We start from the raw sequence: 54,381 nt of genomic DNA, 5'->3' as shown, positions 1-54,381 counted from the left end.
AAGAGTACCCCGCGACCGTGCAGCCAGGTAACACCTGGAGTGTGACGGTGCCTGCCGATGCGGTGAAAGATCTGCAGCCGGGCGATATCACGGCCGAGGTGACGGGTAAGGATCAGTACGGTAATGCGTACGAAGCGGATGATGTCGTAGAGTTTGATGTCCAGACCACGCCGCCCGAGGCTGAGATCACTTTGGACCCGATCGCAGGCAACAATGTGATTGATCACGATGAGGCAGGTGATGGTACAGGTACGATCAATGTGACCGGTACGGTTGGCAAGGATGTTCAACCTGGCGACACCGTTATTCTGACGATTGGCGGTAAGGAGTACCCCGGCACCGTTGGTAGCGACTTGACCTTCAAGATTCCTGTGCCTGTGAAGGATCTGCTGAATAACGATAAGGTTGATGCCAAAGTAACGATCACAGACTCCGCTGGCAACAGCGCGTCCGCAGAAGATTCAGGTGCTTACACCCTGGATTTGGATCAACTGATTGTTGACGGTAACGGCGGTGGCAACCCGAACGGTGGCGTGGGTGATGATGTCATTATTGGTGACCGCGGCGGTGTCCAGGAAAATATCGTTCATGGGCAGAGCTACAACATTGCCATTCTGGTTGACCGTTCCAACAGCATGAAGGAAGCCTCTGGTACGGATGGTCTGAACCGTATGCAGTTGCTCAAGGCTGCGCTGACGACGTTGGCTACCAGCCTGGCCAACCACGAAGGTGGTACGGTGAACCTGAGCATCATCGGCTTTGGTACCTACGCGGATCAGCCTATGATATTTAAGGATCTGACTCATGCTGATTTGTTGAGCCTGATCAATTCGATCGACACCTTGAACGGTTACAACGCGGACTGGAGTGCGAAGCAGGGTGGTACCAACTATGAAGCCGCCTTTAAAGCGGCCGAAGCATGGTTCAAGACGAGCGATGCGCCTGCTGTGGACAAGAACGGCAACGCGTATGAAAACGTCACCTACTTCCTGACTGACGGGAATCCTACTCAGTATGGTAATGCACAGGGTGCTGGCAATAGTTACGACGCCACTGCTGATGCGCGTGGTAAGAGTGCGTATGACAGCCTGGTGAGTTCTTCAGGCAGCAAGGTTTACGCTGTCGGTATTGGTAATGATGTCAGCGTGGATATTCTGCGTAAGTATGACAATACCGGTACCGAGGTCATTGATGTGTTAGGTGGTACCCGGGCCGTTACTGACTTTGAGAATGGCCGTCACGACGGTTGGGCTAAGGTTAATGGTCAAGGCACAGTCCAAGTCAAAGATTTGGGTAAATATGTAGGCTGGCCATGGAATCAGCGCTGGGAAGCCGACAAGCGTCTGGAAATTACCGATACTTACAGCAAGGGGAACGATACCTCTACGACGATTCGTGGCCCAGGCATGACTGTGGCTGCTGGACACTACGGCAAACTGAGCTTTTATTACTCGGAAGACGGTCGTAACAGCCAAGATGTGTTTAAGTGGCAGTTGCAGAAGTACAACGAGAAGACAGGTAACTGGGAAGTTGTGCAGGAAGGCGGTCGTCCAGGTAGCTCCGGCACCATCACGACCAAGCCCGTGGGCGAAGGCCAATACCGCTTCGAGTTCCTGGTGGACGATCGTTCCAGCAGCAGTAACTACAAGGTCTACATTGATGACGTAACGCTGTTGTCCTCCGGCAATCCTCAGGATTGGACAGAGGTTAACAAGGTCGACATCGTCAATACCAAGGAAGACCTGGATGCTGCCCTGAAGGGTGGTTCGGTAACGAACGATCCAGCACCAGTAGGTAATGACACCATTCTGGGCGGTGATGGTAATGACATCATCTTCGGTGACACGATTAACACCGATGGTTCCGTCTTGCCATGGGATGAAGTGGGTGGTCGTCCGGATAATCTGCCAGAAGGTTCCGGCCTGAAGGCACTGGAAGTGTTCCTGCAGATGAAAAACGGCGGTACACCCGCAACCAGCGTTGAGTTGTACGAGTACATCAAGCAGAATCACACCGCCTTTAATGTGGCAGGTGACCAGCGTGGCGGCGACGATACGCTGGATGGCGGTAAAGGCAATGACATCCTGTACGGCCAAGGTGGCACCGACACCCTGATCGGCGGTGCGGGTGACGACATCCTGTTCGGCGGCGAGGGCAATGACACCTTCGTGTGGAACAAGGGGGATGAAGGCACTGTCAGCAAGCCGGCTGTGGATTACGTGATGGACTTCGGTGACTCCGGCACCGATACGCTGGATATCACCGATCTGTTGTCGGGCCATAACCTCAATAATGGTGATTTGAGCCAGTACTTGACGGTAGGCCGTTCGGATAGCGGCAAGATGGAGATCGGTATCAGCTCTCAAGGCAACGGTCAGATTGATCAGAAGATCATTCTGGACAATATCGCCTTTGACGCAGAGAAGGCAGCCCAAATTGCCAACTCGCTGAAAGACGGTACTTTGAAGTCATCCGATTTCTAAATCGTTAGCTGACACGGCGCTATCTCATCGATAGCGCTACGCCCCACAAATCCGCATGGGTTTGTGGGGTTTTTTGTCTGTGGCTTGTCGTCAGCGCCAATAGCAGATGTCTGACTTTTCTGCCTATGATCCTGGAGTATCGAGCGAATCAGCCAGTGAAATCAGACGGGATGAAGCCCCTGGTCGCTTCAGATCCTTTTGTATGCCTGTCTGTGCGTGGTCGTCCGACCGGTTTGCCGACTTGCTTCCTGATTCGATAGTATGACGGGGCAGGTAGACTGATTTTGCGTCCGAAATACGTTGCCGATGCGGTATTCAGGTGTTATGGCAATTGCCAGGCTCTCGCTAAATAGGCAAGCTGTAAGGCCGTTATAAGGGTTTGCTTATTTGGGACTGACGTGTTCTTGTCTTTTGCCTGGCTACGCCTTTTTCTTCGATCTAGGGTTGCGCTGCTTGTGCTGGTCACACTGCTGGTTGGAGTGTGGCTGCCTTTGTCAGTGCCAGCCTTGCAGTTCGAGGCCAGCAAGATTCGACAGACGGCGGTCGCCCGCTTTGGTGCCCGGGCCGGAACAGCGATTGACCAGTGGATGGCTAATCTGGAGTCTGCGCGGGGCTTAAGCGAGCGCCGCCAGCTCGATGTCGTCAATGATTTCTGGAACATGACGGCAATGGCAGGTGAGGACATCCATATTTGGGGACAACTCGATTATTGGGCAACCCCCGTCGAGACTCTGGGAAAAGGGGCCGCTGATTGTGAAGACTTTGTGATTGGCAAATATTTTTCCTTGTTGCATCTGGGTGTGCCCAATGAAAAACTCCGATTGATTTATGTCAGGGCGCAAGTGGGTGGCCAAAGCATTGCCCATATGGTGTTGGGCTATTACCCTACGCCGCAGTCCGAGCCTTTGCTGCTGGACAACTTAAGCGGCTCGATCCGTCCCGCCAGCCAGCGTCCCGATTTAACGCCTGTGTTCAGTTTTAACTCGCAAGGCGTGTATGTCGGTAATGCCCAAAAGGGCTCGGTAGACAGCATCAGTCGTTGGCGTGGCTTGCTGGACAAAATGCGTAAGGAAGGCTTTGTGCCATGATGATGAGCCCCAGGCTGTGCGGGTCGGGGCGCCGATCAGAAACAACGACCAGGGTGGCCTTTCAAGGCGGACTAGACAAGAATTTATGGAATATACGGAAGCGCTATGTCTTTACTTAAACAGCTACTGCTAAGTGTCTCGTGCGCGATTCTTGCTATTTTGGTCGGCACGCTGTGGTTTAGCGTCGATTCGGCACGTCAATACTTGAGCAGCCAGTTGCAGGCCCAGGCAGAGTCGGCGGCGACTTCGCTGGCCTTGACCTTGTCGCAGCCCAGCAACCAGGACCCGGTCACCCAAGAGCTGTTGATTGCTGCTTTGTACGACACCGGGCAGTTTGAGCGTATCCGCTTCTCTGATACTGCCAACGCCGTATTGGTTGAGCGCAGCACGCAGCAGGAAACGCAGGTCAGCACGTCCTCACCGGCATGGTTTGCCAACTCCTTGCCCATTGAGGTGCCTGTGGCGCTAGCGCATGTCAGTAATGGCTGGAACCAGATTGGTACGGTTGAGGTCAAGCCTGCCGATGAGTATGCCCGCGCCAGTTTATGGAAAAGCTTTGTGCGCGTGACCTTGCTGGTGCTGGGCGCCGGGATTGCGTGGGGCGTGTTTGTATTGATGGTCATGGCCTGGTTGCGTCGGGCCTTGCGTGACCATGTGCAGTTCGAATTGCAGCAGATGGATCAAAGTGACTCTGCGCCCGGTCGCAAGAAAGTACGCCTCATTCCTGAGTTGGAAGAGGTCGCCCATACTTTAAGTACCGTGCAAAAGCGGATACGGGTCAGCAGTCAGGAACAAAATGCCCGGATCGAACAGTTGCAGCTGGAGCTCAATTGCGACCCCGTCACTGGTCTGGCTAACCGTAAGTACTTTGTCAATCTGTTCCGGCAAGTGCTGCAGCAAGAGCAGGGTGGTCATGTCTTGCTGTTTCGACAGCGAGATTTGTTGCCATTGAATACCTCCTTGTCGCGCGATGCAGTGGATGCCTGGTTGAAATTGGTGACCCAGCGTTGCGCTGAGCTGTTGCGGGAAAATGGTATGGACGTGGGTGATCTGGCGCGCTTGAATGGCTCTGACTTTATTGTGCTGCTCAAGGGGCAGACGGGCCCTCAGGTGATGGGTTTTGCCCAGGAGCTACGCACGGCCTTGCAGGAATTGCGCCAACCCTTGCCGGACGGCAGCCTGTGTCGCTGGTCCATGGCGATGACGAACTATGAGGCTCACGATTCGCTCAGTGCTGTGATGACACGCCTGGATAATGCGCTGATGCGCGCTGAAGGGGCGGGGCACCAGGAGGTGGAGTACCGACCTTCGGAAGGGGGGCATCACGAGGCGGGTTCTTCAATCGGCGAGCAGGAGTGGCATTCACGCATTGAACGCGGCCTGGAGCAGGGGCGTATTGAGCTGAGCGTGAAACCGGGTGTCGAAGTCTGGGGTCAGGCAGGCCAGATTTACGATGCCACCCTGAACTTGCTGCCCGAGCAGCCAGGGCAGGCCAGTTTGCCCGCTTATCTCTTCATTCCCGTGGCGGTGCGCCTGGGTCTTTCGGCGCAATGTGATTTGCGTACCATGCAATTGGCCAGCGACTGGCTGGCCACGCATGAAGGCAGTCTGAGCGTGCGAGTGTCATGGGCCTCCGTGGTCAAGCCGGACTTTGCGCAGCAGGCGGCCGATGTGCTGTCCAAGACAGGTGACAAGGCCCAGCGTCTGATCATTGAACTGGATGCCTACTGTCTCAGCGAACACGATGCGGAAACGGTCGCGTTTGTGGACAAATTGCGTCCTTTGGGCGTGCAGTTTGGCTTGCGTCGCGTTCTGGAGCAGCCTGAATCCATTTTGTGGTTGCACATGATGGCCCTCAAGTACATCGTTCTGGATGACGAACGGGCGCAGACCTTGCAGGCTGAGGTCGGAGGACGTCATTTGCTGATGGCGTTTCTGCAAAGCTTGCAGGAACTGGGTATTGGCTTGCGTCGGGTTACACGCGCCAGCAATAGCGCCCAACTGGACGAGTTGTTGCGCGAAAACGCCGTGCTGCCAAGGCCTTAGCAAATAAATCCTTGTTTTTCTGGGGCTTATTTGCTAGTATATGTGGCTTACCTCTTTATTTTGACCGGAGAGGCTTTAGTCGCCTATCCGGATTGAAGTTGGTAATACAACGTTTTGTCTCTCGCAAGATTTCAACCTAGGGTTCGGCTTGCCGGACCAGATCGAGATCGGGTTTACGGTATCGAACTGGCTGGATCCGAATCTGACGGGACCAAAACTGGTTGTGTGACCCAGTCATTTTGGCTGGATCGTTGCAATTAAGTTGGAACAGGAAAAATCATGATTCAAATGCAGACCACGCTGGACGTGGCCGACAACACAGGTGCGCGTTCCGTAATGTGCATCAAGGTGCTGGGCGGCTCGAAGCGCCGTTATGCCGCAATTGGTGACATCATCAAAGTTACCGTTAAAGAAGCGGCCCCGCGCGGACGCGTCAAAAAAGGCGAAATCTACAACGCTGTAGTGGTTCGTACCGCTAAGGGCGTGCGCCGTAAAGACGGTTCGCTGATTCGTTTCGGTGGCAATGCTGCCGTATTGCTCAATGCCAAGCTGGAACCCATCGGCACCCGTATCTTCGGACCCGTTACGCGTGAACTGCGTACCGAGAAGTTCATGAAGATCGTGTCCTTGGCTCCCGAAGTGCTGTAAGGAGCGCGAAAAAATGCAAAAAATTCGTAAAGGCGACGAAGTTATTGTGCTGACCGGCCGTGATAAAAAACGCCGTGGCACAGTACTGCAACGCGTCGATGCAGACCACGTTATCGTGGAAGGCATCAACGTAGTCAAAAAACACGTTAAAGCCAATCCTATGGCTGGCACGCAGGGTGGTATCGTCGACAAGACCATGCCTATCCACATCTCGAACGTTGCACTGTTCAACCCAGAAACCGGCAAGGGCGACCGCGTTGGTATCCAGGTGATCGACGGTCAGAAAACGCGTGTTTATCGTTCCAGCGGCAAGGCCGTTGGCGCCAAGGCTTAAGGGGCGGATAACATGGCACGTTTACAAGATTTCTACCGCGAAAAAGTGGTTGCCGACCTGCAAAAGCAGTTCGAGTACAAGAGCATCATGGAAGTACCGCGCATCACCAAGATCACTCTGAACATGGGTGTCTCGGAAGCGGTTGCTGACAAGAAGATTATCGAGAACGCGGTATCGGACATGACCAAAATTGCTGGTCAAAAACCCGTTATCACGAAAACCCGCAAAGCTATTGCCGGTTTTAAGATTCGCGAAGATTACCCGATCGGTTGTATGGTGACCCTGCGCGGTCAACGCATGTACGAATTCCTGGATCGTCTGGTCGCTGTGGCTCTGCCACGCGTACGTGACTTCCGTGGTGTGTCGGGTCGTGCGTTTGACGGCCGTGGCAACTACAACATGGGGGTTAAAGAGCAAATCATTTTCCCCGAAATCGAGTACGACAAAATCGACGCAGTGCGTGGTCTGAACATCAGCATCACTACAACTGCCAAGACGGACGAAGAGGCCAAGGCGCTGCTTAGCGCGTTCAGCTTCCCGTTCCGCAACTAAGGGGCGCAACGTGGCTAAACTTTCCCTCATCAATCGCGACATCAAGCGCGCCAAGCTGGCTGAGAAATTCGCCGCCAAGCGTGCAGCACTGAAAGCGATCATTGACGACCAGTCCAAGTCTGACGAAGAGCGCTACGAGGCTCGTTTGCAGTTGCAACAATTGCCACGCAACGCGAACCCGACCCGTCAACGCAACCGTTGCGTTATCACCGGTCGCCCCCGTGGTGTTTTCAAGAAATTCGGTTTGACTCGCCATAAAGTGCGCGAAATGGCAATGCGCGGCGAGATCCCCGGTATGACCAAGGCCAGCTGGTAGGAGAAATACACATGAGCATGAGCGATCCAATCGCCGATATGTTGACCCGCGTGCGTAACGCGCAAATGGTCAACAAGACATCGGTTAGCATGCCCTCCTCGAAGCTGAAAGCAGCTATTGCTGCTGTGCTGAAAGACGAAGGCTACATCGAAGATTTCCGTATCGTTGGCGAAAAAGCCAAGCCAGAACTGGAAGTCACCCTGAAATACTATGCCGGCCAGCCAGTCATCGAGCGCATCGACCGCGTTTCGCGTCCTGGACTGCGCATCTACAAAAGCAGCACAAGCATCCCTCAAGTCATGAACGGCTTGGGTGTTGCCATCGTGTCCACGTCTCGCGGCGTGATGACCGATCGCAAAGCACGTGCAGCTGGCGTCGGTGGCGAAGTGCTGTGCTACGTGGCATAAGGAGAACATCATATGTCACGTATCGCTAAGTATCCCGTTTCCTTGCCCAAGGGCGTAGAAACGACTATTGCCGCTGATCAGATCACGGTCAAAGGCCCTCTGGGCACTTTGGTTCAATCTCTGACTGGCGACGTCACCATCGAACTTCAAGACGGTCAGCTGTCTTTTGCCGCTGCGAACGAAACTCGTCACGCAAACGCAATGTCCGGCACCGTGCGCCAACTGGTCAACAACATGGTTGTTGGCGTGAGCGCCGGTTTCGAACGCAAGCTGAGTCTGGTTGGCGTGGGTTTCCGTGCCTCCGTCCAGGGTAATGCCTTGAAGTTGCAACTGGGTTTCTCGCACGACATCGTGCACGACCTGCCTGAAGGCATCAAAGCCGAGTGTCCTACTCCGACCGAAATCGTGATCAAGGGCTCGAACAAGCAGGTGGTTGGTCAGGTTGCCGCTGAAATTCGTGGCTATCGTCCACCAGAGCCTTACAAAGGCAAGGGTGTACGTTACGTCGGCGAACGCGTCATCCTCAAGGAAACCAAGAAGAAATAAGCCCGCAGGCAAGGACGAATCATGGACAAGAAACAATCCCGTATGCGTCGTGCAGTGGCTACTCGCCGCAAGATCGCCGAACTGCGCGTACACCGCCTGTCGGTGCATCGCACGAATACGCATATTTACGCGAGCATCATCTCGCCCGAAGGCGACCGCGTTCTGGTCAGTGCTTCCACTGTCGAGAGCGAAGTTCGCAAAGAATTGGCCGTTGGCAGCAACGTAGCGGCAGCCAGCCTGGTTGGCAAGCGCGTCGCCGAAAAGGCGAAGGCTGCGGGCATCGAGACGGTTGCTTTCGACCGCTCGGGCTTCCGTTACCATGGCCGCGTGAAAGCGCTGGCCGAGGCCGCGCGTGAAGCCGGCTTGAAATTCTAAAGGAATTATCAAATGGCTAAAGCACAAGGCAGACAGGCTCCAGAGCAAGAGCGCGATGATGGCCTGAAAGAAAAAATGATTGCGGTCAACCGCGTCAGCAAAGTGGTTAAGGGTGGTCGCACCATGAGCTTTGCTTCGCTGGCCGTGGTCGGTGACGGCGATGGTCGTATCGGCATGGGTAAGGGCAAAGCCCGCGAAGTACCCGTTGCTGTTCAGAAGGCAATGGAACAGGCCCGTCGCGGTCTGATCAAAGTGCCTCTGAAAAACGGCACCTTGCATCACACCGTAGTTGGTAAGCACGGTGCAGCCACCGTTCTGATCTCTCCCGCAGCTGAAGGTACTGGTGTTATCGCCGGTGGCCCAATGCGCGCTATCTTCGAAGTGATGGGCGTGCGCAACGTCGTAGCCAAGAGCCTGGGTTCCAGCAACCCATACAACATGGTTCGCGCTACATTGAACGGTTTGCGTGCTTGCTCGACACCTGCTGACATTGCTGCCAAGCGCGGCAAGACAGTTGAAGAAATTCTGGGGTAAGTCATGGCACAGAAACAAATCAAAGTTACGTTGGTGCGTTCGGTCATCGGCACAAAGCAAAGCCACCGCGACACCGTTCGCGGCCTGGGTCTGCGCCGAGTCAACACCAGCCGTGTATTGGTTGATACTCCTGAGGTTCGTGGGATGATCCGCAAGGTGGATTATCTGGTTACGGTCTCGGAAGCCTGAAAGGAATCGGGATGTCTGAATTGCAATTGAACAATCTCAAGCCCGCCGCTGGCGCCAAACACGCAGCACGCCGTGTTGGTCGCGGTGTCGGTTCCGGCTTGGGTAAAACCGGCGGACGTGGTCATAAAGGCCAGAAATCGCGCTCGGGTGGTTTTCATAAAGTCGGTTTCGAAGGCGGTCAAATGCCTTTGCAACGTCGTTTGCCCAAGCGTGGTTTCACCACCCTGGACGACCACCTGTACGCAGAAGTACGTCTGTCCGAACTGCAAAAAATGGATGCCGAAGTTATCGACGTCCAGGCACTGAAGCAGGCTGGCGTGGTTGGCCAAATGGTGCGTTACGCTAAAGTCATCAAGTCCGGTGAGCTTTCCCGTAAAGTTGCGCTGAAAGGCATTAATGCAACGGCCGGCGCTCGCGCCGCGATCGAAGCAGCCGGCGGCTCGCTGGAATAAAAAGGGGTCACGGTGGCAAAAGCTCAGGCACAGAGTAAGTCGGGTCCGCGCTACGGCGATTTAAAACGTCGTCTCGTTTTCCTGTTGCTCGCCCTGATTGTCTACCGCTTGGGTACGCACATTCCGGTACCAGGCATCAATCCTGATGCCTTGTCCGAACTGTTTACTCAAAACCAGAGTGGTATTCTGGGTTTGTTTAATATGTTCTCCGGTGGTGCTTTAGAGCGATTCTCAGTGTTCGCACTGGGAATCATGCCCTACATCTCTGCGTCCATCATCATGCAATTGATGACCGCTGTGGTGCCCACGCTGGAAGCAATCAAGAAAGAGGGTGAGTCGGGTCGTCGCAAGATCACGCAATACACCCGTTACGGAACGGTCTTTTTGGCTTTGTTCCAGGGAGTTGGGATTTCCATCGCTCTAGAATCGCAGCCCGGTCTGGTTATCGACCCAGGGATGCTGTTTCGCTTCACGACAGTGGTAACACTGGTCACTGGCACCATGTTCGTCATGTGGCTCGGTGAGCAGATTACTGAACGTGGATTGGGCAATGGTATTTCCATACTGATCTTCGCCGGTATCGTAGCGGGTCTGCCTAATGCTTTGGGCGGTATGCTTGATCTGGTGCGTACGGATTCCATGTCGATTCTATCGGCACTGTTTATCCTCGTTTTAGTAGCCGCCGTCACGTACTTCGTCGTCTTTGTCGAGCGTGGTCAGCGTCGTATCACGGTGAACTACGCCAAACGGCAAGTAGGCAACCGTATCTATGGTGGTCAAAGCTCGCATTTGCCGCTGAAACTGAACATGGCTGGCGTGATCCCTCCGATCTTCGCTTCGTCCATCATTCTGTTGCCAGCGACAATTGCTAATTGGTTCTCCAGCACGCCCGGTTTGGGTTGGTTGCGTGAAATCGAGGCTGCTTTGTCGCCGCGTCAGCCGCTTTACATTACTTTGTTCTCCGCGCTGATCATCTTGTTCTGCTTTTTCTACACGGCCCTGGTGTTTAACAGCCGCGAAACTGCAGACAACCTGAAAAAGAGTGGAGCTTTCGTACCAGGTATTCGTCCCGGTGACCAAACAGCGCGTTATATCGACAAGATCTTGATGCGTTTGACCTTGGCCGGTGCGATCTACATTACCTTGGTGTGTCTGGTACCAGAGTTCTTGCAAATGCGCTGGAATGTACCGTTCTATTTTGGCGGCACATCCTTGCTGATTATTGTTGTAGTAACCATGGACTTCATGGCGCAGGCCCAGGCCTATGTCATGTCACAACAATACGACTCGCTGCTCAAGAAGGCTAACTTCAAAGGCTCGAGCTTGCCGATGCGGTAATTCACGAAAATGGCAAAGGACGACGTCATTCAAATGCAGGGACAGGTTCTTGAGAACCTTCCCAACGCAACTTTTCGCGTCAAGCTGGAAAATGGTCACGTAGTGCTCGGATACATTTCAGGCAAAATGCGTATGCACTATATCCGGATTCTGCCGGGCGATAAGGTCACTGTGGAGCTCACGCCCTATGATCTATCCCGAGCACGAATTGTGTTCCGCTCCAAATAAGCGGCCGGTTACAGGAAACTAGGAGTCAAACCATGAAGGTAATGGCATCAGTAAAGCGGATCTGCCGCAACTGCAAAATCATTAAACGTCATGGCGTGGTGCGTGTCATCTGCACCGATCCACGCCATAAGCAGCGTCAAGGCTAAGTTGCCGAAACGCAACCGATTTAACAAGGAATAACCATGGCCCGTATTGCCGGCATTAACATCCCGCCGCATCAACACGCCGAAATCGGTCTTACCGCGATTTTCGGCATCGGTCGCACCCGCGCTCGCAAGATTTGCGAAGCATCGGGTATTGAATACTCCAAGAAGGTCAAAGATCTGACCGACGCGGAACTCGAGCGCATTCGCGAACAGATCGGCTTGTTCACCGTTGAAGGTGACCTGCGTCGTGAAGTTCAGCTCTCGATCAAGCGTTTGGCTGACTTGGGAACTTACCGTGGCATGCGTCATCGTCGCGGTCTGCCAGTGCGCGGCCAACGTACACGCACTAACGCTCGCACCCGTAAAGGTCCGCGTCGCGCCGCCGCGTCCCTGAAGAAATAATCGAGGAATAGAAGATGGCCAAAGCTTCTAGCAGCGCTTCACGCGCACGCAAGAAAGTCAAAAAAAGCGTGTCGGACGGGATTGCTCACGTCCACGCTTCTTTTAACAACACGATCATCACCATTACTGACCGTCAGGGCAACGCATTGTCCTGGGCTACGTCGGGTGGCGCTGGCTTTAAAGGCTCGCGTAAATCCACGCCGTTTGCCGCGCAGGTTGCCGCTGAAACAGCCGGCCGTACTGCCATGGAATACGGTATTAAAAATCTTGAAGTTCGCATCAAGGGCCCCGGTCCAGGCCGTGAATCGTCTGTGCGTGCTCTGAATGCTCTGGGTATCAAGATCACCAGCATTGCAGACATCACACCGGTTCCGCATAACGGCTGCCGTCCGCCCAAGCGTCGTCGCATCTAAGGGGAAGCGAAGTGGCTCGTTATATTGGACCAAAATGCAAGCTCTCGCGTCGCGAGGGTACCGATCTGTTTTTGAAGAGCGCTCGTCGTTCGCTGGATTCCAAGTGCAAACTGGAATCGCGTCCTGGTCAGCACGGCCGCACCTCGGGTGCCCGTACGTCTGACTTCGGTCTGCAGCTGCGCGAAAAGCAAAAGCTCAAGCGCATGTACGGCGTGCTGGAAAAGCAATTCCGCAAATACTACGTTGAAGCTGACCGCCGCCGTGGCAACACCGGTGAAACGCTGATTCAATTGCTGGAATCGCGTCTGGACAACGTGGTGTACCGCATGGGTTTCGGCTCCACACGTGCCGAAGCTCGCCAGCTGGTTAACCACCGTGCTATCGAAGTCAACGGTCACACCGCTGACATCGCTTCCATGCTGATCAAAGCCGGTGACGTGGTTGCCGTGCGTGAGAAAGCCAAATCCCAAAGCCGTATCAAGGAATCCTTGGAACTGGCGACCGGTATTGGCCTGCCTCAGTGGGTGGAAGTGGACGCTGCCAAGCTGTCCGGCGTGTTCAAGCAAGTTCCTGACCGCGCTGACGTCGCTCAAGACGTTAACGAATCGCTGGTTGTTGAGTTGTACTCGCGTTAATTTTTTACGCGAAGACCACTTATACAATGCAGTAAAGCAGGCCCACTTCCCGTTTTTCGGCAAGTGGGCTTTGCGATACTTTCTGCTGGCTTAGGCCAGTTTCCGTCAGCCTTATCGGTGTAACGAGCCGAGGGTATTGAAAAGGAAATCGAATGTCTCAAGGTTTTTTGAAACCCCGTTCCATCGAAGTTGAACCGATCAGCAAAAATCACGCCAAGGTGATCATGGAGCCTTTCGAGCGCGGCTACGGCCACACTCTGGGCAACGCACTGCGTCGTATCTTGCTGTCCTCCATGACCGGCTATGCACCGACTGAAGTGCAGATTACCGGTGTGGTGCACGAGTACTCCACGCTGCCAGGCGTGGGCGAGGACGTGGTTGATATCTTGATGAACCTGAAGGGCGTGGTCTTCAAGCTGCACAGCCGTGAAGAAGTTACGCTGATCCTGCGCAAAGAAGGCGCGGGTCAAGTTCTGGCCAGCGACATTGAATTGCCGCACGACGTTGAAATCATCAACCCCAATCATGTGATTGCCACCTTGACCGACGACGGCAAGCTGGAAATGCAAATCAAGGTTGAGCAAGGCCGTGGCTACGTTCCTGGTAACGTGCGCGCCCTGGCCGATGATCGCACCCACACGATCGGTCGTATCGTGCTGGACGCATCTTACAGCCCCGTGCGTCGTGTGAGCTACGCGGTCGAAAACGCCCGTGTGGAACAGCGTACTGACCTGGACAAGCTGGTTCTGGACATCGAAACCAACGGCGTGATCTCGCCCGAGGAAGCCGTGCGCCAGTCTGCTCGTATCCTGATGGATCAGATCTCTGTGTTTGCTGCTCTGGAAGGTGTGGGCGATGCCTACGAAGCTCCAGTGCGTGGCGCTCCACAGATCGATCCCGTGTTGCTGCGTCCTGTCGACGATCTGGAACTGACGGTTCGTTCCGCCAACTGCCTGAAAGCCGAAAATATTTACTACATCGGCGATCTGATCCAGCGTACCGAAAACGAACTGTTGAAGACACCAAACCTGGGCCGCAAGTCCTTGAACGAAATCAAGGAAGTGTTGGCCGCACGTGGTCTGACTTTGGGCATGAAGCTCGAAAACTGGCCGCCACTGGGTCTTGAGCGTCCATAAGTAGTAAGCAAGACAGTCATTTCTTAGACGCTGCCTACACTTTTTCTGGTGTGGTACACCTGCAAAAAGTGTAGGTGGCGGCTAAAAATGTGCTATTGTTTTACGTTGTCCATCTGGTCCGCAGCTTAGCTGATAGAAGAACCGGATTTACGCATGTCGCATACGCGGCGTGCCAACTAAGATTCATTATTTAGGAAAATCATCATGCGTCACCGTCACGGTCTACGTAAACTGAATCGTACCAGCAGCCACCGTTTGGCCATGTTCCGCAACATGTCCGTGTCCCTGCTGACCCACGAAGCCATCAAAACCACCCTGCCTAAAGCTAAAGAGCTGCGCCGCGTGGTTGAGCCCCTGATCACTTTGGCTAAAAACCCAACCTTGGCAAACCGTCGTCTGGCTTTCGCCCGTCTGCGCGACCGCGATGCAGTGACCAAGCTGTTTGAAGTTTTCGGCCCACGTTACCAAGAGCGTAACGGTGGCTACACCCGCATCCTGAAAATGGGTTTCCGTCAGGGTGACAACGCTCCTATGGCATTCATGGAGCTGGTGGATCGTCCAGAAGTTCAGGAAGAAGCCGCTGCTGAATAAGCATCGCTTGTTTCTCTCGTAGTATTGAAAACGGACTCTCAGGAGTCCGTTTTTTTATTCCCACGGTCTTTCTTGCACCCTGAGAAGAAGGCTCTGGATGTTCCAGACGCGGGCATGGGGTTCCGGCCTCACCCGTATTTGTTTTTAGTTTGCCCGCGCAGCAGCCCCCCTTTAGACCAGGAAGTTTGAGGCCCCGCCTGCCTTCGCATGCTTGCCGAGACTGTTTTCAAATTCCCGCACCCATTGATCCCACGTTCAGCGTAAAGGCCCGCTTACTGGTTTCGTGATCAGGAAAACGCTGCCTGTATTGACAGCAAGACGCTGTTATATAAGGGTTTTTACTGATATGGGTGCTGTGTATCGCTTTATGGTTCAAATAATTGCAGGCAATTGATAAAACCCGCAGTGATTCGATAGTAGGGCTGACGGCCGCTCCCTAAAATCTGCGCTATATCAGCTTTGCCATGGTGGCGGGCTGCAAAGAACGACGATTTTCAGGAGACTGGCGATGGCACAGAATACATTGCTGACACACGATAAGTTTCTGCTGGGTACGTTTGCCACCAATTGTGGCGGCGGCATGACGGTATCGACCTTGCCGGATCGCTGGCAGGCTACTTGGGAAAACAATCTGAAGCTGGGCAAGCTGCTGGATGAGGCTGGCATCGACTTCATGCTGCCCATTGCCCGTTGGATCGGTTACGGCGGCGAAACCGATTTTCATGGCTATGTGCTGGAAACCGTGACCTGGGCGACGGCCTTGCTGGCTAACACTCGCAATATCAGCGTGTTTGCCACTGTGCATACCGTTGCCAACCACCCCGTGGTGATTGCCAAGCAGATCGCCACCATGGCGCAGATGAGTGGCAATCGGGTTGGTCTAAATATTGTGGCGGGCTGGAACAAGCCTGAATACGACGCCTTGGGAGTCACGTTGCCGGACGATCATGAAACCCGGTATGGCTATGCTCAGGAATGGTTCGACCTGATCAAGAAGATCTGGCACCACGACGGCCGTTTCGATTGGGACGGCAAGTATTTCCAGGCCAAGGGAGTATATGGCAATCCTCGCCCTGAGTTTGATCCGCCTATCTTTAATGCTGCCGGTTCCGGTCAGGGACGTGAGTTCGCCAGTCGTAATGCCAATTTCCTGTTCACCCCGGCCATGGAGCTGGACCGTTCCGCCAAGGAAGTGGCTGAACTGAAGGCGTTGGGCGAGTCGCAAGGTCGCAAGGTCGATGTGATGACCTTTTCGCATGTGGTGTGCCGTCCCACCGAAGCTGAAGCCAAGGCTGAGTGGGAGCGCATCATGGGCAACATCGACAATGGCGCGGTCGACAATCTGATGCGCCTGCAGTTTGCCCATGCGCACTCCTTCCCGCATGAGCTGCTGGAACAGATTCGCGAACGTATGGCAGCCGGTCATGGCGGCTTCCCGCTGGTGGGTACGCCCGAGCAAGTGGCTGATGGTTTGTGTGCACTGCACGCGGCCGGTTTCCGGGGAACAACCTTGTCCTTTGTGGACTATGTTCAGGAATTCCCGTATTTCCGTGATACTGTGCTGCCTTTGTTGCAGCAGCGCGGCATTCGCTAAGAGCGATCGGCTGGCTATCGGGCAGGGGCTGACTTGCCGGGGGAATAGCCAGTACATGTGCGCCCTGCAAGCGGCGCTGTTCGGATGACAGCGCTGCCCCTACGATTAGAAAAGGTGAATCATGCCTGTGGAATTGGCTTTCTTACCGACAGAACAAGCGCTTGAGGCGCCGGGAGTTTCTGCCGATCAGTTCAAACGTGCTATGCGCCATCTGGGCGGCACAGCCAGTGTGATTACGGTTGAACATCAAGGTCAGCGCAGTGGTCTGACGGCGACCTCGGTGACCTCGGTAGCGGCGGATCCTGCAGAAGTGCTGGTTTGCGTCAATCAAAGCTCCTCGTCCTGGCCTTTGATGCGCGACAGCGGTTTGTTTGGTGTAAATATGCTGGGTGCCCAACAGGCTGACCTGGCTCTGCAGTTTGCCGGTTTCAAAGGCGAGCAAGGTGATGCACGTTATGCCGGGCACGATTGGCTGTGTACCGAGCATGGTATTTGGCTGGCTCGACAGGCCCCTGCCGCTTTGGCTTGCCAGATTGTGGAGGTCATCGAGCGTCACAGCCACGCCTTGGTGCTGGGCCGTGTGCTGCAGGTGCATCATGCCGAGCAAGAGCAGGATTCGCCCCTGCTGTATTGGCAGGGGCGGTTTGGACGGTTTCAGGGGCAGTAGCTCGTCGACGTAGCGACCTTTGGCCGGCCCTGTGAGCCCGGCCTAGGGATTGTCTCGATGTTGCAGTGCGGGAGGCTGTGTCACACTAGGGCACAGCTTTTTTATCGCTTGTTGCGACGCTCATGACCACCATACTGAATCGCTATGCCCAGCTGCATTCGCAGGATGTGGACTGCGTTCAGCACTATATCTCCCAGGTTTTCTGTCCGCACAGCCTGACCCTGGCGGATACGCGTCAGCGCCTGAACGCCCGTCTGTATTTACGCCAAGGCCAGGATGTGGCCTATGGTCGTTTGCGCTATGGGGCGCAGGTGCAGATTGAGCCTCAGCCGCTGGATGACTTCTATCTCTTGCAGATTCCCCTGTCGGGGCAAGAGCAGATCCATACGGAACATGGACGCTTTGCCTCCACATCACGTCTGGCTTCCATCATCAGCCCGACGCAAGCTTTCAGCATGGAACACAGCCTGGAAGCCGACAAGTTGTTCGTCCGTATAGGTCGCCAAGGGCTGGAGCGTCATTATCAGGACTATTTTGCGCAGCCCGTGCGTGGCCCATTGGAGTTTCAGCCCTCCATTCCTTTTGATGCGCCCGGTGGTGCCAGCCTGCGTCGCCTGCTGGACTGGCAGTTTGCCGAAGTGTCCGATGGCACCTTGTTCGACCAGCCCCGTCAGGTGCGCCAGTTTGAGCAGACCCTGATTTATGCCTTGTTCGAACTGCATCAGCACAATCAGCCTGCGCACAAGACGCCGGCCGCTTTGCCCCATGTTTTGCGGCGTGCCCTGGACTTCATGGAAAGCCAGGCCGGTCAGCCTATCACCATTGGCGATATTGCCCAGGCGGCCGGTGTGAGCGTGCGCAGTCTGTACGCAGGGTTCCGGGAGCATCTGGGCGTAGCCCCCATGGCACGTTTGAAACAAATGCGTTTGGAGGCAGCCCGGCGTTACTTGCAACAAGGCGGGATGTCGGTCACCGAGGTTGCCTTGGCTTGCGGTTTTACGCATTTGGGGCAGTTTTCCGCGGATTACCGGCATAGCTTTGGCGAGCGCCCGTCTGAAACATTGAGCGGCTTGAGTCGTCCCCGGGCTGGCAGCTAAGCATTGCCATCCGGCGCTACACTAAGGGCTCTGACTAGGAGCCCCGCATGTCCGCTGATACTCCCCCTAATTCCAAAACGCCCTTAGCCTTGACCTTGCCCGATCTGGACGCGCAGCAGCTGGTGCTGGCGCAAACCACGGTGCCGGATATGATGCTGGCCAAATATCTGGCTCATCATCTGGTTGAGGACGGAATTGCCGCTTGTGCGAACCTTGCGCCCAGCAGCTTGTCCATGTACATGTGGCAAGGGGAGTTGCAAGGCGATGAGGAAATCACGCTGACTTTCAAAACCACAGTGGCCCGGCTACCGGAATTGGCAGATCGCTTGTGTGAGCAGCATCCTTACGAGCTGCCAGAATTGATTGTGCTTCCGGTTGTTGGTGGTTTCACCGCTTATCTGGATTGGGTTCGTACCCAGACACGCCCTGCGTGAGTGCAGTTAGCCCAGCCTAATAAATCGGAATAGATTTGTGCCTTTGTCTTTAAAGCGTTCTCCATTTTCCGCCCACGGCCCTGGGGCCTGGTTTGCTGTTTTTTTTGCCCTGATGCTGGCCTGGCTGGCAACGCCCTTGGCGGCGCAGGCAGAAGAAGAGTTTCTGAACCCTGAGCAGGCGTTTGTGTTGACGGCGGCCATGAGTCAGCCCGATCAGCTGGATATCCACTTTCAGATTGCACCTGAATACTATATGTATCGCAAGCGTTTCGCCGTCTCGACCGAGAAGGCGGAGCAGGTAGGCAAGCTTCAACTGCCCGAAGGAGAGCGGGTTTACGATCCTACCTTTGACGAGGTCATGGAGGTCTACCGCCATTCGGTTACGTTGCGCGTACCGGTCCTGGCAGACAGCTCCATAGGACACGATCTGACGGTCGATGTGGTCAGTCAGGGTTGTGCCGACGCAGGTCTATGCTATTCCCCGTCGACTCAAACGCTGACCTTGATCCCCACCGGGCAGGGCTGGGAAGTGGCGGGGCCTTTTGGCGTGGTGTCGGTGCCGGCCCCAGGAGAGGGGGCAAGCCAGAATCCGGCCCAGGCGAACCCCGATTCCACGGTCGCCCCTTCCCGTAGTGCGGGGGTGGCCTCGGCATTGAGCCTGAGTGATGTGGGTCTGGCCGACTACCTCAAGCAGGCTGGGTGGGGTCAGATCGTGCTGCTGAGCTTTGTGTTTGGCTTGCTGCTGTCCTTTACGCCCTGCGTCCTGCCGATGGTGCCGATTTTGCTGTCCATCATTGCTGGACGGAATCAGCCTGCGCCATCGCGCTGGCACGGCCTGAAGATGGCGTTTGCCTTTGTGCTGGGTCTGTCCCTGGTCTACACCTTGCTGGGTGTGGCCGCCGGCTTGCTGGGAGCCGGTTTGGCGAGCTGGTTGCAGAACCCGTGGGTATTGGGTCTGTTCGCCTTGATCCTGGTGGTGCTGGCCTTGTCCATGCTGGATGTCTTCACGGTACAGGCTCCGGCGGCGCTGCAAAATCGTTTGAATAAAACCATGAACCGTTTGCCGGGCGGGCAGATGGGTGGCGTGTTCCTGATGGGCATGCTGTCTGCGCTGATTGTCGGTCCTTGCGTGGCAGCGCCTCTGGCGGGCGTGCTGCTGTTTATCTCGCAGACGGGGGATGTGGTCCTGGGTGGTTCGGCCCTGTTTGCCTTGGCCTGGGGTTCAGGCGTCTTGCTGCTGATTGTGGGTGCGGGTTCGGGCAGTGTCTTGCCCAAGGCCGGCGCCTGGATGGAAAGCGTCAAGACCGCTTTTGGTGTCTTGTTGCTGGCTACCGCCTGGTGGATGGTCTCGCCCCTGATGTCTGGCACGATGGCTGTCTTTGGCTGGGTTGTCCTGGCTTTGTGGGCGGCTGCCTTGCTGGGCGCGTTTGGGCGCGGCACGGCTGCACGTACGCCGTGGTCGGGCTTGCGACAGGGTGTGGGCATGATGCTGGCGGTCTGGGCCATCATGATGATGATCAGCATTGCCCTGGGTCGCCCCAGCGTGATTCGCCCTTTGGAAGGGCTGAAATCCTCGGGTACGGTGACGGCAGCCCAAAGCCAGGTTGAGTTCCAGCGCGTACTGACCCTGCAGGAGCTGGAAGGGCGTCTGGCCAAGACCACTCGCCCCGTAATGCTGGATTTCTACGCAGACTGGTGTGTGTCCTGCATTGAAATGGAGAATTTCACGTTTAGCGATCCCGCCGTCGCGCAACGCATGGCGCAGTTTGAGTTGCTGCAGGTGGATGTGACGGCCAACACCCCTGAGGATCGGGCATTGCTGAAACATTTCCGCTTGTTTGGACCTCCCGGCATCCTGTTTTTTGATTCCAAAGGGAAACAGCTGGAGCAATTGCGCGTGATTGGTTTTCAGGATGCCAGCCGCTTTTCCAAAGTGTTGGATGAGGCTCTGGCCGGTGCTTGAAGACGTTGATTTTTTCGAAACCGGGCTTATCGGTGCCTAACAGTCGGTAGATCGTCGCGTACAAGCAACAAAAAACGCAGCTCATGGGCTGCGTTTTTTGCGTTCTGATTGATGTGAATCAGCAGTTCTGTTCGCGCATCAGCTTGGCCGCTTCGATGGCGAAATAGGTCAGAATGCCATCCCCACCGGCACGCTTGAATGCCAGCAGCGATTCCATCATGACCTTGTCGTGATCCAGCCAGCCGTTCTGGGCAGCGGCCTTGATCATCGCGTATTCGCCACTGACTTGGTAGGCGTAGGTCGGCATGCCAAACGCGTCTTTGACGTCGCGCAGAATGTCCAGATAAGGCAGGCCGGGCTTGACCATGACCATATCGGCACCTTCGCGGATGTCGGCCGCCACTTCGCGCAGCGCTTCATTACGGTTGGCCGGGTCCATCTGGTAGGTGTTCTTGTTGGAGCGGCCCAGATTGGCCGCTGAACCCACCGCCTCGCGGAACGGGCCGTAGAAGGCACTGGCGTACTTGGCCGAGTAGGCCATGATGCGGGTGTGGATGAACTGGTCCTTGTCCAAGGCGGCGCGGATGGAGCCGATACGGCCATCCATCATGTCGCTGGGAGCCACAATGTCTACGCCTGCCTGAGCCTGCGTGTGAGCCTGACGGATCAGCATGGCCACCGTCTCGTCATTCAGGATGTGGCCAGCATCGTCCAAAATGCCGTCCTGGCCGTGGCTGGTATAGGGGTCCAGAGCGACATCAGTCAGCACGCCCAGCTCGGGAAACTGCTGCTTGAGCATGCCCACCACCCGGGGGATCAGGCCATTCGGGTTGGCGGCCTCGCTGCCATCGGGCGTTTTCAGCGACGGGTCGATGGAAGGGAACAGGGACAGCACGGGGATGCCCAGTTCCAGACACTGTTCGGCCACGCGCATCAGTTCGTCAGGCGAGTAGCGCATGACGCCCGGCATGGAGCCGACCTGCTCCTGCACTTTCTCGCCTTCACGCACAAAGACCGGATAGATCAGGTCGTCAGTGGACAGGCGGTTTTCGCGCACCAGACGGCGGGAAAACTCGTCGCGGCGGTTACGGCGCAGGCGAGTATTAGGAAAGTCGGCAGGAGGAATAAAACGAGTCATGGAACAACCTTCGGAGAAATCCAGTTTTCGATGCATTCGGTCGCTTCGGGCAAGCCGATACGATCAGTGGAGGAGAAGGGCAGCGCGTGAAGGGCGCCAATTTCCCGGAGCTGGCGACGTACTTCGGCTACCGCCTTGATACGTTGACCATAAGGCAGTTTGTCGGCCTTGGTCAAAAGCACCAGTACGGGCTTGCCAGTCGGTGCAATCCAATCGACCAGGCGCAAGTCCAGGTCGGTCACGCCGCGCCGGATGTCGATCAGCAACACAATGCCGGCAATCGAGGGACGGGTGGCCAGGTAGTCGCCCAGAATCTCGGCCCAGTCCTGCTTTTCGTGGCGGGCCACGGCGGCGTAGCCATAGCCGGGCAAGTCCACCAGGTGGCCCAGATAGTCGCCCGGCGAGAGCGGATCGGGGATGCCGAACATGTTGATCAGACGTGTTCGCCCTGGCGTTTTACTGGAAAAAGCCAGTTTTCGTTGGTTGGCCAACACATTGATGGCGGAGGATTTGCCCGCATTGGAGCGCCCCACAAAACAGACCTCTGGCGGTCCGGGAGGAGGCAGCTGATCGATCTGAGCAGCTGAAATCGTGAAGTGAGCGCGGTGCAGTATCGACATGGTTGCAGCGTAATTCCATATTGGTTCAGCGCCTATTGTATAATCTCTCGATTTGAAACAGTAATGTCGTAGTCCACTGGGTACTGACCAGCGGCTTACGGTGGCTTTTGCGGGGCGCATGCGGCACCCCGATTGATTCGCGATTATCGAGGTCCAAATGAAGCGTGCGCTTTCCCGAGTCGTTATCGCAAGCAGCCTGACGATGGCTTGCTCTGTGGTTTTTACCGCTAACGTGGCCAATGCAGCTGGTCTGCCCGAGCCTGATGCCGCCAAAGGCGAGCAGCTCTACCTGCAAGGTGAGATGTCGCGTGGCGTGCTGGCCTGTGTGACCTGTCACGGGGATGGCGGCAACAGTATTATTCCGGTCAACCCGTCGCTGGCTCACCAGCCGTACGAGTACCTGGTCAAGCAGCTGCACGACTTCCGTGCCAAGGACGAGAAGTCCGTTCCTGCCCGCCGTGGTCCTGATGGCGCGAACAGCCTGATGACTGCCATTGCTGCCGGTATGACTGAAGACGATATCAAGAACGTGGCGTTTTACCTGTCTCAGCAAGCGGTGAACTGGGACCAGGCCGCTAACGCGACCAAGGAAGACACCATGGTACGTGGCCAGAAGATCTGGCGGGGTGGTTTGCCCGAGCGCGGTGTTCCTGCCTGTGCGGCTTGCCATTCGCCCGATGGCGCCGGCATGCCCGGCCAGTACCCCCGTCTGGCCGGTCAGCACCCCGCCTATATTGCGGATCAGCTCAAGTTGTTCCGTAGTGGCGACCGTGCCAACAGCCCGATGATGTATGACATCGCAGACCGTTTGTCGGATGCCGACATTGCGGCCGTATCCGATTTCGCAGCTGGCCTGCGTTAATCCGTCAAAGGGGGCCAATGGCCCCCTGACTGTCTGAAACCTGTATTCGCTGCGGCTTCGAGTCCTGACGGCCGCAGTTTTCGGGTGCCGTAACAACGGGCAGTGCCGCTTCAGGCCAGGTCTCGTGTTGGTGTTTTGTCCAGTAATCGAACTTTGGGCGTGTTCTGCGTTCCAAGTCTGGATGTTTCCGGTGAACCCCCCACACCTCCTAAGCTAGCCCTTGTGAAAAAAGTATCTCCCGTGCGTCGCTTTGCGGCCGATTTCCTGGAATTGCTCGGTTCGATGCGCTTTGCCATCAGCTTGCTGATGTTCATTTGCGTAGCCAGTCTGATCGGCACCGTTCTGGCACAAAATCAGCCTGCCAATACCTATATTGATCAATTTGGACCTTACTGGTTTGAGTTGTTCGATCATTTCTCGATCTGGTCTGTCTACAACAGTGGATGGTTCATGGTTATTATGGCGTTTCTGGTGATATCGACCACGCTGTGCGTCATCCGCAATGCGCCCAAGATGATCCGTGAAATGCGCACGTTCAAGGAGCACGTGCGCGGTGGCAGCCTGAAAGCCTTCCCTCACCGCGTCGAGCTGGAGAGCGCAGGTAGCCCTGAGCATAATCGTGAACAGGTTCAGGGCTGGCTGCAGTCGCAAGGCTATGCGGTGCGTGTGCGTCATGATAATGACGGCAGCATGATGATGGCGGCCAAAAAAGGGAGCGCCAACAAGCTGGGATACATTTTTGCGCACCTGGCCATCGTGGTGATTTGTGTCGGCGGTTTGCTTGACAGCGAATTGCCCGTGCGTTTGCAGGTGTGGTTGGGTGGCAAACAACCGATTACCGAAAATATGCTGATTTCCCAGGTGCCCGAGTCGGGACGACTGGGTCTGGGCAATCCCAGTTTCCGTGCCAACATGCTGGTGCCAGAAGGGGCGCGCACGGCGACAGCAGTAGTCAATTCCGGTGAAGGGGTGCTGATTCAGCCGTTGCCGTTCGCCTTGGAGTTGAAGCGTTTTCTGGTGGAGTACTACTCCACGGGGATGCCCAGCAGTTTCAAGAGCGAAGTGGAAGTAACCGATCCCGTGACGGGCGATACCTTCGAGCGCACGATCGAGGTCAACGAACCGTTACGCTACAAGGGTGTGACGGTTTACCAGTCCGGTTTTGACGATGGCGGCAGTATGTTGAGTCTGAAGGGCTATCCGCTGGTGGGTCCGAGTGCCGCACCCTTTGAGTTGAATGGGAAAGTGGGTGAGAGCATGGGCATTACTGCCCAGCAAAGTCCCAGCGAGCATGCTCTGACTGTTCAGTTGACTGAACTGCGTCCCATTAATGTGGAAAACCTGTCCGAGGGCGACCCCCAGCCCAAGGCCATGATTGAGCACGTGGCGGCGGTCACCGGTAGCGCTGCCAACAAGAAAGACCAGAATTTGAAGAACGTCGGCCCCAGCGTGAACTATCGTTTGATTGACGACCAGGGGCAGTCTCGCGAGTTTGTGAATTACATGCTGCCGGTGGAACTGGATGACACCCTGGTGTTTCTGGCCGGGATGCGTTTTTCGCCCGCCGAGCCGTTTCGTTATGTGCGTCTGCCGGCTGACGACAAGGGTTCTTTAAAAGAATTCATGGATTTGCGGGCGGCTACGCAGAATGAAGCCTTGGTCAGCCAGGCGGCTGAACGCTTTGCCGAGCGCAACTCCTCGTCACCCGAGCAAAAAGAGTTGATGTTGTCGGCGTCCAAAACGGCATTGCAAACCTTTGTACGTGCTGGTTTTGATGGTTTGATCAGCCGTGTCCCCGAAGCTGAACGGGAACGTATCCTGGGTTTTGCTATCCCCATGATTCAGTTCACCTTGTCGGAATTGCGTGATTTGGTCAGGCAGCAACAAGGCTTGCCAGAACTGGATTACAGCCAGGAAAATAATGAGGCCAACCGTTGGATTCAATCTGCCGTGCTGGCGTTTGCCAATCTGCCGGATTACCCGGCACCGGTGATGTTGACCCTGGACAGTTTTGAACAGGTTCAGGCCAGTGTATTCCAGGTGGCACGCAGCCCAGGCATGTACATTGTGTACTTGGGTTGTCTGTTTTTGATTATTGGTGTGTTCTCGATGTTCTATATCCGGGATCGCCGCGTGTGGGTTTGGATTCGCCCTCACAACCAAGGCAGTCGCGTAATGGCTGCCATGACTTCTCAACGTCGCAACTTGGACTTTAACCTCGAGTTTGAACGCCTGAAAGCGGCGTTCAATCGGCTATCTGTCTGACAAGGTGTAGCTATGGCGCAGACCCTTTCTTCGGCCACTCCAACGATGTGGCAAGACAATATCGCTTCCAGCGGTGACCGGCGAGGCATTCGTGGTCGTCCTGACTGGACGGATGTGTTGTATCTGGTGGTACTGGCCTTGGGCGCGGCTTATGCGCTTAACGTCTACAGCACCAGCATGGATTACTACGAGAAGATCATTCTGGTCGCTTTCGTGCCTTTTGTGGCCTGGTTGGGGTGGCTGTGGCGTCCGCTGCGTACCTTGACGCTGGCATGTGGCGTGACAGCCTTGCTGGCGATCTGGCTCTACAGCACCGGTAATGGCCTTGGCACCGGCGACATTGAAAAAGCCGATTCGGTTTTCCTGCTGAAATATCTGTTTTCGTCCCAGTCTGCCATCTTGTGGATGTGTGCGCTGTTTATTCTGGCCACCGTCATGTATTGGGCGGGCTTTTTCAGTAATACAGCAGCCTGGATGGCTTCTGGGCTGACGTGGGCGGCCGTGTATGCAGGTACGACGGGGTTGCTGGTGCGCTGGCGTGAAGGCCATTTGCTGGGCCCGGATATCGGCCATATTCCAGTCAGTAATTTGTACGAAGTGTTCGTGTTGCTGGCGCTGGTTACTGCCTTGTTCTATCTGTACTACGAACGTCGTTACAACACCCGTGCCTTGGGTGGCTTTGTGCTGCTGGCAATCAGTTCGCTGGTGATCTTTTTGCTGTGGTACTCCTTTACGCGTGATGCCCATCAGATTCAACCGCTGGTGCCAGCACTCAAAAGCTGGTGGATGAAGTTGCACGTGCCTGCCAACTTTATTGGTTACGGTACGTTCTCCTTGGCAGCCATGGTCGGGTTTGCGTATCTGGTCAAGGAAAATGGCGAAACCCGTTCGCGTGCCAAGCTGATTCCGGTGTTTTTGCTGGGTGCCATTCTGTGTGCCGAACCCATGATTTTTGGTTCTCGGGAGCTCTCGCCGACCTGGATGCTGTATTTCGGTATCGGTAGCGTGATCGTGGGCACGATTCTGTATTTCCGGGGTCCGATTTCACGCAAGCTGCCGTCGCTGGAAGTGCTCGATGACATCATGTACCGCGCGATTGCGGTGGGTTTTGCCTTCTTTACGGTAGCAACCGTGCTGGGCGCTTTGTGGGCTGCTGACGCCTGGGGTACGTATTGGCAGTGGGACCCGAAAGAGACCTGGGCCCTGATCGTGTGGCTGAATTATGCGGCCTGGTTGCACTTGCGTTTGCTCAAAGGTCTGCGTGGCACGATGGCAGCGTACTGGGCTCTGGCGGGTTTGCTCATTACCAGCTTTGCCTTCCTGGGCGTGAATATGTTCCTGTCGGGGCTGCACTCCTACGGGGAACTATAAGTTTTTTCTTGTTCTGAGGCTGGGGGATCGGTCTCAGAATGCGTGCTTGAGAATGGGAAACCCGAGTTTGGCTGGATGCCGGACTCGGGTTTTTTTGTGACCAGACTGTTTGGTGAGGCGTTCTTTGCAGGGAAGTAGTCTCTGGGGGCGCCGCTGATGTTCCGGGCCAGGTGTTGATCGGAAGCCTGTTGTATCGAGATGACTCGATTGAGCCATAGCCAGACTCAGGTCAGGACTTAGGCCCCAGACCCAGACCATCAAAGCCAAAGCTAGCGGGATGTCTGTATCGACCTTCAGGTCTATCCGTTCTATTTACTGTTTCTGTCTTAGATACGCGCCTGCACCTGCAGCAGTATCCGCTCCGAAGTGCAAATTTTAGAGCTGGGTATCACGCCGTAATAAGGGGTGCGACAGGGCTTGGCTGGGTATGTGCGTGACGGCGATGGTGTCAGAAAAGCACTCATAGCCTCCCCATGGCATTTGAGACGAGTGCGCGTCCACAGGTGGTGGCAGGCCCTGTCATTTGCCACCCAGGCTCTCTGCGGGCCTTGGGTGGCTATTGGTTTACATGGTTGGCGGGAATTTTTCCTGGGAGTCCAGTAGAAACTGTCGGGCGGCGGCGTCATGGACCAGGTCCGGCATGGATTTGGCTTTGAGCAGCTCTGCCGGAGTGCAGGCTTTGGAAATGATGAAGCCTTGTACGTAATCTACGCCTAATTCCTGTAGGGCTCTGAGCGTCGGGACGTCTTCTACCCATTCGGCAATGCTGATCATGCCCAGGTTGTTGGCAAGCTCGACGATGGTGCGTACGATCGCGACGTTGGTTTCTTTCTTTAGCATGTCGCAAATCAGCGCACCATCGATCTTGATGGCGTCGGCGGGTAATTCGCGCAGGTAAGAAAAAGACGTGTAGCCCGCTCCAAAGTCGTCCAGCGCGATGCGCACACCCATTTTTTGCAGTCGCCGCATGAAGTTGCGGGTATGCTCCAGGTCGTCCAGTGCTACGCCCTCAGTGATTTCCACGCACAGGCGGCGGGCCAGATGTTCAAAACGCGCCAGGATGTCAAAGAACCATTGAATGAAAGTGTCGTCATTCAGGGACACACCGCTCAGGTTGATGGTGACCCACTGGGTTTTGCTTAACTGGGCCTCATGCTTGGCCATCCACTCCAGCGTGGCCGAGAACACCCATTTGTCGATGATGGTGATGGTGCCGCTTTCTTCGGCGGCGGCAATAATGCGGCCAGTGGGAATCAATTGACCGGAGGAGTCCCGCACGCGTAGCAGAGCCTCGAAGTTCAGGCTGTCCATGGGGCGGCGCAAGGCCGCAATCGGTTGCATTTCCAGGTACAGGGCGCGCGAGGAGCCCCCTTCCAGCTCTTCAAACAGGCGCAGTTCTTCAGCGTGTTCCTGCAGGGCATTGGAGTCCTGCCCGTAGATAATCATGTCCTGATGCAGGCGGCGGGCATCGCGGGCTGCACGGCTGGCAGCGGAGATGGCTTCCTGAGGCGCCATGCCGGGAGCGACTTCGACCAGACCCAGTGTACTGCGCAGGTTAAAGCTGCGGTTTCCGGCCAGCAGGGGGCTTTTGTTCAGTGATTCGAGTACGCCATTGGCCAGCACGCGCGCCTGCTCTGGCTCGCAGTCTTCAAAGATAATTACGAATTCGTCGCTGCCGATGCGGCCTATTTTGTCTTTACTGCGCAGAACCGATTCCAGCTGTTCGCATACTTTCAGCAGCAGCGCATCCCCTGACGAGTGTCCGAAGGTGCCGTTTACGTACTTGATGTGGTTCAGGTCCAGATAGGCCAGCAGACAGGGCTTGTCGTTCTGGCTACGATTGAGCAGACCTTCCAGTGCCTTTTCGATACCGCGCTGGTTCAGCACATTGGTGACCGGATCGTTGTCAGCCATCAGGCGCAGTTGACGGTACGTCTCGGCCCGGGCGGTGATATCTTGCAAGGATCCTTCAATACATTGATTGACAATCGCTACACGCAAGGCGAACTGACATGGTTGAGCGTCTGCGTCGTAATAAGTGATGGTCACATCCTGACCGTTCTGGGTGCTTTGTGCGACCGCTTTCCAGTCTTGCTCGGGAAAAAAGTTGGTCCAGTGGATGGGGCTCTCGCTCGGATCGGCATCGATGTTCAACATGCGGGCCAGAATGGGGCTGATGCGCAAGAACATCCCCGCTTCATTGAGGGTGAACATGCCAACGGGGGTAAGCAGATAATGCGCCATCAATTCATTGCGGGCGCGCAGGGATTCACTACGGTCTTCACGCAGGCGCTCGCCTACCGCCAGGGCCACCATCAGATTGGACAACAGGAAAGCGATGACGCCGTTGAAATTCTCGACAAAGCTGGAGCGGCCAAACGCCACCAGAAAAATGGCTGAAATCAGCATGCACAGCGCCATGCTCAGCAGCACCAGTTGCCAGAGCAAGATGCGCGAGCGGGTGTGCAGGAGAATGGACAGCAGCACGGCGGATACGCAGCACAGTGCGTAGATAGTGCTGATCCACATGAGGGGCTGGAATATCGAGGCCGGCGCCAGCAGGGAGACCGGCAGCAGGATCAGACCCAGGATGCCGACGGTGGGGAGCAGGCGCTGCAGGCGGGCAGTAGTGATGGAGTTGCCCAGCAGGACGGTAAACAGGGAATAGCTCAGAATGAAGTAGCAGGCAATCGTGAGCTGGCGCAGTACGGGCATGTACTGGGCGGGCAGGATCTGCCCTAGCCATTGCGTATCCCAACCCATGGCCATCGCGCCCAGGCGCAGGTTGCCAATCAGCCAGACCGATAGCAGCAGATAGATCCAGGCACGGTTGGTGGCTGCCAGAACCAGCATGAACATGGCCATGGTCAGTAAGCCGCCCTCCAGTAGCCCGATGCCCCGGCTGAGTCGAATCGAGGAATGGCTGATGTCAGCACTGGCCCAAAGCTGGGCTTGCAAGAGGGCAGGTCGCGAAGTCTCGACGCGGCATAGCACGCTGTCAGGGTGGTCGACCTGACCCAGCTCCAGGGTATAGCTTTTGACCGGCGCTGGTGATAGAGGCGTCGGCGGGTCCAGCTCGCTGTTGCGCAGGGGCCGTCCACTGCGAGCATCCACGCAGTGCAGCGAGGAAATGGGAGAGGCAGGAAAGTGCAGGACCTGCTCCTGCTGGGGGAAGGGAGCAGGCAAGGTCAACAGGAGCCAATGGGGCTCGCTCAGGTGAAGCCGCTGCCGGGACGGAGCGTTCTCCAATTGCGTCAGTAACTCTGCGTCCGCCTGCTCTTGCTGGCTGGCCAGTGCCTGAATGCTCAAACTTTGACCGGGCACGGAAGGGTAGCGATTCGGCAGGAACAGTAATGCCCATACCGTGAGCATGATCAGAAACAAAGGGATGACGTAAAGACTTAAGCCGCGAATCAGGCGTTCGCTGGCCGAAGTAACCGGCTCGAAGCCGTGTGTCGGTATCCCGGGGGTGGTCATGATGGTGGTACAGTCTCCAGCGCTTACCATCGAACTGTCTGGCCACTGACAGCGAAATCTGTGCTTTCCCGGCAAGGATGCAACAGGCCGGGACTGCTGCGCCTGATAAGGGCAGTACAGTCCCGGCCTGTTTTACGGTCAGATTCGAGAGTTCTTTAAGGCTGAATGGTTATGATCTGCCATCCAGACCCGACTTAGGGAAGTAAACGTTCGGTGGCAAACAAACTGTCCACGGTCTCACGGGGGCGGATCAGGTGAACCTGATCGCCATCGACCAGAATCTCAGCCGCGCGGGGGCGGGTGTTGTACTGGCTGGCCATCGTAAAGGCATAGGCGCCAGCGGACATGATGGCAATTAAATCGCCCTGTTTCAGTTCCAGCTGGCGGTCGCGGGCCAGCCAGTCGCCGCTTTCGCAGATAGGGCCAACCAGATCATAGCGGGGAGTGGTCTCGGTCACTGGGCGAGGCTCTACCGCTTCCACGCTGTGCCAGGCATCGTACAGCGTGGGGCGAATCAAGTCGTTCATGGCGGCATCAACAATGGCGAAATTTTTAGTCTCGCCATGCTTGAGATATTCCACGCGGCTTAGCAGCACCCCTGCATTACCCACCATGGAGCGGCCGGGTTCCAGCACGATTTCCAGATGGCCCAGGCCATTGGTGTCCAGGGCGGAAAAGACTTCGGTCAGCAGTTGGGTGGGGGTCACCAGTGTCTCGTCGGTATAGCGAATCCCCAGACCACCGCCCAAATCCAGATGAGTCAGGTTCACCCCTTGTTCCTTCAGGGCCAAGATCAGCTTGATCAGTTTGTCCAGCGCATCCAGATAGGGGCTGACTTCGGTAATCTGCGAGCCGATATGACAGTCCACACCCACAATGTTCAGGCTAGGCAGCGCTTGGGCGCGTGCGTAGATGCGGGGAGCCTGGTCAATGGGCACGCCGAACTTGTTGTCTTTCAGGCCCGTGGAGATGTAAGGGTGGGTGCGTGCGTCCACGTCTGGATTGACGCGCAAGGAAACAGGCGCTTTCACATTCATGCGTTCCGCAACCTGTGCTACACGTTCCAGCTCCGCTTCGGACTCGACGTTAAAACACTTCACGCCTGCTTTCAGAGCCGCTTCGATTTCCCAAACCTGTTTGCCCACACCTGAGAACACCACTTTGCCAGGGTCGCCGCCGGCAGCGATGACACGGGCCAGCTCGCCGCCCGAGACGATATCAAAACCGGTACCCAAGCGGGCAAATTCTTGCAAAATGGCCAGATTGGAGTTGGCCTTCATGCCATAGCACACCAACAACTTGCGGTCCTGGCCAGCCACTCGGTAGGACTCCCAAGCATCGCGCAAGGCTTGGCGGGAATACACATACAGAGGGGTGCCGAATTCTTCAGCCAGCTTGCTCAGGGGAATTTGCTCGGCGTGTAGCGTGTTGTTCTGAAATTGAAAGTGAGGTGCAACGGTCATGGTGTCGACAAATAACAGAGGTTAGGCGAGCAGGGCGGGAATCAGCGCGGCGCTGTCTGGGCGTCCGCTGATTCCTGCGCTGGGGGATGGTACAAGGGGCCTTTGTAACCGCAGGCGCCCAGCAAGGCGCTCAGTGCCAACAAGGCCAGCAAACGGGAGGAACGTAGTTTGTTCATGTAGGTATGAAACCAGTGCGGACAATGCAGAGCATTATGCCATTGTGAAGGACAAAGCAAAAAAACGCCGGCTAGGCCGGCGTTTGGGTAGGTGATTTAAAAGGGAACAAAGGGTTGCGCGGCAGCGCCCGAGGGGCTGGCATCAGAATCCAGCTGCCGCAGCAGGTCACCAATTCCATCGTTCTGATCCCCGCCGCCCTGTTGCAAGGCGCCGTCACCGGGAGCAGGTAAACCAACGCGAGCAATGGCCTGACCGGGTGGGAACTCGTCAAAGTAAAAGTCCCCATTGATGCGTGACAGGCCAGAGGGCACAGGGCCAGGAGGCACCACAGGCTTGTCTTTGAGGGCAGTGCGCATGTAATTGATCCAGATGGGCATGGAGGCACCGCCGCCGGTTTCCCCGGAGCCCAGACTGCGCGGTTTGTCAAAGCCCATCCAGGCGATGCCGACCAGCTCGGGGGTGTAGCCAGCAAACCAGGCATCCTGAGAATCGTTGGTAGTGCCTGTTTTACCGCCAATATCGGTACGCTTCAATTCGCGTGACGCGCGCGCACCCGTCCCGGAGGTCGCCACGCCACGCAGCAGATCGTTCATGACGTAAGCCGTACGGGCATCAATAGCCCGGGCGGCGGCATCGCCGGCCACCACTGGCTTGGCGCGCATGATGACCTTGTTGCTGCTGTCAGTGACGTAGTCGATCAGGTAAGGCTCGACACGGTAACCACCATTGGCAAAGACCGAGTAGGCACCCGCCATTTGCAGGGGCGTTACGCTGCCCGCGCCCAGAGCCAAAGGTAGAACGGCGGGTTGGCGTGCCTTGTCGAAACCAAAGCGGGTCACATACTCCTGTACATACGTGGGCCCGACGGCCTGCATGATGCGGATAGACACCATGTTTTTGGATTTGTACAAACCTTGACGCATGGTCAACATGGGCTCGTACGTGCGCCCGTAGTTCTTGGGCGTCCAGGGCTTGGAGCCGGTCTGGGCCGCGGTCAGCACAAAAGGTTCATCTGAAATCTGGGTGGCGGGGGTCAGGCCGCGCTCCAGCGAGGACGCGTAGATGAAGGGCTTGAAGGCCGAGCCAGGCTGACGCCAGGCTTGGGTGACGCGGTTGAACTTCCCATCGGAGAAGTGAAAGCCGCCCACCATGGCCTGAATCGCGCCGTCTTGCGGGCGGACCGACACAAAAGCCGCTTGTACCGCCGGCATATTGATTACTTCCCAGTAATCGCCATTGCGGAACAGATAGACTACCGAGCCGCGCTGAATGCGCACGTCTGCCTTGGCATTGTTCACCAGGCCCCGCGCAACGATCTTCAAGGCACGTTTGTCGTTGACATCAATAATTTGCTGGGCGGTCCGGGCAACCCGGATCAGATTGGGGTTGGCATCGAGCACCACACCGGTCAACAGATCGCCGGTATCGGGGTACTTGTCCTGCAAGTCGTCCAAAATGGCATCCAACTGGGCATGGTCGTTTTCAATGCCTGCAGGCAGATCCACCTGACCTTGCGGGCCTGTGTAGGGCGCGCGACGGGTGTAATCCAAAATACCGTTGCGCACAGCCAGGTAGGCAGCTTCCTGGTCGGTGGAGTTGATGGTGGTGTAGATGTTGAAGCCGCGCGAATACACATTGTCCTGATAGACACCGTACAGCAGTTGGCGGGCCAGTTCAGCCGCGTATTCGCCATGAATGGCGTAACCGCCAGCAGGGGTGCCCAAGGCTGACTTCACCACGATTTCCTGTGCCATCGCATCCTGGTATTCCTGCTCCGTGATGTAGCCCAGTGAGCGCATGCGGCCCAGCACGTAGGCCTGGCGAGTTTTGGCGCGTTCAAAGTTGGCGATCGGGTTAAAGCGCGAAGGCGCTTTGGGAATGCCGGCCAGCATGGCGGCTTCAGCGGTGGTGATCTCACCCAGTGGCTTGCCCAGATAGGTTCGTGACGCCGCCGCAAATCCGTAGGCACGATGACCCAGATAAATCTGGTTCATGTACAGATCCAGAATCTGGTCTTTAGTCAGCGTCGCTTCAATCTTGAAGGTCAGCAGCAGTTCATAGAACTTGCGGGTATAGGTTTTTTCCGAAGACAGGTAGAAGTTGCGGGCCACCTGCATGGTGATCGTACTGGCCCCTTGTGTCTTGGACATATGGGTCATGTTGGCCAGGGCCGCGCGACCGACTCCCATCCAGTCAATACCACCGTGCTGGTAGAAACGGTCGTCCTCGGCCGCCAGAATGGCCGATTTCATGACATCGGGGATTTCGTCAAAACGCAGCACATTGCGGCGTTCTTCGCCAAATTCACCGATCAAGACCTTGTCCGCCGTATAAATGCGCAGCGGCACTCGGGGGCGGTAGTCGATCATGGCGCTAAGATCGGGCAGGTTGGGCCAGGCCAGAGCTAGCGCAAGTGACCCGAGCAGGGCGGCACACAGACCAAGCCCCACAAAAAAGACCGAGGTCTTGATGATGAGGCGGGCAAGCCAGGAACCGGAGCTTTGCTCGGGCTTAGAATTGGGGGAGCGGGAAGAAGAACTCATTAGGGCTGATTTTAAAGTCCAAACGCAGCAGGACTGGGCCTCATACCAAGTATCAATGTAATAAAATAATACTAAGCAAGCGGACTGTGCTTAGGGAAGGCTAATGGGATAATACACAAATGAACCACTCTTTACCCGCCGAGCTGATGCCTGTAGAACATCCTGATCCCTTAACAGACGCCGAGCTGCTCCATTTACAACAAACTGGCCCTCGACCCATTATTTTGGTGGGCATGATGGGGGCCGGTAAAACGACCATTGGCCGTCAATTGGCGCGGGAACTCAAACGCGAGTTTATGGACCTGGACCACGAGCTGGAAGCCCGAAGCGGGGTGCGAGTGTCCACTATCTTTGAGTTCGAAGGTGAGCAAGGGTTCCGCAAACGTGAATCTGCAGTGCTCGATATTTGTTCGCGCCAGAGCGGAATTGTGCTGGCAACGGGTGGTGGGGCTATTTTGTCCGAGGCCAATCGCCAGATCATCAAAGATCGCGGTATCGTAGTGTACTTGTGCGCCACGGTAGATGAACTGTACCGTCGCGTGGCCCGAGATCGTAACCGGCCACTGCTGCAAACGGCGGACCCTCGGGCTCGCATTCAGGAGTTGCTGCAGGCGCGCGAACCCCTCTATGAAGAAGTGGCCGACATCCGCTTTGAGACCGGCTCGGCGCCGGTGCATCATGCGGTGCGCCATTTATTGTCTCTGTTGAAAGAACGAGGTTGCTAAATGTCCGTAGTGCATGTTGACGCCCAGGGTGGCGCTTATCCCATCCATATCGCTGCCGGACGTCTGGCGCAGCTTGCAGACACCGTGCCCGCTGATACCTCCGCCATTGCAATTGTCACCAATCCTACCGTAGCGGCCTTGTATCTGGCGCCGGTCAAGGAAGCTCTGGTCACCACTGGCAAACCGGTTCACGTGATTGAACTGCCCGATGGCGAAGCTTACAAGACCTGGGAGTCCCTGAACCTGATTTTTGACGCACTGCTGGGCAGTCATCTGGATCGCAAAGCTCTGATCGTGGCATTGGGTGGCGGGGTTATTGGTGATATGGCCGGTTTTGCCGCAGCTTGCTTTATGCGGGGCGTGCGCTTTGTGCAGGTCCCCACGACCTTGCTGGCGCAGGTGGATTCTTCAGTCGGTGGCAAGACAGCCATCAACCATCCGCTGGGCAAGAATATGGTGGGCGCCTTCTACCAGCCCATCGCGGTGGAAATAGACACCGATGTACTCAGGACGCTGCCCGCTCGCGAAATTTCCGCCGGTCTGGCTGAAGTCATCAAGTACGGCATGATTTACGATCTGGATTTCTTCAACTGGTGTGAGGAGCAGATCGCCGCCATGCGCCGTCTGGATCAGGAGCAGATTGCTCATGCGATCCGCCGCTCCTGCGAAGTGAAGGCCGAGGTGGTCTCGCAGGACGAACGCGAGTCTGGTCTGCGCGCTATCTTGAACTTTGGCCACACTTTTGGTCACGCAATTGAGTCCGGTATGGGCTATGGTCAATGGCTGCATGGTGAAGCCGTCGGCTGCGGCATGATCATGGCCGCTGAACTGTCCCATTTAGTTTGTGGCCTGCCGGCTCAGGATGTGGCCCGTATCAAGGCCCTGGTTCAAGCCAGCGGATGTCCGGTCACGCCACCACAATGGCCTGCGGACCGTTGGCTGCAACTGATGCAGGTGGACAAGAAAAATGAAGGTGGCCAGTTGCGCTTTGTGCTGCTGGATAAATTAGCTCATGCCAAGGTTCAGGCGGTAGCGCCTGATGTGGTGCGCCAGGCCTTGGCCCGCTTTACAACGGTGGAACAGGAGTAAAACCCATGCAAATGCTTGCCGCTTATGCCTGTCACCCTGAACAGTCCCGCGGTCGGCGTTATGCAGAGGCAGCGCCCCAGGGCCGGAATGCCTTTCAGCGGGACCGCGACCGGATTATTCACTGCAATGCGTTTCGTTTGCTGGAATACAAGACCCAGGTTTTCATTAACCACGAAGGTGATTTGTTTCGGACACGTTTGACGCATAGTCTGGAAGTGGCCCAGCTGGCGCGGGCCATCGCCCGCAATCTGGGCTTGCACGAAGACCTGATTGAAGCGATCTCCCTGGCTCATGATCTGGGCCATACCCCTTTTGGCCATGCGGGTCAGGATACCTTGAATAGTTGCATGCAAAGCCTGCGGCCCGAGGCCGGGGGCTTTGAGCACAATCTGCAAAGCCTGCGGGTAGTGGACGAGCTCGAAGAGCGCTATGCCGCCTTCAATGGTCTGAACCTGTGCTTTGAAACCCGCGAAGGGATTTTGAAGCACTGCTCACTAAAACATGCGCGGGAATTGGGCGAGGTCGGCCAGCGCTTCATTGATCGCACCCAACCGTCGTTGGAAGCGCAAATGGCCAATCTGGCTGATGAAATTGCTTACAACAATCATGATATTGATGACGGTTTGCGCTCCGGCCTGATTCGTCTGGAGCAATTGCTGGAGCTGCGTCTGTTTCGTGATCATTACGAGCATGTGCAGACTCAGTACCCGGGCTTGAGTGGTCAGCGTCTGGTAGCTGAAATTATCCGTGGCATGATCAATACCCTGGTGGTCGATTTAACCGAAACCACGCGTGCCAGGCTGGAGGAGCACCGTCCTGATAGTGTGGAGGCGATTCGTCAGTTACCGCGCCTGGCTGGGTTCTCGCCGGAACTACGCGCTCAGGCTGATGAGCTCAAGCGGTTTTTGCATGCCAACTTATACCGTCATTACAAAGTGGTGCGCATGATGAGCAAGGCACAGAATATTGTGCGCGAACTGTTTCACGCTTTTTTGGATGATCCGCGCCTGCTGGCGGCCGAGCATCGTCGTGAAGACCCTATTGCCCAGGCCCGGGCCATCGCCGACTACATTGCGGGGATGACGGACCGCCATGCCATTCGCGAACATGACGCGATATTCAAGATGTAGGCCTGATAGATCGACCTCACCAGGAGGCACGGCCGTAGAAACCGCTTTAATGGCCCAGGATGCGGCGAATGAGCGGTCTTTAAGCCTGGATCTCTGGTGGTAGCGTCCTGCGAAGCAGGACCTTAGCGCTGCAACAAAGGCTTCAGATAGCGCCCGGTATGGCTTTGTTCACAGGCGGCAACCGTTTCCGGGGTGCCTTGCACCACAATCTGTCCACCGCCCTGGCCGCCTTCCGGCCCCATGTCCACAAGCCAGTCAGCGGTCTTGATGACATCCAGGTTGTGTTCAATGACAACCACGGTATTGCCAGACTCGACCAGCTTGTCCAACACGTCCAACAAGACGGCAATATCCTGAAAGTGCAGGCCGGTGGTCGGCTCGTCCAGCACGTACAAGGTTTGGCCGGTACTGCGTTTGGACAGCTCCAGTGACAATTTCACTCGTTGAGCCTCACCCCCGGACAGAGTGGTCGCGCTTTGACCCAGACGTATATAGGACAGCCCTACATCGATCAGAGTGCTTAGTTTGCGGGCCACTGCGGGGACCGCATCAAAATACTCCAGCGCCTGCTCAACGGTCAGATCCAGCACTTCGCTGATATTGCGACCCCGGTAGCGGATATCCAGGGTTTCGCGGTTGTAGCGACGGCCCTGGCAGACATCACAAGGCACGTAGACGTCGGGCAGAAAGTGCATCTCGACCTTGACCACGCCATCGCCCTGGCAAGCCTCGCAGCGACCGCCCTTGACGTTAAAAGAGAAGCGACCCGGGTCGTAGCCGCGCAGGCGAGCCTCGGGCACACTGGCAAACAGCTCGCGAATAGCGGTGAACATGCCGGTGTACGTGGCTGGGTTACTGCGCGGAGTACGGCCAATCGGTGTTTGGTCCACCGTGATGATCTTGTCGAAATGTTCCAGCCCTTCCATGCGGTCATAGGGGGCAGGTTCGGCGTGGGCGCGATGCAGCAGATGCGAGAAAGCCGTGGCCAGGGTGTCGTTGATGAGGGTGGATTTGCCGGAGCCGGATACCCCGGTAATGCAAACCAGCCGGCCTGCAGGAATCGCCAGATCCACCGATTTCAGATTATTGCCGCTGGCGCCGTACAAGCGCAGCCAGTTCAGGCTGTCATCCACTGGACGGCGTTTGGGAATGGCAATTTTCCGTTGCCCGGACAGGTACTGCCCGGTCATCGAGGCCGGGTTGCTGGCCAACTCTGTGGGAGAGCCCTGAGCGGTGATCTGTCCGCCGTGTTCGCCTGCGCCCGGGCCCATATCAATGACGTAGTCGGCGCTGCGGATCATGTCCTCGTCGTGTTCGACCACAATCACGCTATTGCCCAGGTCCCGCAGGTGTTGCAGGGTCTGGATCAGCTTGTCGTTATCGCGCTGATGCAGGCCAATCGAGGGCTCATCCAAAACGTACATTACCCCGGTCAGGCCGGAGCCGATCTGGCTGGCCAGACGAATACGCTGCGCCTCGCCACCCGAGATGGTGTCGGCACTGCGGTCCAGAGACAGGTAGTTCAGACCCACATTGTTCAGAAACTCCAGCCGCAGGCGGATTTCACGCACGATACGGTCGGCAATCTCTTTTTTTGCCCCTGTTAACGAAAGGTGCTCGAACCAGGCCAGGCAGTCAGACAAAGCCAGGGCTTCGACTTCATAGATGGCCAGACCCTTGGCCTGTCCTTGAGTTGTGGCGCTTGCCTGTGCGCACTGCGCAGTATTTTCAGGCAATTTGTCGACGTTGCGGGCTGCTGGGCTGGCAGGCGCGGCGCCTGCCTGATGCTTGCATTCTGTGGGATGGGGAACCGGGTCGTCCCCAATACGGACGTGACGCGCTTCCAGACGCAGGCGTGCACCATGGCAGGCTGGGCAGGTCTGGGTGCGACGCAGCTTGTTCAGTTCCTCGCGCACAGCGCTGGAATCGGTTTCCGCCCAGCGACGTTGCAGATTGGGAATCACACCTTCAAAGGGGTGAGTTTTCACCGTGGTGCGACCTTTCTCGTTCAAATAGAGAAAAGGAATTTCCTCAGCGCCGGAGCCATACAGCACGGTGTGGCGCAGTTCGTCGGGCAGGGACTCGAAGGGTGCGTCGATATCAAAGTGATAATGGGCTGCCAGGCTGGTCAGCAGGGTATAGGTAAAGGCATTGCGTCTATCCCAGCCCGCTATCGCACCGCCGGCCAGGCTCAGTTCCGGGAAAGCGACAACGCGTTCCGGATCGAACACATCGACTTGACCCAAACCGTTGCATTCCGGGCAGGCGCCGGCCGGATTGTTGAAGCTGAACAGGCGCGGTTCCAGCTCGGGCAGGGAGTAATCACAGACCGGGCAGGCGTAGTGGCTGGAATAGGGCTGTTCCCGACCGGTGTCCAGATTGACCACCAGGCAGCGCCCATTGCTGGTGGACAGGGCGGTTTCCAGGCTTTCTGCCAGACGTTGCTGGCTGTCGGGCCGGATACGCAGCCGGTCTATCACTAGGTCCAGATCATGAGCCTGCTCGGCATCGAGCGCCGGCAGATCTTCAATGCTGGAGATTTCCCCATCGACCCGTACCCGCACAAAGCCTTGGGCCTGCAAGCCACGCAGTTCCAGTTGCAAATCGCCTACCCGGGCGCGGTGCAGGGGAGCCAGCACAGCGATACGGGTTTCTGGTTCCCATTGCAGAATCTGGTCTACCATCTGGCTCACGCTATGGGCCTGCAGTGCCAGATGGTGGTCCGGGCAGTAAGGTGTGCCGACGCGCGCGTACAATAGGCGCAAATAATCGTGGATCTCGGTTGTGGTACCGACTGTCGAGCGCGGGTTATGGCCCGCCGCCTTTTGTTCGATGGCAATGGCCGGCGATAAGCCTTCGATCAGGTCGACATCGGGTTTGTCCATCAGTTGCAGAAACTGGCGTGCATAAGCGGACAGGCTTTCCACATAGCGCCGCTGGCCCTCGGCATACAAAGTGTCGAAGGCAAGAGAGGATTTCCCAGAACCGGACAGCCCCGTCAGCACGACCAACTGGTGGCGTGGCAGGTCTACGGAGACATTTTTCAGGTTGTGGGTACGGGCACCACGAATGCGGATGGCTTCCATCGCTTTATTTAGGCTTGTCAAAAGGCAACTTGCTACTATAGCGCGTTGCGTCAGAATTTATGTGAACGGGTAACGGGGCTCCTTGGCAGCCCAGTTGTGACAGAGTATTAAATGAGTACACATCAAACCATGAATACGGCCGGCTCGCGCCCAGCACGCCTGAGTCTGACCCGGCAGGAACGCAAGGCCAGCATCCTGCTTGCTTTGTTGTTTGCCTCTCGGATGCTGGGCCTGTTTTTGCTTACCCCCGTGTTCGCTGTTGCCGCGCACGCGTTGCCAGGCGGCAATGATGCCGCCCGCGTCGGCCTTGCTCTGGGGGCCTATGGCCTGACACAGGCCGTGTTGCAGATTCCCTTGGGCATGGCTTCGGACCGCTTTGGCCGTCGTCCGGTGATTGTCATTGGCATGGCGCTGTTTGTGATTGGCGGGGTGATCTCGGCCCTGGCGCAACATATCGACTGGGTGACAGTCGGGCGGTGTATCCAGGGTTTGGGGGCGGTTTCGGCCGCTATTTCCGCTTGGGTGGCTGACTCCACGCGCCCTGAGGTACGGACGCGTGCAATGGCCATGGTAGGCGGCTCGATTGGTCTGTCTTTTGCCGTATCGCTGGTTCTTTCCCCAGTTCTGGTGGGACAATTCGGACTGTCAGGCTTGTTCTGGGCGATCAGTTTGCTGGGTTTTGTCTGTCTGTTGATCGCGGCTTTTGCTGTGCCCAGCGCCCCTAAAGCGCCCGCTTCGATTGTGCGGGTCACGGCTGGGCAGGTCTTGCGTCATATGGATTTGTTGCGCCTGAATTTTGGGGTGTTCTGTCTGCACTTTATCCTGATGTCTTTGTTCATCGTGGTGCCGGGTATTCTGGCTACCTTGGGCGGTTATGGAACGCAGGATTTATGGAAGGTGTACCTGCCCGTCATCCTGGTGTCCTTTGTACTGATGGTGCCGGCGGTGTTCTGGACCGAGACTCGCAAGCGCCATAAGCAAGCGTTGGAACTGGCTGTGTTGCTGTTGATCGTGGTACTGGCTGTCATGCCGTGGGCACGCGATGCGTTGGTGCCCATGGTGGCTGCATTGACCTTGTTTTTCATTGGTTTTAACGTGCTGGAAGCCTTGCAGCCGTCTTTGGTCTCGCGTGTGGCACCGCCCGAATATAAGGGCTTGGCGCTGGGTTTTTACAACACCTCTCAGTCCCTGGGCGTATTTGCGGGTGGGCTGGTCGGGGGCGTCCTGGCGGGTCGTGGGCAAATCCAATGGGTGTTGTGGACGGGTGCCGCCCTGGCCGTGCTCTGGCTACTGACGGCGCGTGGGTTCAAAGACAAATACTGAAAGGCGGTGTAGGTTACGCCTGTGCAATAAGTGGGCGGGCAGGCGCCTGTAAGGTGACCGGATGGGCCCAGGTAGCAAGAGCTGGGCATGGCAGCGACAGGGTTGGGCTGCAGAGCCTGACAGGCCTTTCAAGGTGTCGTACGGGGATGGTCGGCATGGGCAAAACAGTCTCGCCGGCAGCCGCGTGGGAGTGTTAATTAAGGCACGAATCCACGATAATACGGCTTGATATTGAAATTTTGACTACAGGATTTTTTCATGGCATCGGTAAATAAAGTCATTCTGGTGGGCAATCTTGGCCGTGACCCAGAAGTACGCTACAGCGCGGAAGGTTCGGCCATCTGCAATATTTCCATTGCCACGACTTCGCAGTGGAAAGACCGTACCTCCGGCGAACGCCGCGAGGAAACGGAATGGCACCGCGTGGTGTTCTACAACCGCCTGGCTGAAATTGCCGGTGAGTACCTTCGCAAAGGCCGTCCCGTCTACGTGGAAGGTCGTCTGCGTACCCGTAAATGGACGGGTCAGGACGGACAGGAACGCTTCACGACTGAAATCATTGCCGAGCAAATGCAAATGCTGGGTGGTCGTGATGGTGGCGGCGAGATGGGTGGTGGCAGCATGGGCGGTGGCGAATACGGCGGTGGTGCGCCGGCTCCTCAGCGCGCTCAGCGCCCTGCTCCTGCGCAGCAGGCACCGCAACAGGCCCCCCGCAACCCCGCACCCATGTCGGATAATCTGGCCGATATGGATGACGACATTCCGTTCTAATTCTCAGCAGCCTTCAGGCTCAGAAACCCTGGTTAGCAGCGTGCGGGCCAGGGTTTTTTTGTGGGTCGTCGTCGACGAGGTCGACGGTTCGCAATGAGGCAGGGCCCCGTTTGACGCCCTGGCTGCGCAGTCCCGACTCGCGTGGCGAAAACCAGTGAGCCGTTGAGGGTAGGTAGCTAGCTCCAACCCGTTGGGCGGCACGGTGGGCAGAACCCGAGTCTGCGTTTGCTGCATCGTCTCAGGCGGCGTTTTAAAAGTGTCCTTGGGCAGAGCGCCGTAGGGCGATCAGACCAGCTCCCGTCAAGACGGCAAAGAGTGCGCCAGCGGCAAATGTCCCCTGAAAGCCGATGGAGTCCCACAGCAGGCCCGCAATCACACTGGCCAGCAGCAGTGCAATGCCGGTTAGCAGGTGGAACAGGCCAAAGGCAGTGCCGCGTAGTTCGGCGGGGGCGCTGTCAGCGATCAGTACATTGAACAGGCCCTGAGTAAATCCCATGTGCAGCCCCCACAGCGCTACCCCTAAACCGAGGCCAAACAGGCCGGGGACGAAGGCTAGAATCAGGTCTGCTGCAATCAGCAAGGCCACGCCGATCAGGAGCAGATCGGTTTTACGCATGCGGTCGGACAGGACACCGGCAGGGTAGGCAGACAGCGAGAAGGCCACACTCATCAGGACCAGCACGGCTGGGGCCCACATGGGTGGCAGTCCGCTGGATTCGCCGCGCAGAATCAGGAAGGCTTCGCTAAAACGGGCCAGGGTAAAGGCCAGACCAATCACGATTACCCACCAGTAACGGGAGCCCAGGCGGCCTAACTCTTGCCGGTTCAGCGGCAGTGTGCGGGGGCGGTTTGTGGCGGGTAGTTTGGGTTCGCGTACAAAGAACACCAAAATAGCAAGGGCCGTAAAGGCGGGCAGGACTGCGACCCAGAAGATTAGCTGGTAGTTATTGGCCGTCCACCACATCAGTCCGATTGCCAGTAAAGGGCCGATAAATGCGCCAATGGTATCGAGCGTTTGCCGTAGGCCATAGGCTGCGCCGCGCAGTTCGGGTGGAGTGACATCGGCAACCAGAGCGTCGCGGGGGGCGCCGCGTATGCCTTTGCCAATGCGATCGACAAAACGGGCGCCGACCAGCCAGTCCAAGGAGTTCGCCAGGGGGAAAATCGGTTTGGTCAGGGCAGCCAGGCCATAGCCAATGACGGCCAGCAGCTTGCGCTTGCCAAAACGGTCGCTGAGGGCACCGGAAAACACTTTCATGATGGAGGCTGTGGCTTCGGCAATACCTTCGATCAGGCCCACTGCCAGTACCGAGGTGCCAAGGACCGTAACCATGTAGATAGGCAGCAGGGCATGGATCAGCTCGGAGGAAATGTCCATGAACATGGACACGAAACCCAGCGCCCAGACGCTACGGTGAATGTTGGCTCGGGAGGCGAGGGCCTGGGCAGGCATGGGATCAGCGGTTTTCTTCATGGGCGTCGTAGACCATTTGGGCATAGGCTTCCAGTCGGGCCCTGCACGCTTGCAGACGCTCTTGAGCAATCTGTGCCAGGGGAGCGCCATAAAAATCCAGTTTCTGGATTTTTTCGTACCAGCTCTCCAGTTTCTTCAGGTCGGTTTCCTCTTCGTCGAGCTCGGCATAGGTGAATTTCTGAATCGATATTTCCTTGTCGATCTCGGCTTCGAAGTCCCGGCAGCAACCCAGCAGTTCCTGGTATTGATCGTTGCGCTCGTGCGTGAAGCGGGCGATCACTTTATCCTCCTGGGCTTTGTCCAGGGCAACCGTCTCTAGCAGGACACACTCGCCTTGCATGGTCGCGATGTCATTTTCCAGCACTTTCAGGCGACGCACATGCTCATCCGTTTTGGGCAGGACGCACACACCGTTTTGCAGATAAACCGCCCCCAGGCTTTTCAAGCGTCGCCACAGTGCCAGACGTTTGGCACTGGGTTCCGCAGGGACTTTGTAAGTCAGTAGTATCCAGCTTCTTGAAGTCATTGTCCGCAATAAAAGTAACGGTCGATTCATATTAATAGAATCCATTGATTCTTAAAATAGGCATCGGCCTTATCTGGCCTACGAGGCCAAGGGACGCTTCCACCCTGAAAACAGCGTGCGCCTGTATCCAAGTGTTTGGTCTTGTATCTCGGCTTGAACACAATGAGGGCGTGTTCCGGCCTCTTGTGCCGGCACCCCATGTCCTGGCTAAGCCGCATGGCTCGTCAGTTTTCCGTGTTTTAGGGGTGAGTGCTTGCCAGCCCTGCTGCGTAAATCTGCCTGTGTGTCGGCTGACGCCTGCCGCCGTTTTCAGCTTTTCAAGCGCGAGAGCAGTCGCTACTATGAAACAGCCTATCCACTTTGTTCAGTTTCTTGCACGACCGGTCTCAACCACAAGCAGCGTGCAGACTTCAAACCCAGGCTTAGGTAACGTGCTTGTTCTTAACGCAAGCTCTGGTTGGTTCTGAAGTCCGTGTGTTCGTTTCCGGTTGTTGCGTGATACGGCGCCGCGCGTTCGCGGTGGGAATCAATACGGAGGAATGCAATGAGTAAGCATAAAGTTGTGACACCAAACCACGGTCCCTTTGATGTTGCCGCTATTCGCGCGGCTGCCAAGAAGTTTGTGGACGATGGGGCGGTGGCGTCCGGCTATAAGGGCAATCGCGAAGAAATCATTCAGATGCTCAATGAAGCTCTGGCCACCGAGCTAGTCTGTGTGATGCGCTACAAGCGCCACTATTTCACCGCCACCGGTTTGAACAATGAACCTATCAAAGCCGAGTTTCTGGAGCATGCCCGGCAAGAAGCCGAGCATGCCGACCGTATTGCCGAGCGGATCGTACAACTGAACGGCGAGCCAGACTTCAATCCTCAGAATCTGGTTGAACGCAGCCACGCGGAATATGACGACAGCAGTGATATTAAATCCATGATCCGTGCCAATCTGATTGCCGAGCGTATTGCCATTGAGTCCTACCGGCAGATGATTGAACGTATCGGCGACACCGACCCCACGACCCGCCAGATGCTGATTGAGATTATGGCTGTTGAGGAAGAACACGCAGATGATATGGGAGATCTGCTGGACATTTAACTGAGCTGATCATAGCCCAGCCAACCCCGGTCATTGCCGGGGTTTTTATTGTCTGATTCTGAAAAAGCAGGGCAGCGATGGGGCGAGTGGCGAGCCATGGCCGGGGAGGTGGGCACCGTCGTGACGAAGCCCCTGTGCAAGGCCAGCCTGGCACGTCGTGTGACTCAAGAGTAGGGCGTGCAGGCTGCCCACGGCACGCGCGCTGCGACTTTCAACAGTCAAATCAATGCGGACGCTGGGGCACGCGTCTTTCAGGGTCGACGAACCCTGTGCACGGGCTCAGGTCCAGCGCTGGAGGTGGAGCACGCCGACTTGATCGATCAGGGTTTCTCGCCGCTTTGGGCGTCCTGATACGCTTTGGCCGCATTATGGACATGCTGGGTGGCCAGCAGGTTGGCCAGATCACCATTGCCGGCTACGACGGCATTCAGAATCTGAGCGTGATCTTCCCAGTTTTGGCGGATGCGTTGCAAATTGCTGGGCGCAAAGAGCAATGCGGTGCGATCACGCAAGGAGCGCATCAGTTCGGTTAGCACGATATTGCCCGACATGGTGGCCAGGGTTTCATGAAATTGCCGGTTCAGGGATTTGAGCAAGTCCAGATTGCCAGCGTCCATCGCGTCGTGGCCTTGGGTCAGAATAGCTTGCAGCTTCTCGATATTGGCGGGATCGCGACGCTGGGCAGCCAGCTTTGCGTTGAGGCCTTCCAAGGTGGCGCGTACTTCAGCCATGTTGTAGGCGATCTCTGCCGACAGCACGGCCACCGAGGCACCACGGCGTGGCTCAATAGTGACCAGCCCTTCTGAGGCTAGTTCTCGCAGGGCTTCTCGTACCGGTATGCGCGAGACGCCCAGCTCGGTAGCCAGCTTGCCCTCCACCAGTCGATCACCGGGGTGAAATTCGCCACTCAGAATGCGTTCGCGTAATTGATCACGGATGACGGCAAACAATGACGCATGCTGATCACCCAGACGACGGTTGTCTGAGCCGGTCAAGGAATGAGGAAGGCTGAAGCTGGGGATATTCATGGTACGACCTGTGCAATCGGGCAAAAGGGCCAGGCATGATTATACGGCGTGAGCGTGCTTTTCTGAATATGGTATACAGTTTGGCCCCTAAGCAATCAATTCCATAAAGTCCGTGCAATCAACGCGAGTGCGCTGAGCGAGCAGATGCCCAACAGCAGCCTGCGCATCAAGCTCAGGCTGACTTTATGGCGTAGCTGTCCTGACAACGCAAAGCCCAGCAGCATGAACGGATACAGCACGATGCTGAGCATGGCCTGCTGCAGGGTGAACAGGCCTGCCAGAATAAGCAGTAGCAGTGACAGGCTGGCGCCTAAAAATAAAATCAGACCCAGAGAAGCGCGTAGCTGTGCAGGAGCCAGATTTTGCATGGCCATGGCCAGGGCAGGGGCGCCCACCGAGGTCAGTGTGCCCATGATGCCCGATGCAATGCCGGCCAGAATCATGTTGCGCAGGGAGGGCAGGATGCGCAGGCCCCAGGCGCTCAGTGCGACGGCGGCCAGGATAGCGACCGCAAAACCCAGGTTAACGGCTTCCAGAGGCAGCTGTGTCATGCCCAGTACGGCGATGACCGAACCCACAGCACGTCCCCCTAGCGCGCAGGTCACGACATGCGGCACGATATAGGTGCGCTCTCGCAGCGCGGCCAGCAAGGAGACACTGCCACCCAGAGCCAGTAAGGGGCCAGGAACCAGTTGCGGGAAGATCAGTGCTGCAATGGGGGCCACCAGCATGGCAAAGCCAATCCCGCCTACTCCTTGCAGAAAAGCGGCCAGAACCACCAGACACGCCATCAGCAACCAGGATAGCGGGTCCACAAGATCGATTAAAGCCGCCATACCCATCCTTTTATTTGTATAAGGTATTCAATCCGGAAGTTTTACTCTTCAAACTCTCAGAGTTTTCCCCAATTTCCAGTAGATTTTTCTGATATGAAATAAAGATTGAAGATAGTATACCGTTTCAGGTGTGCTCGATAGTCAGAAAAAAGAGAAGGAAAGGGGGATACATGCAAAGCGACGTGGTGCTCAGTGCGGCGCACTGGGCTTATTTGATCAGCGTTCTGGTGATCATCATTACGATGATCTTCCGGGCCAACGTGGTGGTGCCATCCGTGATTGGCACCTTGGCCGTTGTTACCGCCATAACAGGCAGCCCGATTCAGGGCTTCATCAGCATTTTTTCAGCCAGTTTTGTGGCGGCCCAGGAACTGTTCAATATTTTCCTGGTAATTACCTTCATGACGGCGCTGCTCAATTCCTTGAAGCGCCTGGAAGCCGATGTAAAGATGGTGGCCCCCTTTCGTAAGGTCATGGTCAATAGTGGATCGTCGTTTTTGATGATTGCGGCGGCTACCTATTTCATTTCCTTGTTTTTCTGGCCTACACCTGCGGTGCCACTGGTCTCGGCCATTCTGCTTCCCGCTGCCATCGCCGCAGGCCTGCCGCCCCTGGTGGGGGCCATGGCCATTGCCATTTGCGGGCAGGGTATGGCCTTGTCGTCAGATTACATTATCGGCGTGGCTCCCGGTATCAGCGCCAAGGCGGCCGGTGTCGGTGCGGATGTGGCTGTCCTGGCAGATCGTGCGCTGGTCTTGTCCTGGATTACGGGTGGGGTCGCCCTGAGTCTGGCGTTTTTGCTGATGCGGCGTCATTTCAAACCGGCAGACAGTCGTTTGCTGGATGCCTGGATGCGACAGGCCCCGGACAGTACCTTGGATGAGGTCGAGTCCCAAGGAACGTATGACAAGGCAGAGATTGCCCGTGGCACCGCCGGGAATGAGCATACGGTGCATGTGGGGCTGACAGCCAAGGAAGAGCGTTATTCGCGCATCCTCGCCTGGGCCACGCCGCTGGCCTTTCTGGGTGTCATTGGCATCATGCTTTTGCCGCGCTTTATTCCATCCCTGCCGGTGCTGCGGGGCGGGGATGCTGCCGGTCTGGTGGGTGGCGTGGCCTTTGTGCTGATGATGATTGCCACCTGTATGGCCGAAGGCCCGCGACGTATGCTGGATACCTGCCCGGATCATATGACCGATGGTTTTGTGTTCGCGTTTCGCGCCATGGGTTCGGTCTTGCCCATTGCCGGCTTCTTCTTTCTGGGGGCTAGTGAAGCAACGTCCGCTATTTTGGGTACGCCGCTGGATCAGACGCCCAGCTTGCTGTTCGAGCTGATTTCAGCCGGTCAGCACCTGATTCCGGACAATCATTTCCTGGTGGCTTTTGGTGTGCTGCTGGTCGGTATGATCTCGGGCATTGATGGTTCGGGCTTTTCGGGCTTGCCTTTGACCGGCACCCTGGCCTCGGCTTTGAGCCCGGTCTCCGGCCTGGAAGTGGAAACCTTGGCTGCAGTAGGACAGATCGGCGCTATCTGGACGGGAGGAGGCACTCTGATTGCCTGGTCGTCATTGATTGCCGTGGCGGGTTTCGCCCGTGTACACATTCTGGATCTGGTGCGCGCGTTGACGATACCCGTGCTAAGTGGGATGGCGCTCTCGACGATCTGCGCAGTGCTGATATTTGGATGAGCGATATGGAGACGACAGCCTATCGTGCGGGCGAAAAGCAAGGACTGGGACAGCAGTGGGCGGTGGCGGCGGGTCATCCTCTGGCTGTACGGGCAGCGCAGCGCATGCTGGAGCTCAAGGGCACTGCGGTCGATGCCGCGATTGCTGCCGATGCCGTGATGGGGGTGGTCGAACCCATGGCCACGGGTATAGGGGGCGATCTGTTGGCCATGATTGCGCCGCCAGACAGTACGCCTGTGGCCTATAACGGCAGCGGAGCAGCCCCTTTGCTGCTGACGGCTCATCAGGTTCAGGCCTTGCCAGGAGAACGTATTCCCGAGCGCCATGTCTTGTCGATCACCACGCCGGGATTGGTGCGGGGTTGGTGGGATATGCATCAGCGTTATGGGCGCCTGGCTTGGGCAAGCCTGTTCCAGCCGGCTATCGAGGCTGCGCGGGAGGGTTTTGCCGTGGCGCCCGTGGCAGCCCGGGAATGGCACATCTTTGACTTTGTTCTACACCGTGATCCGGCCTGTGCCGCCTTATATCGTGCTGGCAATCCCCCCAAGGCGGGTGAGCGCTATGTGAATCCCGAGTTGGCGCTTGTGCTCCAAGAGATTGCCGAGCAGGGGCCAGATGCTTTTTATCTGGGGCGTCCCGCCCAGCAGGCGGAACGGGCCATGAAGCAGGTACAGGGCTTATTGCGTGCCCAGGACTTTCAGCGGCATCAGGGCTTTTTCTGTGAACCGGTGAGCACGGCTCTTGGTGACTTCAGCCTTTTTGAGTGTCCTCCCAATACACATGGCGTCGCCGTGCTGGAGGCGGTTCAGGCTGCCTGGCATCGGCCGGCCGACGAGGCGGCTGCTGAACTGGCGCTGGTTCAAGCCACTGAAGCGGCCATGGCTCAGGCTTCCCGGGTGGTGTGCGATCCGGCAGGCAACACCGTCTGCACGGTAGTGGTGGATGGACAGGGTCTGGCGGTCACGTTCATGTCCAGTATTTTCAAACGGTTTGGCTCGGGCTATGCGGTGCCCGGTTGTGGATTTGTGTTGCAAAACCGGGGGTTCGGGTTTTCCGGGCCGGGGCATGTCAATGGGCCAGGGCCAGGAAAACGGCCTTATCACACCGTCGTGCCTTCCGTAGCTTTGCGCTCCGGCCGCTTTCATATGGGCTTGGGTGTGGTGGGCGGTTTGATGCAGCCGCAGGGCCAGATCCAGATCTGGACACGTGTGCTGCGCGATGGCTGGCCGCTAGAGCGCGCTTTGTTTGCCCCACGCTGGCGTCTGGAGGCAGCGGGCAGACTGGCTTTGGAAGAGGGGTTTGATGCACATTGCGCCGCTTTCTTGCGTGGTTCGGCGTATGGACCGCCTGATAAAGGAGTCGGCGAGCTGGCAGGTCGCAGCGATTTCGGTGGCGCCCAGGCGGTCGAACGTTTGGCGGACGGCCGTTTGAAGGCCGTTTCCGATCCGCGCAAAGATGGTTGTGTCGCGCTGGGCTGAGAGCCAGGCAGGGTTATTCCCTACTTTCTAAAATAGTAGACGGTATACAATATACTTAAATAGTCCAAACCTCATCTTTCGTCGACTGCAGCAAAGGGCGACGTCTTTCAACAAGGAAACAGTCATGGAAAAACTGCTGAATCGCGATGAATTTCGCACCGCACTGGAAACCGCCATCAAGGGTAAAAGTGCCAACACCTCTCCTTTCAGCATTGCCTGGGCAACTGGCAAATTAAGCCGTGAGCATCTGGCTCGCTGGGCTGAAAACCACTATCACTATGTGGGCCCTTTTGCCGATTACCTGGGTTATCTGTATGCCCGCACTCCCGCCGAATACGTGGAAGCCAAAGACTTCTTGCTGGCCAATATGTACGAAGAGGAAATTGGTGGTGACCGCCACACCGATCTGCTGATCCGCTTTGGCGAGGCTTGCGGCACGACACGGGCCCGTATTGAAAACCCTGACAATATGAATGCCACCACGCGTGCGCTGCAGGCCTGGTGCTACGCCATTGCCATGCGTGAAGATCCGGTGGTGGCGGTTGCTGGTCTGGTGGTGGGCCTGGAGTCCCAGGTGCCTTCGATTTATCGCAAGCAAACGCCCACATTGCGCGAAAAGTACGGCTTTACCGACGAAGAGGTGGAGTTTTTCGACCTGCATATCGTGTCCGACGAGATTCATGGCGAACGCGGCTACCAGATCGTGCTGGAGCACGCCAACACCGTGGAACTGCAGCAGCGCTGCCTGCGTATCTGTGAAATTGGCGCCGAAATGCGTCTACTGTATACAACTTCCTTGTACAACGACTACGTCAAAGACGAGATCAGCCTGCAGGAATTGCAACTGGAAGCGGCCTGAGCCGGAAAGTCGGGCGGGCAGATGGGCTGCCCGCCAATCTAGAGACAAGGAAGTACAGCGGTGGAAAATCTCAAGGACGTCGTTTTCGACAATTTTATTGATGGGCAATGGCAACCCAGCCAGAGCGGACGTACGCAGCCCAATATGAATCCGGCTGATCGGGACGATGTAGTGGGCATTTTCCCGCTGTCCACAGCGCAGGATGCGCAGGCCGCCGTGGCTGCTGCCCAGGCTGCCTTTGCCGGATGGCGGGCCACGCCGATCACCACTCGGGCACGTATCTTGAATGCAGCGGCCACGTGGCTCGATGCCAATATGGAGCGCATTGCGCAAGGCTTGACGCGGGAAGAAGGCAAGACGCTGGCGCAAAGCAAGATGGAAGTCGGGCGCTCGGCCCAGACCCTGCGCTTTTATGCGGTTGAAGGCCAGACCTACACCGGCGAGACATTTCCCCAGGATGATGCGCAGCAACTGGTCTATACCCAGCGCGAGCCATTGGGTGTGGTGTCAGTGATTGCGCCCTGGAATTTCCCCATCTCCATCCCGGCACGCAAGATTGCCCCCGCTCTGATCACCGGGAATACCGTTGTGTTCAAGCCGTCGTCTGATACGCCCTTGACCGGCTACTACCTGTGTGAAGCCTTTGCACAAGCGGGGATTCCGGCTGGTGTGCTGAATCTGGTGCATGGCAGGGCCAGTGAAGTAGGGCCCACGCTGGTGCAATCCCCTCAGGTACGCGCTATTTCGTTTACTGGCTCGACCCAGGCGGGTGAAGACATTTGTCGTCAGGCACGTATGAGCACCCGGACCCAAATGGAGCTGGGTGGCAAGAACCCCTTGATTGTCATGGAGGACGCCGACCTGGATCTGGCCGTCAAGCTGGTGGTGCAGGGTGGCTTTTCTCTGAGTGGGCAAGCCTGCACAGGGACCAGCCGTGTGCTGGTGCATCGTCAGGTCAAAGCAGAATTCACGCGGCGCTTGGTAGAGAAAGTCAGCGCCTTGACCGTGGGTAATGGTTTGAATGGCAATCCCGATCTGGGGCCTATTGCCACCGAAAGCCAGTTGGAAAGCATTCTGGAATATGTGGCCATTGGCAAGCAGGAAGCCACCCATTTACTGGGCGGCGAACGTTTGACCGAAGGCGACTACGCACGCGGCCTGTTCATGCGCCCGGCTTTGTTTACGGACGTGACCCAGCAGATGCGTATTGCCCGTGAAGAAATTTTTGGACCCGTGATTGCCTTGCTGGAAATCGATTCCTATGAGCAGGCGTTGGCCATGGCCAACGATACCGAATACGGCTTGTCGGCTGCCATCGTGACACGCAGTGCCGAGTATGCGCATCGCTTTGCCAATGATATCGAGGCCGGGACCGTCAAGATTAACCGCACGACGACCGGCAATCTGATCAATGCTCCGTTTGGCGGGCTGAAACAGTCCAGCACGTCTACCTTCCGTGAATCCGGTCGTGCGGGTCTGGAGTTCTACACCCAGATCAAGACCGTGTATCGCGGCATCTGAATTTTATTAACCCGATTTACCGAGAAGCATTATGAAAAAGATCCTACGTCTGGAACAGCGCGAAGCGCGCTTGATGGTGGACGCGGCGATTGCCAAATCCAAAGAGATTGGTGTGCTGGAGACAGTGTGTGTGGTCGATGAGGGCGGCTATCCCATTGTGATGGAACGCATGGACGGCGCGCGTATCACGGGTGCCCAGATTGCCTGGAACAAGGCATTTACAGCGGCGGGCCATAAGCGCTCGACCCATTTGTTCACTACCGCGCCCAATGGTCCGGCCTTGCCCGGCAATGAGGCTTTCGGTATTCAGCTGAGCTTTGAGGGGCGTTTTGCCGCCTTTGTGGGTGGCTACCCCATTGTGGTCAATGGCGAAGTGATTGGTGGCATAGGCCTGAGTGGTGGTAATGGCGAGCAGGACACGGCAGCCGGGGTTGCTGGCTTGCAGGCGCTGGCCGAGGCCTTGAAGGATGAGGGTCTGGATGTATTGGTTCAGGCCGATATCAAGAAATAGTGGCATCAGGAGGACGGGTCATGGCCCATCGTGTCGATATCAAGGAAACGGGCGAGCAGTTTTGGGTAGAACCGCAGGAGACCCTCTTGCAGGCCGCCCAGCGCCAAGGCGTACGTATTTACAGCGACTGCGAGTTCGGTGGCTGTGGCACATGCCGCATTCAGGTCACTCGCGGAAAGGTGTGTTACGAGGATGACAGCCTGCCCATGAGCATTACTGATGAAGAACACGAGCAGGGCCATGCCGCCGCCTGCCAGGCTCGACTGGATGCCGATATTGAAATCAGTCTGGCTGCCCATCGTGATGAGCTGCCAGAAACTCGGCAAGTCAGGGCGCAGGTTCATCGCGTGGAGCGGGCGTGCCAGGGAATCTGGCGTTTGACCTTGCAGTTGCCCCAGGACGTGCAAGTGCAGTTTCGTCCGGGTCAGTATCTGAACATCCTGCTCGAGGACGGGCGTGCGCGCAGTTTTTCCATGGCCAATGCCGATGCGGCACAGGGTCGGATTGAACTGCATGTGCGGGAAGTGGAAGGCGGTCGTTTTACCCAGGTGCATCTGCCAGCCTTGAAGGCTGGAGACGAACTGCGACTGGAACTGCCCTTGGGCGTGTTCTATTGGCGTGAGCGAGATTGGAGGCCCATGATCATGGTGGCCACCGGTACGGGTATTGCACCGATCAAGGCAATTCTGGAGTCCTTGCTGGACAAGGAAGAT

Annotated in this window: 52 protein-coding genes (1 of these 52 only partly in view); 41 read left to right on the top strand and 11 right to left on the bottom strand. The window is 56.7% G+C overall.

Features of this window, described 5'->3' with window-relative positions:
• From V6936_RS13720 to dsbD, 26 genes are all read left to right on the top strand, one after another.
• A partial coding sequence (locus tag V6936_RS13720; RefSeq protein ID WP_336580012.1) for an Ig-like domain-containing protein occupies positions 1-2,483 on the top strand: 2,483 nt, incomplete at its 5' end.
• 455 nt (positions 2,484-2,938) lie between these two features.
• Positions 2,939-3,571 (top strand): transglutaminase-like cysteine peptidase, encoded by a 633-nt coding sequence (locus tag V6936_RS13715; protein WP_059318068.1) that lies wholly within the window; start codon positions 2,939-2,941, stop codon positions 3,569-3,571.
• A 105-nt stretch (positions 3,572-3,676) separates the two neighbouring features.
• Positions 3,677-5,617 carry a bifunctional diguanylate cyclase/phosphodiesterase gene (locus tag V6936_RS13710; protein WP_003805377.1) on the top strand — a complete coding sequence of 647 codons (1,941 nt, stop codon included), beginning with the start codon at positions 3,677-3,679 and terminating at the stop codon, positions 5,615-5,617.
• 279 nt (positions 5,618-5,896) lie between these two features.
• Entirely contained in the window at positions 5,897-6,265 is a 369-nt protein-coding gene (rplN, locus tag V6936_RS13705) for a 50S ribosomal protein L14 (RefSeq protein ID WP_003805375.1), read from the top strand.
• Positions 6,266-6,278: 13 nt separating this feature from the next.
• Positions 6,279-6,599 (top strand): 50S ribosomal protein L24, encoded by a 321-nt coding sequence (rplX, locus tag V6936_RS13700; RefSeq protein ID WP_003805373.1) that lies wholly within the window; start codon positions 6,279-6,281, stop codon positions 6,597-6,599.
• 12 nt (positions 6,600-6,611) lie between these two features.
• Complete coding sequence (gene rplE, locus V6936_RS13695; protein WP_003805372.1) at positions 6,612-7,151, top strand: 50S ribosomal protein L5; 540 nt, start codon at positions 6,612-6,614, stop codon at positions 7,149-7,151.
• A gap of 10 nt (positions 7,152-7,161) precedes the next feature.
• Positions 7,162-7,467 carry a 30S ribosomal protein S14 gene (gene rpsN / locus V6936_RS13690; RefSeq protein WP_003805371.1) on the top strand — a complete coding sequence of 102 codons (306 nt, stop codon included), beginning with the start codon at positions 7,162-7,164 and terminating at the stop codon, positions 7,465-7,467.
• Positions 7,468-7,478: 11 nt separating this feature from the next.
• Positions 7,479-7,874 carry a 30S ribosomal protein S8 gene (gene rpsH / locus V6936_RS13685; RefSeq protein ID WP_003805370.1) on the top strand — a complete coding sequence of 132 codons (396 nt, stop codon included), beginning with the start codon at positions 7,479-7,481 and terminating at the stop codon, positions 7,872-7,874.
• A gap of 12 nt (positions 7,875-7,886) precedes the next feature.
• Positions 7,887-8,420 carry a 50S ribosomal protein L6 gene (rplF, locus tag V6936_RS13680; protein WP_003805369.1) on the top strand — a complete coding sequence of 178 codons (534 nt, stop codon included), beginning with the start codon at positions 7,887-7,889 and terminating at the stop codon, positions 8,418-8,420.
• A gap of 21 nt (positions 8,421-8,441) precedes the next feature.
• A complete protein-coding gene (rplR, locus tag V6936_RS13675) occupies positions 8,442-8,795 on the top strand; it encodes a 50S ribosomal protein L18 (RefSeq protein WP_003805368.1) in 354 nt (117 codons plus the stop codon).
• Positions 8,796-8,807: 12 nt separating this feature from the next.
• Positions 8,808-9,329, top strand: a complete 522-nt coding sequence (gene rpsE, locus V6936_RS13670) for a 30S ribosomal protein S5 (protein WP_003805367.1) — start codon at positions 8,808-8,810, stop codon at positions 9,327-9,329.
• A 3-nt stretch (positions 9,330-9,332) separates the two neighbouring features.
• The gene (rpmD, locus tag V6936_RS13665) at positions 9,333-9,518 is read left to right on the top strand and encodes a 50S ribosomal protein L30 (protein ID WP_003805366.1); all 186 of its coding nucleotides are present in this window, start codon (positions 9,333-9,335) and stop codon (positions 9,516-9,518) included.
• Positions 9,519-9,529: 11 nt separating this feature from the next.
• On the top strand, positions 9,530-9,970 hold the full coding sequence (rplO, locus tag V6936_RS13660; protein WP_022983333.1) for a 50S ribosomal protein L15: 441 nt from the start codon (positions 9,530-9,532) through the stop codon (positions 9,968-9,970).
• A 12-nt stretch (positions 9,971-9,982) separates the two neighbouring features.
• The gene (gene secY / locus V6936_RS13655; protein WP_003805363.1) at positions 9,983-11,308 is read left to right on the top strand and encodes a preprotein translocase subunit SecY; all 1,326 of its coding nucleotides are present in this window, start codon (positions 9,983-9,985) and stop codon (positions 11,306-11,308) included.
• A 9-nt stretch (positions 11,309-11,317) separates the two neighbouring features.
• Positions 11,318-11,536: a translation initiation factor IF-1 gene (infA, locus tag V6936_RS13650; protein WP_003805361.1), complete on the top strand. Its 219-nt coding sequence runs from the start codon at positions 11,318-11,320 to the stop codon at positions 11,534-11,536.
• A 32-nt stretch (positions 11,537-11,568) separates the two neighbouring features.
• Positions 11,569-11,682, top strand: coding sequence for a 50S ribosomal protein L36 (gene rpmJ / locus V6936_RS13645; RefSeq protein WP_003805360.1), 114 nt, complete (start codon positions 11,569-11,571; stop codon positions 11,680-11,682).
• 36 nt (positions 11,683-11,718) lie between these two features.
• A complete protein-coding gene (rpsM, locus tag V6936_RS13640; RefSeq protein WP_003805346.1) occupies positions 11,719-12,084 on the top strand; it encodes a 30S ribosomal protein S13 in 366 nt (121 codons plus the stop codon).
• 14 nt (positions 12,085-12,098) lie between these two features.
• Complete coding sequence (rpsK, locus tag V6936_RS13635; RefSeq protein ID WP_003805343.1) at positions 12,099-12,497, top strand: 30S ribosomal protein S11; 399 nt, start codon at positions 12,099-12,101, stop codon at positions 12,495-12,497.
• Positions 12,498-12,508: 11 nt separating this feature from the next.
• Positions 12,509-13,132 carry a 30S ribosomal protein S4 gene (gene rpsD, locus V6936_RS13630; protein ID WP_003805341.1) on the top strand — a complete coding sequence of 208 codons (624 nt, stop codon included), beginning with the start codon at positions 12,509-12,511 and terminating at the stop codon, positions 13,130-13,132.
• 152 nt (positions 13,133-13,284) lie between these two features.
• Complete coding sequence (locus V6936_RS13625; protein ID WP_003805337.1) at positions 13,285-14,268, top strand: DNA-directed RNA polymerase subunit alpha; 984 nt, start codon at positions 13,285-13,287, stop codon at positions 14,266-14,268.
• A 204-nt stretch (positions 14,269-14,472) separates the two neighbouring features.
• Positions 14,473-14,859 carry a 50S ribosomal protein L17 gene (rplQ, locus tag V6936_RS13620; protein WP_003805334.1) on the top strand — a complete coding sequence of 129 codons (387 nt, stop codon included), beginning with the start codon at positions 14,473-14,475 and terminating at the stop codon, positions 14,857-14,859.
• A gap of 508 nt (positions 14,860-15,367) precedes the next feature.
• A complete protein-coding gene (locus V6936_RS13615; protein WP_003805331.1) occupies positions 15,368-16,453 on the top strand; it encodes an LLM class flavin-dependent oxidoreductase in 1,086 nt (361 codons plus the stop codon).
• Between the two features lie 121 nt (positions 16,454-16,574).
• The gene (locus V6936_RS13610; protein WP_003805328.1) at positions 16,575-17,120 is read left to right on the top strand and encodes a flavin reductase family protein; all 546 of its coding nucleotides are present in this window, start codon (positions 16,575-16,577) and stop codon (positions 17,118-17,120) included.
• A 122-nt stretch (positions 17,121-17,242) separates the two neighbouring features.
• Positions 17,243-18,217, top strand: a complete 975-nt coding sequence (locus V6936_RS13605) for an AraC family transcriptional regulator (RefSeq protein ID WP_003805326.1) — start codon at positions 17,243-17,245, stop codon at positions 18,215-18,217.
• 47 nt (positions 18,218-18,264) lie between these two features.
• Positions 18,265-18,651, top strand: coding sequence for a divalent-cation tolerance protein CutA (cutA, locus tag V6936_RS13600; protein ID WP_219235342.1), 387 nt, complete (start codon positions 18,265-18,267; stop codon positions 18,649-18,651).
• Positions 18,652-18,688: 37 nt separating this feature from the next.
• The gene (dsbD, locus tag V6936_RS13595) at positions 18,689-20,614 is read left to right on the top strand and encodes a protein-disulfide reductase DsbD (protein WP_336580011.1); all 1,926 of its coding nucleotides are present in this window, start codon (positions 18,689-18,691) and stop codon (positions 20,612-20,614) included.
• 118 nt (positions 20,615-20,732) lie between these two features.
• Here dsbD and hemB read toward each other — a convergent pair whose 3' ends face one another.
• Positions 20,733-21,752: a porphobilinogen synthase gene (gene hemB, locus V6936_RS13590; protein WP_003805319.1), complete on the bottom strand. Its 1,020-nt coding sequence runs from the start codon at positions 21,750-21,752 to the stop codon at positions 20,733-20,735.
• Positions 21,749-22,372: a ribosome biogenesis GTP-binding protein YihA/YsxC gene (gene yihA / locus V6936_RS13585; RefSeq protein ID WP_003805318.1), complete on the bottom strand. Its 624-nt coding sequence runs from the start codon at positions 22,370-22,372 to the stop codon at positions 21,749-21,751. The genes hemB and yihA overlap by 4 nt, the downstream gene beginning before the upstream one ends.
• A 157-nt stretch (positions 22,373-22,529) precedes the next feature.
• Here yihA and V6936_RS13580 point away from each other — a divergent pair, with 157 nt between their 5' ends.
• From V6936_RS13580 to ccsB, 3 genes are all read left to right on the top strand, one after another.
• On the top strand, positions 22,530-23,234 hold the full coding sequence (locus tag V6936_RS13580) for a c-type cytochrome (RefSeq protein ID WP_051010476.1): 705 nt from the start codon (positions 22,530-22,532) through the stop codon (positions 23,232-23,234).
• A 222-nt stretch (positions 23,235-23,456) separates the two neighbouring features.
• A complete protein-coding gene (locus V6936_RS13575) occupies positions 23,457-25,499 on the top strand; it encodes a cytochrome c biogenesis protein ResB (protein ID WP_336580010.1) in 2,043 nt (680 codons plus the stop codon).
• A gap of 12 nt (positions 25,500-25,511) precedes the next feature.
• A complete protein-coding gene (gene ccsB / locus V6936_RS13570) occupies positions 25,512-26,870 on the top strand; it encodes a c-type cytochrome biogenesis protein CcsB (protein ID WP_039944080.1) in 1,359 nt (452 codons plus the stop codon).
• Between the two features lie 564 nt (positions 26,871-27,434).
• Here ccsB and V6936_RS13565 read toward each other — a convergent pair.
• The 4 genes from V6936_RS13565 to V6936_RS13550 form a co-directional block, all read right to left on the bottom strand.
• Positions 27,435-30,347 carry a putative bifunctional diguanylate cyclase/phosphodiesterase gene (locus V6936_RS13565; RefSeq protein WP_003805310.1) on the bottom strand — a complete coding sequence of 971 codons (2,913 nt, stop codon included), beginning with the start codon at positions 30,345-30,347 and terminating at the stop codon, positions 27,435-27,437.
• A gap of 194 nt (positions 30,348-30,541) precedes the next feature.
• Positions 30,542-31,810, bottom strand: a complete 1,269-nt coding sequence (lysA, locus tag V6936_RS13560) for a diaminopimelate decarboxylase (RefSeq protein ID WP_336580009.1) — start codon at positions 31,808-31,810, stop codon at positions 30,542-30,544.
• A 41-nt stretch (positions 31,811-31,851) separates the two neighbouring features.
• Entirely contained in the window at positions 31,852-31,986 is a 135-nt protein-coding gene (gene lptM / locus V6936_RS13555) for an LPS translocon maturation chaperone LptM (protein ID WP_003805306.1), read from the bottom strand.
• A gap of 96 nt (positions 31,987-32,082) precedes the next feature.
• Complete coding sequence (locus tag V6936_RS13550; RefSeq protein ID WP_336580008.1) at positions 32,083-34,530, bottom strand: penicillin-binding protein 1A; 2,448 nt, start codon at positions 34,528-34,530, stop codon at positions 32,083-32,085.
• A 119-nt stretch (positions 34,531-34,649) separates the two neighbouring features.
• Between V6936_RS13550 and V6936_RS13545 the strand changes: the two genes are divergently transcribed.
• From V6936_RS13545 to V6936_RS13535, 3 genes are read left to right on the top strand one after another with little or no spacing between them, the layout of a single operon-like run.
• The gene (locus V6936_RS13545; RefSeq protein ID WP_003805300.1) at positions 34,650-35,255 is read left to right on the top strand and encodes a shikimate kinase; all 606 of its coding nucleotides are present in this window, start codon (positions 34,650-34,652) and stop codon (positions 35,253-35,255) included.
• Positions 35,256-36,344, top strand: a complete 1,089-nt coding sequence (aroB, locus tag V6936_RS13540) for a 3-dehydroquinate synthase (protein ID WP_003805299.1) — start codon at positions 35,256-35,258, stop codon at positions 36,342-36,344.
• Positions 36,345-36,349: 5 nt separating this feature from the next.
• A complete protein-coding gene (locus tag V6936_RS13535; RefSeq protein WP_059318073.1) occupies positions 36,350-37,474 on the top strand; it encodes a deoxyguanosinetriphosphate triphosphohydrolase in 1,125 nt (374 codons plus the stop codon).
• Positions 37,475-37,596: 122 nt separating this feature from the next.
• On the opposite strand, the gene uvrA is transcribed toward V6936_RS13535, so the two are convergent.
• Positions 37,597-40,560, bottom strand: coding sequence for an excinuclease ABC subunit UvrA (uvrA, locus tag V6936_RS13530; protein ID WP_336580020.1), 2,964 nt, complete (start codon positions 40,558-40,560; stop codon positions 37,597-37,599).
• A 111-nt stretch (positions 40,561-40,671) separates the two neighbouring features.
• On the opposite strand from uvrA, the gene V6936_RS13525 reads away from it, so the two are divergent.
• Both V6936_RS13525 and ssb read left to right on the top strand, forming a co-directional pair.
• Complete coding sequence (locus V6936_RS13525; protein ID WP_003805292.1) at positions 40,672-41,883, top strand: MFS transporter; 1,212 nt, start codon at positions 40,672-40,674, stop codon at positions 41,881-41,883.
• A 258-nt stretch (positions 41,884-42,141) separates the two neighbouring features.
• Positions 42,142-42,654, top strand: coding sequence for a single-stranded DNA-binding protein (gene ssb / locus V6936_RS13520; protein WP_059318076.1), 513 nt, complete (start codon positions 42,142-42,144; stop codon positions 42,652-42,654).
• Positions 42,655-42,904: 250 nt separating this feature from the next.
• On the opposite strand, the gene V6936_RS13515 is transcribed toward ssb, so the two are convergent.
• Positions 42,905-44,128 carry an MFS transporter gene (locus V6936_RS13515; protein ID WP_003805288.1) on the bottom strand — a complete coding sequence of 408 codons (1,224 nt, stop codon included), beginning with the start codon at positions 44,126-44,128 and terminating at the stop codon, positions 42,905-42,907.
• A complete protein-coding gene (locus V6936_RS13510; protein WP_131071084.1) occupies positions 44,112-44,654 on the bottom strand; it encodes a Chromate resistance protein ChrB in 543 nt (180 codons plus the stop codon). Before V6936_RS13510 ends, V6936_RS13515 begins: the two co-directional genes overlap by 17 nt.
• Positions 44,655-45,198: 544 nt before the next feature.
• Between V6936_RS13510 and V6936_RS13505 the strand changes: the two genes are divergently transcribed.
• Positions 45,199-45,747 carry a ferritin-like domain-containing protein gene (locus tag V6936_RS13505; RefSeq protein ID WP_059318077.1) on the top strand — a complete coding sequence of 183 codons (549 nt, stop codon included), beginning with the start codon at positions 45,199-45,201 and terminating at the stop codon, positions 45,745-45,747.
• A gap of 320 nt (positions 45,748-46,067) precedes the next feature.
• On the opposite strand, the gene V6936_RS13500 is transcribed toward V6936_RS13505, so the two are convergent.
• Both V6936_RS13500 and V6936_RS13495 read right to left on the bottom strand, forming a co-directional pair.
• Positions 46,068-46,775 carry a GntR family transcriptional regulator gene (locus V6936_RS13500; protein WP_003805280.1) on the bottom strand — a complete coding sequence of 236 codons (708 nt, stop codon included), beginning with the start codon at positions 46,773-46,775 and terminating at the stop codon, positions 46,068-46,070.
• Between the two features lie 95 nt (positions 46,776-46,870).
• The gene (locus V6936_RS13495; RefSeq protein ID WP_059318078.1) at positions 46,871-47,611 is read right to left on the bottom strand and encodes a TSUP family transporter; all 741 of its coding nucleotides are present in this window, start codon (positions 47,609-47,611) and stop codon (positions 46,871-46,873) included.
• Between the two features lie 170 nt (positions 47,612-47,781).
• Here V6936_RS13495 and V6936_RS13490 point away from each other — a divergent pair, with 170 nt between their 5' ends.
• The 6 genes from V6936_RS13490 to V6936_RS13465 all read left to right on the top strand — a co-directional run.
• Complete coding sequence (locus V6936_RS13490) at positions 47,782-49,299, top strand: hypothetical protein (protein ID WP_003805276.1); 1,518 nt, start codon at positions 47,782-47,784, stop codon at positions 49,297-49,299.
• A 5-nt stretch (positions 49,300-49,304) separates the two neighbouring features.
• A complete protein-coding gene (locus V6936_RS13485) occupies positions 49,305-50,777 on the top strand; it encodes a gamma-glutamyltransferase family protein (protein ID WP_336580007.1) in 1,473 nt (490 codons plus the stop codon).
• A 124-nt stretch (positions 50,778-50,901) separates the two neighbouring features.
• Positions 50,902-51,636, top strand: a complete 735-nt coding sequence (locus V6936_RS13480) for a TenA family transcriptional regulator (RefSeq protein WP_003805271.1) — start codon at positions 50,902-50,904, stop codon at positions 51,634-51,636.
• A 60-nt stretch (positions 51,637-51,696) separates the two neighbouring features.
• Complete coding sequence (locus V6936_RS13475; protein WP_336580006.1) at positions 51,697-53,157, top strand: aldehyde dehydrogenase family protein; 1,461 nt, start codon at positions 51,697-51,699, stop codon at positions 53,155-53,157.
• A gap of 31 nt (positions 53,158-53,188) precedes the next feature.
• Complete coding sequence (locus V6936_RS13470; RefSeq protein WP_003805267.1) at positions 53,189-53,668, top strand: GlcG/HbpS family heme-binding protein; 480 nt, start codon at positions 53,189-53,191, stop codon at positions 53,666-53,668.
• Between the two features lie 20 nt (positions 53,669-53,688).
• Positions 53,689-54,381, top strand: the 5' portion of a protein-coding gene (locus V6936_RS13465) for a 2Fe-2S iron-sulfur cluster-binding protein (RefSeq protein WP_059318081.1). It continues 342 nt past the right edge of the window; only the first 693 of its 1,035 coding nucleotides appear in the window; the start codon lies at positions 53,689-53,691; its stop codon lies beyond the right edge, outside the window.

This window comes from Alcaligenes sp. CHO6 (assembly GCF_037120595.1).
GTDB lineage: Bacteria > Pseudomonadota > Gammaproteobacteria > Burkholderiales > Burkholderiaceae_B > Alcaligenes > Alcaligenes ammonioxydans.
The sequence above is the reverse complement of the archived record's forward strand: the minus strand, read 5'-3'. Positions and strand labels throughout refer to the sequence as shown.

Bases quoted from the DNA above. Each gene is read 5' to 3' on its own strand.
- V6936_RS13710 (WP_003805377.1), top strand. From the start codon at position 3,677: ATGTCTTTACTTAAACAGCTACTGCTAAGTGTCTCGTGCGCGATTCTT.
- rplN (WP_003805375.1), top strand. From the start codon at position 5,897: ATGATTCAAATGCAGACCACGCTGGACGTGGCCGACAACACAGGTGCG.
- rplX (WP_003805373.1), top strand. From the start codon at position 6,279: ATGCAAAAAATTCGTAAAGGCGACGAAGTTATTGTGCTGACCGGCCGT.
- rplE (WP_003805372.1), top strand. From the start codon at position 6,612: ATGGCACGTTTACAAGATTTCTACCGCGAAAAAGTGGTTGCCGACCTG.
- rpsH (WP_003805370.1), top strand. From the start codon at position 7,479: ATGAGCATGAGCGATCCAATCGCCGATATGTTGACCCGCGTGCGTAAC.
- rplF (WP_003805369.1), top strand. From the start codon at position 7,887: ATGTCACGTATCGCTAAGTATCCCGTTTCCTTGCCCAAGGGCGTAGAA.
- rplR (WP_003805368.1), top strand. From the start codon at position 8,442: ATGGACAAGAAACAATCCCGTATGCGTCGTGCAGTGGCTACTCGCCGC.
- rpsE (WP_003805367.1), top strand. From the start codon at position 8,808: ATGGCTAAAGCACAAGGCAGACAGGCTCCAGAGCAAGAGCGCGATGAT.
- rpmD (WP_003805366.1), top strand. From the start codon at position 9,333: ATGGCACAGAAACAAATCAAAGTTACGTTGGTGCGTTCGGTCATCGGC.
- rplO (WP_022983333.1), top strand. From the start codon at position 9,530: ATGTCTGAATTGCAATTGAACAATCTCAAGCCCGCCGCTGGCGCCAAA.
- infA (WP_003805361.1), top strand. From the start codon at position 11,318: ATGGCAAAGGACGACGTCATTCAAATGCAGGGACAGGTTCTTGAGAAC.
- rpmJ (WP_003805360.1), top strand. From the start codon at position 11,569: ATGAAGGTAATGGCATCAGTAAAGCGGATCTGCCGCAACTGCAAAATC.
- rpsM (WP_003805346.1), top strand. From the start codon at position 11,719: ATGGCCCGTATTGCCGGCATTAACATCCCGCCGCATCAACACGCCGAA.
- rpsK (WP_003805343.1), top strand. From the start codon at position 12,099: ATGGCCAAAGCTTCTAGCAGCGCTTCACGCGCACGCAAGAAAGTCAAA.
- V6936_RS13625 (WP_003805337.1), top strand. From the start codon at position 13,285: ATGTCTCAAGGTTTTTTGAAACCCCGTTCCATCGAAGTTGAACCGATC.
- rplQ (WP_003805334.1), top strand. From the start codon at position 14,473: ATGCGTCACCGTCACGGTCTACGTAAACTGAATCGTACCAGCAGCCAC.
- V6936_RS13615 (WP_003805331.1), top strand. From the start codon at position 15,368: ATGGCACAGAATACATTGCTGACACACGATAAGTTTCTGCTGGGTACG.
- V6936_RS13610 (WP_003805328.1), top strand. From the start codon at position 16,575: ATGCCTGTGGAATTGGCTTTCTTACCGACAGAACAAGCGCTTGAGGCG.
- V6936_RS13605 (WP_003805326.1), top strand. From the start codon at position 17,243: ATGACCACCATACTGAATCGCTATGCCCAGCTGCATTCGCAGGATGTG.
- cutA (WP_219235342.1), top strand. From the start codon at position 18,265: ATGTCCGCTGATACTCCCCCTAATTCCAAAACGCCCTTAGCCTTGACC.
- hemB (WP_003805319.1), bottom strand. From the start codon at position 21,752: ATGACTCGTTTTATTCCTCCTGCCGACTTTCCTAATACTCGCCTGCGC.
- yihA (WP_003805318.1), bottom strand. From the start codon at position 22,372: ATGTCGATACTGCACCGCGCTCACTTCACGATTTCAGCTGCTCAGATC.
- V6936_RS13580 (WP_051010476.1), top strand. From the start codon at position 22,530: ATGAAGCGTGCGCTTTCCCGAGTCGTTATCGCAAGCAGCCTGACGATG.
- ccsB (WP_039944080.1), top strand. From the start codon at position 25,512: ATGGCGCAGACCCTTTCTTCGGCCACTCCAACGATGTGGCAAGACAAT.
- V6936_RS13565 (WP_003805310.1), bottom strand. From the start codon at position 30,347: ATGACCACCCCCGGGATACCGACACACGGCTTCGAGCCGGTTACTTCG.
- lysA (WP_336580009.1), bottom strand. From the start codon at position 31,810: ATGACCGTTGCACCTCACTTTCAATTTCAGAACAACACGCTACACGCC.
- lptM (WP_003805306.1), bottom strand. From the start codon at position 31,986: ATGAACAAACTACGTTCCTCCCGTTTGCTGGCCTTGTTGGCACTGAGC.
- V6936_RS13550 (WP_336580008.1), bottom strand. From the start codon at position 34,530: ATGAGTTCTTCTTCCCGCTCCCCCAATTCTAAGCCCGAGCAAAGCTCC.
- V6936_RS13545 (WP_003805300.1), top strand. From the start codon at position 34,650: ATGAACCACTCTTTACCCGCCGAGCTGATGCCTGTAGAACATCCTGAT.
- aroB (WP_003805299.1), top strand. From the start codon at position 35,256: ATGTCCGTAGTGCATGTTGACGCCCAGGGTGGCGCTTATCCCATCCAT.
- V6936_RS13535 (WP_059318073.1), top strand. From the start codon at position 36,350: ATGCAAATGCTTGCCGCTTATGCCTGTCACCCTGAACAGTCCCGCGGT.
- uvrA (WP_336580020.1), bottom strand. From the start codon at position 40,560: ATGGAAGCCATCCGCATTCGTGGTGCCCGTACCCACAACCTGAAAAAT.
- V6936_RS13525 (WP_003805292.1), top strand. From the start codon at position 40,672: ATGAGTACACATCAAACCATGAATACGGCCGGCTCGCGCCCAGCACGC.
- ssb (WP_059318076.1), top strand. From the start codon at position 42,142: ATGGCATCGGTAAATAAAGTCATTCTGGTGGGCAATCTTGGCCGTGAC.
- V6936_RS13515 (WP_003805288.1), bottom strand. From the start codon at position 44,128: ATGAAGAAAACCGCTGATCCCATGCCTGCCCAGGCCCTCGCCTCCCGA.
- V6936_RS13510 (WP_131071084.1), bottom strand. From the start codon at position 44,654: ATGACTTCAAGAAGCTGGATACTACTGACTTACAAAGTCCCTGCGGAA.
- V6936_RS13505 (WP_059318077.1), top strand. From the start codon at position 45,199: ATGAGTAAGCATAAAGTTGTGACACCAAACCACGGTCCCTTTGATGTT.
- V6936_RS13500 (WP_003805280.1), bottom strand. From the start codon at position 46,775: ATGAATATCCCCAGCTTCAGCCTTCCTCATTCCTTGACCGGCTCAGAC.
- V6936_RS13495 (WP_059318078.1), bottom strand. From the start codon at position 47,611: ATGGCGGCTTTAATCGATCTTGTGGACCCGCTATCCTGGTTGCTGATG.
- V6936_RS13490 (WP_003805276.1), top strand. From the start codon at position 47,782: ATGCAAAGCGACGTGGTGCTCAGTGCGGCGCACTGGGCTTATTTGATC.
- V6936_RS13485 (WP_336580007.1), top strand. From the start codon at position 49,305: ATGGAGACGACAGCCTATCGTGCGGGCGAAAAGCAAGGACTGGGACAG.
- V6936_RS13480 (WP_003805271.1), top strand. From the start codon at position 50,902: ATGGAAAAACTGCTGAATCGCGATGAATTTCGCACCGCACTGGAAACC.
- V6936_RS13470 (WP_003805267.1), top strand. From the start codon at position 53,189: ATGAAAAAGATCCTACGTCTGGAACAGCGCGAAGCGCGCTTGATGGTG.